This is a genomic window from Rhodococcus parequi (assembly GCF_046042785.1).
GTDB classification, from domain to species: domain Bacteria; phylum Actinomycetota; class Actinomycetes; order Mycobacteriales; family Mycobacteriaceae; genus Prescottella; species Prescottella parequi.
The window spans coordinates 339,449-397,119 of record NZ_JBDLNV010000006.1 but is presented as its reverse complement, the minus strand read 5'-3'; the positions used below and the strand labels follow the sequence as shown (position 1 = coordinate 397,119).

Here is a 57,671-nt window from a genome sequence, read left to right as displayed (position 1 = left end):
ATCGGCAGCACCCCCGAACCCGTCGACGCCGTCGTCGATACGACGACCTGCCAGCCCTCGACCGAGCAGCCCGCGAGTTCGACCCGCATCCGATCCACGATCGACGACGCCGCCGCGCAGGCGGATTCGTCCCCACCGTCGAGCGCGTAGGCAGCGGCGAGGGCCGCGAGGTCGGCCGCGGCCTGCGCCCGGTGCCGGTTGACGACGACACCACCCAGGTGCACGAGGGCCGCCGTGACGACGACCAGTGCCGCCAGCACGAAACACGCGAGCACCGTCGCGCCGCCGGACTCATCCCGCAGCAACGACTTCGACCTCATCCGCTCTCCTGGTCCGGTTCCTTCACGGCCACCGCCTCCGCGGACAGTTCGACCAGCGGGAACAGCGTCGCCCGCGCGCGCACGGTCGCGACGACGAACGCGCCGTCGTCCCGGATCGCGATCTCCGCGCCGGTCGGGGCCACCCGGCCCGCCGCGACGACCGCGTTGGTGCGGTCGTCGCGAGCAGCGAGTCGGGCCGCCTCGCGCGCGGCATCGATGCACCGCACCTGAGTGGACACGGCCACGATCGCCCCGATGCAGAGCACCACGACAGTCACGATGGACGCGATCGCGATCGCCGCCTCCACCGTGACCGCGCCCGTGTCACCGCGCGCGCCGGGGCATTTCGTCACACCGCCGTGGCGAGCGCCTTGTCGATGATGCCCGTCAGCGCCGACACGATCGAATCGCCGGTGACCACCGTGTACAGCACCGCACCGAACGCCGCGGCCGCAATGGTGCCGATCGCGTACTCGGCCGTCGACATGCCGTCGTCGCCCGCGGCGGCCGTCATGATCCGGACCTGAACCCCTCGAAACATCCTCGACCACATTGCTTTCCCCCTCCATCGATACCGGCGCGGCTTGTCCGTGCCGGAGACTTTCGAATTCACTCAGAGCAACCCGCCCTCGAGCACCCGACCTGCCAGCCCGATCACCACCGGGACGATGCCCAGGCACACGAAGGCGGGCAGGAAGCACAGCCCCAACGGCCCGCCGATCAGTACACCGGCCTTCTCGACGGCGGCGATCGCGCGATCCTCGGCCTCGGTTCGCTGCTGTGTCGCCAGCTCGACCATCGCCGACGACAGCGCGGCGCCCGAACGAGCGGACCGTCGGGCCATCCGCGCCAACGCCTCGGTGGCGGGCTCCGACGCCACGACGTCCCACGCCGTCGCCGGATCCGCACCGAGGGCGAGCCGGTCCGCGGTGCGCCGCAGCGACTCCCGCAAGGGGTCCGGCGCCGAGACCGCGACCGCGGCAACGGCGTCGGCCAGGGGAAGGCCCGCCTTGAGGCACGCGGCCAGGAGGTCGAACGTGCCCGCGACGGCGAGCGGATCCGGAGGACCCGGCGACGCATCCGGCGCGGCGCGCTCGGTGCCGACGATCGCGTCGACCGGTCCCGCGGCGGCACGCAGGCGGCGTCGCAGGCGATCGGTCCCCGGCACGACCGAGACCGCCGCGGCCAGCATGAGCGCCGACATCCACATCACGGCACCGCCCGGTCCACGATGCGGTCGGTCCACGCCAAGCCGAGCGCGACCAACACGGTTCCGGCCACCAACAACGCACTGCCGAGGCCGCCGCCGGCAAGTACCCGCACGGGCGCCGCACCCATGAGCTGTCCCAGACCGATCCCGAGCACCGGCAGCCCCGCGAGAACCGCGGCAGTGGCCCGGGCGCCCGCGAGCCCGGCGTCGGCGCGAGCACGGAACCTACTGCGACCCTGCAGGTCCGAACGTGCCGCCTGCAGCAGGTCGGCGAGCGGGAGTCCCCGCGATTCGGCCACCGACCACGCCTCGGCCAGCCGGGAGAGCTCATCGGCGACGACGCTGCCGGGCAGGGCCAGGCCTCCGGCCGCCGACCCGCCCAGACGCGCTCGCCCCGCGGCGGTGCGCAGCGCCGACGACGCGTCACCGCGGCACTCCTGCGCGGCGACGTCGCACGCGACCGCGGGATGACCGCCGACACCGAGTTCACCGATCACGGCCTCGAGCCCGACCAGCACCTGGGCGCGCTCGCGAGCCCGGAGTGCGGCCTCGGTGCGCCGCCGGTGCCGACGCCGCGCGGTCGCGACCACGACCACCGCCGCGATCGCGGGGCCCAGCGCCCCCACGATCGCGAGCGGCACGCACACCGCGAAAGTCGCGTCGGACGGCGACAATCGACGCCACGTCAGTCGACCGGACGATCCACTCCCACCGCTCGGGGGCAGTACGGACCGCAGCCGGGCTCGCGCGCCCCGGTCCGGCACGACCAGGAGCGCAGCGGCGAGCGCCAGTGCCACGGCGCTCACGAGGCGCCTCTTCGAACCAGCATGTCCTGCAGGACTTCCGCCGCCGGATGCGCTCCCCCACGCCACGTCCAGGCGGGCGTCACCTCCACCGTTCCCACGGCGTCGCGTCGGAGCACCGCGATCTCCGTGAGACGCCGACGCCCCCCGCCGTCACGCTCGACGTGCAGCACGACCTGGACCGCGGCCGCCAACTGACTGTGCAGCGCGGCCCGGTCGAGCCCGCCGAGTGCGGCGAGTGCCTCGAGCCGGGCCGGGAGCTCGCGCGGCGAGTTGGCGTGCACCGTACCCGCGCCCCCGTCGTGACCGGTGTTGAGCGCCGTGAGCAGGTCGATGACCTCGGCACCGCGCACCTCTCCGACGACGATGCGGTCGGGGCGCATGCGCAGCGACTGCCGGACGAGGTCGCGCACCGTCACCGCGCCGACGCCCTCGACATTGGCCACGCGGGCGACCAGACGCACCACGTGCGGATGCCCCGGGGCCAGCTCGGCCGCGTCCTCGACACACACGATCCGTTCGCCCGGATCGACCCGGCCGAGCAGGGCCGCCAACATCGTCGTCTTCCCGGCACCGGTTCCACCGGTCACCAGAAACGCCAAGCGTGCTCGCACGATGCGGTCGAGCAGGGCCCGCGCGTCGCGGGGCAGCGCACCAGACGCGGCGAGCTCGTCGAAACCCTGAGTGGCCTGCCGCAGCACGCGCAGCGACAGGCAGGTCCCCGCCTGCGCGACGGGGGCGAGCACCGCGTGCAGGCGGACACCGAAGTCCCCGTGCCCGACCGCGGGGAGCCGGCCGTCGACCCACGGCTGCGCATCGTCGAGGCGTCGTCCGGCCGACAACGCGAGCCGCTGCGCGAGCCGGCGCACCGCGGCCTCATCCGCGAAGATCACGTCGGCCCGTTCGAGCCCGGCGCCCCGGTCCACCCACACCTCGTCGGGGGCGGTGACCAGGACGTCGGTGACGCCCGGTTCGGCGAGCAGCGCCTCGAGCGGGCCGGCGCCGGTCAGTTCGGTCTGCAGCACCCGCAGCGCGGCGAGCAGGTCGGTGTCCCCGAGCACGCCTCCCGATTCGGAGCGGATGGCCGCGGCGACGGTCGCCGGCGTGGGATCGCCGTCCGTGGCAGCGAGACGCTCGCGCACCCGGTCGAGCAACTCCGTCGAGAACAGCGCGCTCATGCCGCCCACCGCCCGGAGCGGGGGCGCGCCGCGAGCACGTCGAGCACCGAGCCCGCCGCCGCAGCCAGCGGCGAGCGTCGTCCCGGGTCGAGCCCGCCCCGTTCGAGTTCGACGTCGAGGCGCGGAGCCGGTCGCATCACCGCGATCACCGGCGCGTCCAGGATCGCGGCGAGGTCCGCAGCGCCCAGTCCGCCGGGTGCGGGACCTCGAACCACGATGCCGCGGTGCGGGTTCCGCTCACCGATCCACGACAGCACCCGCGCGGAGGAAACGCCGCCGCGCACGGTCGCGGGAACCACCACGACGACGAGGTCTGCGAGCTCGACGAGGCTGGCGCCGACCTCGCCGGGGTACCTGGCGACATCGCACACGACGAGGCTTCCGGCTCGGCGGCCGGCTTCGGCGACGGCCGTCGCCGCCGCGGGTGTGAGACCACCCGTCCGGCTACCGCGATCGCACGCGATGACGCTGACCCCGGCCCGTGAGGGAAGCGCGGCATGCAGCGCATCCGCGAGCACCCGTCCGCCCTCGACGGAGAGGCCGGACCAACGCAGCCCCGGGGTGCCCTCCACTCCCAGCAGCAGGTCCAGTCCGCTCCCGAGGGGATCCGCGTCGAGCAGCAGCACCCCCGGCGCCGCGTCGGCCTTTCCGGCCCGGGCGGCAGTGAGAGCGATGGCCGCGGCCAGTGTCGAGGCCCCCGCGCCACCCGTCCCCGCGACGACGGATACGACCGCGCCACCCGCTTCCCGTCGAGTGTTGCGTTCGGCGAAGACGGCAACCAGCATGCCCTCGCCCTCGGGGAGTCCCACGACGCGGTCGGCACCCACCTCCGCCGCAGCCTGCCAGTCCGCGATCGCGGGCGTACCCGCGCAGACGACCACCACACGGTCGCGGCGCGGCAGCCGCGCGCCGCACTCACGTGCCGCGGCGGCGTCGAGTACCACGAGGTCCGCCGACATCCACACGCTGCGCCCGATCGGTGCCGTCTCCTGGACAAACGATTGATCGGTCGCAGCCGCGACGGACCGCAGACTCTCGGCGACGGCCCGCTCGGCGACGACGGCGAGCACCCCGGGACATTCGAGAGAGGGGACGGCACGAGATTCGGAGGTCATGGTCGTCAGCCTGTGGCATCCGGGCGCTCTCGAGGCGACGGATCCGGCGAATGTGGACAGCTAAGGGGGCTGTGGATGAATTGTCGTACGTTCGTACCAGTTCTGCGCGACGCCGAAACCGGGAGCGCTGATTCGTCGGAGAAGGCGGCACGTCGAGATATCCGGGCGTATCGGGATATCCGGGCCAAGATATGGGACGACCCCCGCCAGGGGGGGAGGAGGCGGGGGTCGTCAGAGTTCAGCCCCGGGGGGTCGGGCTGAACACGCCTGGATCGCGTCCAGGTAGAAGCAATACTACACCTAGGTCCAGGAATAATTGCAAGTTCGACGCTCGCCCGAATTCGCCCGGATAGCCGGGAACGTCCGGTCCGCGGTACCGGGCCGAAGACGAGGTCTCTCCCCTATTCTTGGTCAGGTGACCGCCCACCCGAGCGACCTCACCCGACGCGGCCGCATCGCCGCGTTCTTCGACCTGGACAAGACGATCATCGCCAAGTCCAGCGCCCTGGCGTTCAGCAAGCCGTTCTTCGCGCAGGGACTGATCACCCGGCGGTCGGTTCTGCAGAGCAGCTACGCGCAGTTCCTCTTCATCCTCTCCGGCGCCGACCACGACCAGATGGAGCGGATGCGGAGCCACCTGACGAACATGACGGCCGGCTGGGACGTCGAACAGATCCGTGCGATCGTCGCCGAGACACTGCACGACATCGTCGATCCGCTGGTCTACGCGGAGGCCGCGGACCTCATCGCCGACCACAAGCTGCGCGGCCACGACGTCGTGATCGTCTCGGCGTCCGGAGAGGAGGTCGTCACCCCCATCGCCGCCGCCCTCGGCGCGTCCCACAGCTGCGCGACGCGCATGGTGGTCGAGGACGGACGGTACGCCGGCGACGTGGAGTTCTACTGCTACGGCGACGGCAAGGTCGAGGCGATGCGTGAACTCGCCGCGCGCGAGGGTTACGACCTCTCCCAGTGCTACGCCTACTCCGATTCCGTGACGGACCTGCCGATGCTCGAGGCCGTCGGCCACCCCACCGCAGTCAACCCCGACCGGGGCCTCCGTCGCGCCGCCACCGAAAATGGTTGGCCCGTATTGTCTTTCTCCAACCCCGTCTCTCTGCGCGCCCGCCTGCAATCTCCCTCGCGGTCGACGGTCACCGCCGCGGCAGCCGTACTGTCGAGCGCCGCGGTCGCCGGAGCCTTCACTTACGGGATACGCCGCCGCAAACGCTGAACCCGCGTCTGCCACAAAGGAAAATTGCCACTTGAAGTGGCTCGGAGCACAGGGTACAAAGGAGTTACGGAAGGCCGGAAAGCCAGAATCGATCCGGAAGAGAAGGACCGATTCCCCGAACGGACTTCCCAGCACGGACACCAGGTACCCACGCGGAGCACAAGCCACTATAAGGGCAGAAGCGTTGTGGGCTTGCGTGACTCGGATGACTGACGGTAAGGACCCTGCACGCGTTGCAGGGACGACCCGGCACCGCCCGAGCCCACGCCGAGGCCGTTGACACACAACCCACCTTGCACGCTTGGTAACCCGGAATCCGTGCTAGCGGGTGGCGACGCCGACCACGGTCGGTGGCACCACCCGCTTCGCATGGGCGGGGGCACTCGTCTCGCCCGCGCCGGCCGCACGCTCAGCCGGCCGCGGCGGCGTCCGCGATCGACATCGCCTCGCGGGCACCGGCTTCCAGGGCACCACAGCACAGGATCACCCAGCTGCCGACGCCCTCGGCCGTGCCGGACTCGAATCCCGCGATGCCATCCCGGTAGGCGGGGGCGCGGCGCATCCAACTCACCTCGGGCACACCCAGATTGTGCGGGTCCAACCCCGTCGACGTGGCAACCAGTCGGGATGCCGCACGGGCCACGATGCCGTCGGCCACCCCGAACGGGCGCAGCGCCAGAAGTTCCCCGTGCACGACCGCCGCCAACACCGGTGCCGGCGCGTTCGTCCCGCCCGTCACCAACTGCGCCAGCATGTCGAGTCGCTCACCGACACCGGGGTCGGTCCGCGGGCGCCCCAGCGTCGCGGCATCGTCGACCAGATCGGCCGCGGCGAGCAGATGCAACCGGGCCAGAGCCTGCAGCGGCGCCCGCTGCCACGTCGGCAGGATGACGGTGAGCGCTTCCCCGTCCAGCGCCTGCGCGACCCGCAGCGCACCCGACAGCACCGGATCGCCGACCGTTCCCGGCACCGGCAGTTCGGTGGAGCCACCGTCGATGGACGCCGACGCACGGGCCGCGCGAACGGAGGCCTCGGTGGCCGTCTTGGGCCAGTCCCGGCGGTTGGTCCGGTGGCGATGCACCTCGCCGAGTGCATCGCGCGCGCGGTCCGCAGCGTCGACGACACCCGGGAGGTCCAGCAGCGGCTGCAAGGGATCAGTCACGTCGTCAGACGCTACCCGCCTCTTCGTCGTCGACGCCCGGCCGGTACGGCGTCGAGCAGACGTCGTGTGTAGTCGTGCGCGGGATGCTCGAAGACGTCCTCGGCGGCCGCCTCCTCCACGACCCGACCGCCGTGCATGACCACCACACGATCGGCGATCCGCCGGACCACCGCCAGGTCGTGGCTGACGAACACGTATGTCAGGCCCAGGTCGCGCTGCAGGTCGTCGAGCAGGCGCAGGATCTGGTCCTGGACCACGACGTCGAGGGCCGAGACCGCCTCGTCGCACACCAACAGTTCCGGCGCGAGGGCGAGGGCGCGGGCGATCGCGACCCGCTGCCGTTGCCCGCCGGACAACTCGGCCGGGAAGCGGCGCGACAGATCGGCAGGCAGTGCGACGCGGTCGAGCAGCTCACGAACCCGCCGGGTCCGCTCGCCGCGGTCGCCGATCCGGTGCACCCGCAGCGGCTCCTCGACGATCCGGAACACCGAGTAGGTGGGATCGAGGCTGCCGTAGGGGTCCTGGAAGACCGGTTGGACACGGCGCCGGAACGCCTTCTCGCCGCGGCCGAGCTCGGCGGGGTCGGTGCCGTCGAACAGCACCGACCCGGCGTCGGGCCTCAGCAGTCCCAGAATCATCCGCGAGACCGTGGTCTTGCCCGAACCGGACTCACCGACGATCGCGGTGGTGGTGCCGCGATCCACGGTGAACGAGACGTCGTCGACGGCCGTGACCTCGGCGCGTCTGCTGTGAAACACCTTTCGCAGGCTGTCGACGACGAGGAGCGGCCGCGTGCCGGCCGGCACGGATCCCGCCGGCCGAGCACGGGCGGTGCCGAGGGACGGGGCCGCCGCGACGAGCCGCCGGGTGTACGGATGCTCGGGGGCAGTGAGAATCGCCTCCGGCGAACCGGATTCGACAACCCTGCCGTCGTGCATGACGACCACGTGTTCGGCGCGTTCGGCGGCGACACCGAGATCGTGCGTGATGAGCAGCAGCGCCGTCCCCAGGTCGTCCGTCAGGCGTTCGAGATGGTCGAGGACACGCTGTTGGACGGTCACGTCCAGCGCCGACGTCGGTTCGTCGGCGATCAGCAGGCGTGGGCGGGCGGCCAGCCCGACGGCGATGAGGACCCGCTGACGCATCCCGCCGGAGAATTCGTGCGGGTAGCGGCCGGAGCGCGCCTCGGCGTCGTCGAGTCCGGCCTCCGCGAGCAGTTCGTTCGCCCGCCGGTGGGCGGCCCGGCCCTTGACGATCCCGTTGGCCGTCAACGCCTCGCGCACCTGGAACCCGATCTTCCACACCGGGTCGAGATTGGTCGCAGGATCCTGGGGCACGAACCCGATTCCACTCCCGCGGATTTCGACGAACGCCCGCTCCGACGCGTGCGTCAGGTCGCGCCCCTCGAACCCGATGCGGCCGCCCGTCACCCGGCCACCGCCGGGCAGCAGCCCGATGAGCGCGTGCGCGAGTGTCGACTTTCCCGAACCGGACTCGCCCACGATCGCGACGGTCTGTCCGCGCCCCACCGACAGGTCGACGCCGCGGACCGCACGGACCGCGGTCGGGCCGGTCCCGAAGGTCACCTCGAGCCCGTCCAACGTGAGCAGCGGCGCGGTCATCGGTGTCTCGCTCGCGTCGGATCCAGGGCGTCGCGCAGGGCGTCCCCGAGCAGGACGAAACCGAGCACGGTGAGCGCGAGCGCGCCGGCCGGATAGAACAGGATCGCCGATCCGCGGCGCAGGGTGACCTGCGCGGTGCTGATGTCACCGCCCCACGACACCGTGGTGGACGGCAGTCCGATCCCGAGGAACGACAGCGTCGCCTCGGTGACGATGAACGTCCCCAGCGACATGGTCGCCACGACGATGATCGGGGCGAGCGCGTTGGGCAGCACGTGCCGGACGAGGATCGACGGACTCGACATCCCCACCGCCCGCGCCGCGAGCACGTAGTCGTGCGACTTGGCCGAGATGGCCGCTCCGCGAGCAATTCTCGCCATCTGCGGCCAGCCGAACAGGGCGAGTACCGCCACCACCGTCCAGATCGTCCGCTGCGCGAACAGCTGCATCAGCACGATGGCTGCCAGGATCAGCGGGATACCGAAGAAGATGTCGGTGACGCGGGACAACAGCGAATCGGCCCAGCCGCCGTAGTAGCCCGAGAGCGCACCGAACAGCACACCGATCGCCAGCACGGCCGCGGTCACGCACACCCCGACGGTGACGGACGGGCGGGCACCGTAGATCGTGCGCGCGTACACGTCACACCCCTGGCGGTCGAAACCGAACCAGTGCCCCGAGCGTGGCGGGGCGAGGCTGTCGGCGATATTGCAGTAGCGCGGGTCGACGCTCGTGAACAGCGCCGGGAAGAGCGCGATCACGGCCACGACGAGCAGGATCACGCACGCGAGCACGAACATCGGGCGCCGGCGCAACCGCCGCCAGGCCGAGCCCCACATCCCGTACGCCTCAGACATAGCGGATCCTCGGGTCCAGGACGGCGTACAGCAGGTCGACGAGCAGGTTCGCGATCAGATAGACCACCACGAGGACGCTGACGAACGACACCACCGTCGGCGCCTCCCCGCGGATGACGGCCTGGTAGATGGTGCCGCCGACACCGTTGATGTTGAAGATGCCCTCGGTGACCACGGCGCCACCCATCAGCGCTGCGAGGTCGGCACCCAGGAACGTCACGACGGGAATCAGCGAGTTGCGCAGCACGTGCACCCCCACGACGCGCGGCCGGGACAGGCCCTTCGCCGTCGCGGTCCGCACGAAGTCGGTGGAGAGTGTGGCCGCCACCGACGTGCGCGTCAGGCGCAGCACGTATGCGAACGAGACCGCCGCGAGCACGCACGCCGGCAGCAGCAACCGCGACAGGCTGGTGTCGGCCCCGACGGTGGGCGGCGCCAGGCCCCACCGGATCCCGACGAAGAACTGCGCCAGGAATCCGAGCACGAACACCGGGATCGCGATGAGCACGAGACTCAGGATGAGGACGGTGCCGTCGAACACCCCGCCCTGCCGCAGGCCGGCGATCAGCCCGGCCCCGATCCCCAGCACCGTCTCGATGACGATCGCCGTGAACGCGAGCTTCAACGTGATCGGAAACGCCTGCGCCAGAACCTCTCCGACGGGCTGACCGGAGAACGACGTGCCGAAGTCCAGGGTGAGGAGGCCCTTCAGGTACAGCAGGTACTGCACCAGGAACGGCTGATCCAGGTGGTATCGGGCGCGCAACTGCTCGGTCACCGCCGGGGTGAGAGCCCGGTCGCCGGCGAGCGCCGCGACGGGATCACCGGGAAGGAGGAACACCAGCGCGTAGATGAGGAAGGTGGCCCCGATGAACACCGGAATCATCTGCAGCACACGGCGGCCGGTGTAGCGGAGCACGACTACCTCTTCTCGACGAGGTAGTAGAGCGGCACCCCGTCCCACCCGATCCGGACGTTGGTCACATACTCCGACCAGCCGCCCGACGCGTTCCGGTTCCAGTTCGGGACCGCCGGCAGGTCGCGCAGCAGGATCTGTTGCGCCCCGTCGATCAGCCGCTGCGCCTCGTCCGGATCGGTCGCCCCGGCCGACGCCCGCAGCAGGGCGTCGAACTCCGGGTCGGAGTACTCGCCGTCGTTGGAGCTACCTCCCGTCTGGTAGTTCTGCGCCAGGAACCCGTACTGCTGCGGGTAATCGGCCTGCCAACCCGAGCGGAACGCGGTCCGGATGGTCCGCTCGGTGGCCTCGGTGCGCAACTGCGCGAACGTCGGGTACGGCGCACCCCGGGCGTCGATGTCGAGCGTGTTGCGGACGCTGTTGCAGACCGCGTCCACCCAGTCCTGATGGCCGCCATCGGAGTTGTAGGCGATTGCGAACGTCCCACTCCACGGCGCGAGAGCGTCGGCCTGCGCCCACAAGGCGCGTGCGCGCTCGGGAGCGAAGTCCAGGTTCGCCGAGCCCGGCAGATCCGGCGTCCAGCCCGGTACGGCGGGACTCGTGAAGTCGCGCGCCGGGGTACGGGTGCTCGCGAACAGTCGCTCGGTGATCTGCTCGCGATCGATCGCCAGCGAGATCGCCTGCCGACGCAACCGGCCCTCCTCACCGCCGAAGTGCGGCAACCGTTCCGGGATGGTGAACGTCTCGATCGTCGCGGAGGGCTGGTTGACCGTGCGGCCCGGCAGATCCTCCTCGAACGTGTCCAGCGCACTGGCGGGGACGCCGTCGAGGACGTCGAGGTTGTTCGACAGCAGATCGGTGTACGCCGTGTCGAGGCTGCTGTACATCACGAAGGTGACCCCCTCGTTCCGTGCCGCCCGCGGGCCCCGGTAGTCGGGGTTCACCGTCAGGTCGATGCGCACGTTGTGCTGCCACGCGTCGTCGCTCGCGAACCGGTACGGGCCGTTGCCGATCGGGTGCTGCCCGAACGCGGCCATGTCGGCGTACGCGGACTGCGGCAGCGGGTAGTAGGCGGCGAACCCGAGGCGTTTCGGGAATGCCGCCTCCGGTTGTTTGAGCGTGATCGTGAACGTCCGGTCGTCGAGTACCTCGAGTCCGGACATCGTCGTGGCCGTCGGGTTCGACGCCGCCACCTCGTCGTATCCCTGGATCGGGTCGAAGAACGACGACTGCAGTTGGGCGTTGGTGGACAGCGCGCCGTAGTTCCACGCGTCGACGAACGAGTGCGCCGTGACCGGAGTGCCGTCGGTGAACGTCCAGCCGTCGTCGAGTGTCACGGTGTAGCGCCGGCCGTCGACCGTCTCGATCGACCGCGCCACCTCGTTCTCGACCTCTCCGGCGGCAGTGTACGAGACGAGCCCCGCGAAGATCGCGTCGAGTACCCGACCTCCGGTGTTCTCGCCCGTGTCGGTGGGGACCAATGGGTTCTGAGGTTCGCCGCTCCACGCGTACACAGTGCGCGAGCTGGGCCCCGCCGTGCCGGTGCACGCCGCGAGCAGCGCCGACACCAGCACCACGACAAGCGTCGACGCCACCGCAGCTGCCCTGCTCCGCCGAACAGTCACCGCCACCTCCCGAAACACTCGGTTGGTTCCTGCGACGATAAACAGCACGGGCGCCGGGCGCCGGAGTCCCGCGGCTCCGGACCGGATCGGCACCCGTTCGAGGCCCGATCGCAACGTCCGCGCCGGGTAGCTACCGTCTGTCGCACCGTTTCGACCGATCGGCGCACACGGCGACCGCTCCGCGGGAGCGAATCGTGCGGCCCCGGCCGCGTGTGACTACCCTCACACGTGCGACAACCGTCGATTTCGACCCGGAAAGAAGGCAAGCCGAGATGACGAGCAGTGCAACCGACGCACCCCAGGTGTACCCGCCCAGCGCGGCGTTCGCGGCCGCAGCGAACGCAGGCCCCGAGTTGCAGGCCGAGGCGGACCGCGACCGGCTGGCCTTCTGGGACACCCAGGCCCGACGGCTGGACTGGGCCACCCCGTGGACCGAGGTCCTCGACTGGTCGGATGCGCCCGTCGCGAAGTGGTTCGTCGGCGGCAGCCTCAACGTCGCATTCAACTGCGTCGACCGGCACGTGCTGGCCGGCAACGGTGACCGCGTCGCCATCCACTTCGAGGGCGAGCCCGGCGACAGCCGCGACATCACCTACAACGACCTCCTCGTCGAAGTGAGCCGCGCGGCAAACGCTTTCACCGACCTCGGTCTCGTCGCCGGCGATCGCGTCGCGATCTACATGCCGATGATCCCCGAGGCGATCGTGACGATGCTCGCGTGCGCCCGACTCGGCCTGACCCACTCGGTCGTGTTCGCCGGATTCTCGGCCACCGCGCTGCGCTCGCGCATCGACGACGCCGCAGCCAAGCTCGTCGTCACCGTCGACGGGCAGTGGCGCCGCGGCCAGGCGGCCCCGATCAAGCCGGCCGTCGACGAGGCCGTCGACGGCGCGGAATCGGTGCGGAACGTGTTGGTGGTCAAGCGAACCGGCATCGACGTCGACATCACCGACGGCCGGGACCTGTGGTGGCACGACACCGTCGAGAAGGCGTCGGACACACACGAGGCGCAGGCGTTCGACGCCGAGCACCCGCTGTTCATCCTCTACACGTCCGGCACGACCGGGAAGCCCAAGGGCATCATCCACACCTCCGGCGGCTACCTGACGCAGGCGTCGTACACCCATCACAACGTGTTCGACCACAAGGCCGGAAGCGACGTGTACTGGTGCACCGCCGACATCGGCTGGGTCACCGGGCACAGCTACATCGTCTACGGCCCGCTGAGCAACGGTGTGACGCAGGTGGTCTACGAGGGCACCCCCAACTCCCCCGACGAACATCGTCACTTCCAGATCATCGAGAAGTACGGCGTCACGATCTACTACACCGCCCCGACGTTGGTGCGCACCTTCATGAAGTGGGGTCGCGAGATCCCCGACGCCCACGACCTGTCGTCGATCCGACTGCTCGGTTCGGTGGGCGAGCCGATCAACCCGGAGGCGTGGCGCTGGTTCCGCGACGTCATCGGCGGCGGCACCGCCCCGATCGTCGACACGTGGTGGCAGACCGAGACCGGCGCGATCATGATCTCGCCGCTGCCCGGCATCACCGCGACCAAGCCCGGTTCTGCGATGGCCCCGCTGCCCGGCATCTCCGCGAAGATCGTCGACGACGAGGCCCACGAACTCGGCGCCGGCGCCAGTGGCTACCTGGTCCTCGACCAGCCGTGGCCGGCCATGCTGCGCGGCATCTGGGGCGACATGGAGCGCTACAAGGACACCTACTGGTCGCGGTACGCGCAGGAGGGCTGGTACTTCGCCGGCGACGGCGCCAAGTACGACGAGGACGGCGCGCTCTGGGTGCTCGGCCGCGTCGACGACGTCATGAATGTCTCCGGCCACCGCATCTCCACCTCCGAGGTGGAGTCGGCACTCGTCGGGCACCCGTCGATCGCCGAGGCCGCCGTCGTCGGAGCCGCCGACGAGACGACCGGGCAGGGCATCGTCGCGTTCGTGATCCTCCGCGAGGGCGCCGACAACACCGGCGAGGCGCTGATCGCGGAACTACGCACGCAGGTCTCCACCGAAATCTCCCCGATCGCCAAGCCGCGGCAGATCACCGTCGTCCCCGAACTGCCCAAGACCCGCTCCGGCAAGATCATGCGCCGCCTGCTGCGCGACGTCGCCGAAGGCCGCGACCTGGGCGACACCTCGACGCTCGTCGACCCCAAGGTGTTCGACGCGATTCGCGGCAAGTAGCCGCAGAACGAACAGGTGTCCTGCAGTCCCGACCGGACTGCAGGACACCCGTTCTGTGGTTTCCGGTCAGGACACGGGCAGGAAGCCGTCCAGACCGCCCTGCGGGCGCATCACCTCGAGGCCTTGCGGCAGGTTCGGATTCACCATCCCGGCAAGCGGCGCAATCGCTGTCGACGTCATCGCGCCGAGGGTCGAGAACATCCGCCCGTCGGGCGCGACCGCCAGTAGTCCCTCGGTGCTGTCGCTGGCGATTGCAACGGTACGACGCGCGACACCCGTCGCGGGATCGAGCTCGACGATCGCCGCCTTCACCGGCGCGGACACCGGATAGCCCTGCACCGGAACGTCGTAGCCGTAGTACACCTCGATCAGAACGGCGCCGTTCACGACAGTGGGATTACCGTTGCCACGCACGATGGGCGCGCCGTACACGTCGTTGACGGGAAGAGCGTCCGCAGTCACCGCCGACAAATCTGCGTCCCAGAGCTTCTCACCGGACTCGTCGAAGGCCGACGCGACACCGGGGTTCGTCAGGACGTAGATGTCCCCGCCGGCGTCCACCGTCACCGCGGCCGCCGCCGCATTCGACGGGGCGCTCCACACCTGTTCCCCCGTCGACGCATCGAAGGCGTAGAGCAGACCCTCGTCGTCGCACGTGTAGACCAGACCGCCGTCCGGCGACAGCACCGGGCTCGACCCGCTACCCGGACCCATCTGCGCCGCGAAGCCGATCGACACCGAACCGGGCTGCCCGCCCCGCGGCGGTGTCACGTCCAGGCCGTACAACGCTCCCCGGTCCTCCTCGACATCGGTCGCCGCGACGAATACTCGCCCCGTCCGCGCGTCGACGGCAGGAGTGTTGGCGCTCTGCACGATTCCGCCCATGATGATCTGGAAGATGGGGTCCCGAACCTCCGGATCCATGATTCCGTCGGACCACATGCTCGGCGACATCGCGGTCTTCGTATGCCTCTTGGCCAGCGTGCCCGGCAACTGCAGGACCGGCGCACGCAGTTCACCGGTCGCCCGATCGACGACGACGACCTGACCGAACGCCGTCGTTCCCAGCACCCCGCCGTCCTTCGTGAACACGGCGGTGACGAAAGGATTGATCGGCCGCGATCCGGCGGCGAAAGGATTGGGCGTCGGTCCCATCGGCAGGTCGAGCACCCACCGCAGATCGCCTCCGCTCGTGTACGACCAGAACTGGTCCGCGTCGGCGATGTAGATGTTGCCGTCCACGTCCACGATGGGCGACGACATGATCGCGGCGGAATCGACACCGCTCTTGCCGCTCCACTCGGGCGCTTCCCACACGGTGTTGCCGAGCCGGTCGAGAACATGGAGATTCGCGTTGCCCTCGGCCTTACCGGTCGTCACGGCGAGGTTTCCGTTGGGCAGCAACACCGGAGCGGTGAGAACTGCCGCGCCTTCGAGGGCCGTCCAGCGCGTGTACTCGGCGGCCGTACTCACCCCCAGCTGCTGCTTACGATTGGCCGGATCGCCGTGCAGCGTGACCCATCCCGTATCCGCGTACGGCCACATGCCACTCTCGTCGGCACTTCCCGACCCGAGGCTCCCTCCCCTCAGACTGCCGCTTCCGAGGCTGCCCGTCGCGCCGGCTGCACCGACAGCCGAACCCGTCACCGCGGCCAGCGTCACCGCCGCCACGACGAGCCGTCCGATTCGTCTCTTCCGGGCCACTTCGATCGATGGCATTAATACTCCTTATTAGTAGTATTCCCGGAAGCTACACTGCCCGCATGGGCCAGGAGACCGTTTCGACGAAACAGAAACTTCTCGAGGTGGCCGAGGAGCTGTTCGCTACGCAAGGTGTAAGCGCGACCCTCGTCGGCGACATCGTCACGGGTGCAGGACAACGCAATCCATCCGCGCTGCGCTATCACTTCGGATCCCGAGAAGGCGTACTTCAGGCGATCCGCGAGAAGTACCTCACCCGCATCGAGGAGCGCCGCGCCACGCTGCTGTCCGGCTGGCCGACACCGGGCCCCCGCGATCCACGCGACGCTGTCGAACTCGCCGTGACCCCCTTGGCCGAACTGCTGTCGAGCGAGTCCGGGCGACGGTATCTGCGCATCCTGGGTCAGACGATGTACGAGCTGACGCCGGAACAGATGGACGGCGTCGAGAAGTATCCGAGCCTGGCAGCGACCATCGCACTGATGCGCGCCGGTATCGACGATCTACCACCTCGTGTCGTCGACGAGCGCATCCAAGGGACACTGCTCCTCATCTCGGCAATGCTGGCCATTCGAGCACGCGACATGGCGAACCGTCGCCGCCCGCCCCTGCCGCTCGAGACCTTCACACGAAATGTGATCTCCATGGCGACATCCACACTGACCGCACCTCTCACCGGGGAATGAGGCCGCTCGATGGACCCGAGCATGCCCCACACCGGCGGCACTGTCTGCCTGACCGCTCCGGCCAAGACAGCGTGATCGAGCTTCAGCCCGCTGAGAGATAGTCGAAGTAGTGCGGCGTATGCGTCACCCGTAGCCGGGTGAGCCTGCGGTAAGCGATCAGCCACCTGCCCTCGATCCTGCGGTACTCCTCGTGGTAGTGGCCGTAGCCGTGGAGGTGTTCCTCGAAATCACCATTGGTCCACCACAACTCGTCCTCCATGGCCCAGATACCGGTTGCCGTGGTGGCCGAGGTCAGAGCGATCTCAGGTGTGTGCCCATGATGGACCGATGTCACGAACACATTGCCGTCCAGGACATTCCGAATTGCATCCGTGAGATCGGCGCGACCGACCACCGATTTACCGGCACCGAAGGTCTCACTGACGACATCCGGCGTGTGCACGCTGCCGTAGAGATCCCATTGCTTGGTGTCCATGATCCGGAGTCGGCTCGCGAACAGTCGTCGAATCTCATCGAACGCGGCTGCCTGCTCGGCAGCCGCAAGCATGACCGGGGCGGGACCGTCACCCCTCGGTACCACTACGCATTCACCCCGATCCCCATCCGTGTGAGCATCTCCCGAGGATCGGGTGGGGGCGTCAGCCCGACCAGTTGACCAGCTCGCTGCGCTGCCACCTCGGCACACTTCTCGTCGTCGGAGAACACCCAGAAGTCTCCCCGCGCGATGGCCTCCGTCATGTGCACAGCTGCCTCGACCGGGTCCAGCCCGGACTCGACGTTGTCGCGCTGCATCGCCTCGAACACGGCGTTGGCGGTCTCGTTCTCGCACGGGGAAGCCTCCTGAGCGGCCAGGAAGATCCGGCTCCGAATGGAGTGCGGCAGGACCGCCGACACCTGGATCGGCGCGTCCACGAGAGACAACTCCTGATGGAGACACTCGGTCATTGCGAGCACGGCATGCTTGCTGGTGATGTACGGAGCTTGGACCGCAACACTTTTCAGACCACCGACCGAAGACAGATTGGCTATGCACGCCGGGACGTCGGCCGCGATCATGCGAGGAACGAACGATCGCAGACAGTAGAAGACACCGTCCACATTGATCTCCATGACGCGCTTCCAGCGTTCGACCCCGACTTCCCACAGGAGCCCGGCATTCTCGACTCCCGCGTTGTTCACGAGCAGTTCGACGGTGCCGTGTCGCGCGAAGACGTCCGCCGCCATCGCGTCGACGGCGGCCGGATCCGTCACGTCGAGTCGGTAGTGTTCCGCGACGCCTCCCGATCGCTCGACGTCCGCCGCGACAGCTGCCGCGCGGCTCTCGTCGACGTCGGCGATGACGACCGTCATGCCGAGACCCGCAAGGTGTCGGACGAACCCCTCGCCGATCCCCGCGGCGCCACCCGTGACGACTGCTGTGCCTGTCGAGAATCTGACTTGGGCTGTGGACACTGCGCCTCCTTGTTCTCGTGCTCCGACAGGCGGTACCGGTCGGGCGTGTGTTGCGATCGACAGGTCACTCCCCGTCGCGCGGCCTCCGCAGGATGGGGGCGAGGAATGCCACCGTGCGGTCGAAGACATTGCGGGCCTGGGGCAGAACCCCGAGCATGGTCGCGAATCCGTGCATCACGCCGTCGTAGCGCACCAGGTTCACATCGACGCCCGCTGCGGCGAGTCGCTGCGCGTACTCTTCCGTCGCATCCCTGATCGGGTCCACCTCCGCGGTGACGACGAAGGTCGACGGGATCCCTGTCAGATCGGACGCCAGCCCAGGACTCACGTCCGGCGATCGGCGCGACTCGAGGTCTGGCGCGTACAGGTCCCAGAACCAGTGGCAGTCCCGAGGAGAGGAGAGCAGACTGCTTTCCTCCGGGTTCGACACGCGCATTTCGACCATGCCGTAGAAGCTCACCTGTGCGGCAGGCATGGTGGCCCCCGCGTCCTTCAATTGCTGGGTGAGAGCGAAGGTGAGTGTGCCACCGGCACTCTCACCGGCGATCGCCGCCCGTGTCACATCCGCGGGCACCTCCCGAGGCCCGGACACCAGCCAGTCCCAGACGGTGCGGCAATCCTCCAGAGCCGCCGGATGCGGGTGCTCCGGGGCCAGCCGGTAGTCGACCGATACGACGACCACACCTGCCGCGATGCTGAGCTTGCGGAGGTACTCGGCATTCTGGTCGAGGCCTCCGAACACACATCCTCCGCTGTGCAGCCACATGACGACCGGCAGCGTCTCCTCCTCCGTCGGTCGGTAGACGCGCACCGGCACACCACCGGAAGCGGACGGAACGAGCACATCGCGCACGGAATGGATTTCGGTGGTCGGAGCGATCGTCCGAGCTGCATAGGAAGCCCGCAGTTCGCGCACCGACATGGTGTGCATGGGCAATCTCATGTCGGCTGCGATTCCGTCGATCACCCGCTGCGCATCAGACGTGAGCGGCATGATCGGCGCTCACCCCTGCCGAACTTCTGCGGGCAGGTCCGCATAGCGAACGGAGTCACGCGTATCGAGGATCACCTCGAGGCGGCTGAGCGCCGGCGCACCGTCTGCAGTTGCCTGCACTCCGCCGCGCACGATCGCGCTCGACGAGTTGAAGGGCTTCCCGTCGACGATCTTCGTGACGAAGATGTAGGAGGAGAAGGACGTCTCGGTGCCGTCGAACCCGGTGACGAAGACATTCGTGCCGTTGTGCCGCAGAGGATACGGGCTGTTCTCGCGGTGATCCTCCTGCCAAGCCATGACCGCGTCCACCCCGCGCAGGTCGGCACGGATGAAGTCCTCGTAGTCGGTGGCTCCGGTATCGCTCCGGCACACGAACCGGAAGTCGTCGGTCACCACCGAGCGGAGCACTTCCGGATCCCACTCGTCGTAGTGGAACCACCACTTGGCCACGACCTGCGCTACCACCTCGGGTGCGATCTCGGTTCGAATCATCAGTCCTCCTCGGTCGTTTGTCACAGGCCCGCAGGCAGGACGTTCGGGTTGGCCCAGGACGGCGGCTCCCGCCGCGGCAGTTCGGTTCGACCGTCCAGCGTCATCACCGGAAGGTTCTGGCTCCACGGATAGTGGAGGCTGAACGCGACGTGGCCGGTTCGCTCCGCGGCAGGCAACGTGCACATCGCCAGCACCGTCTCGGCCAGGTACTCGACGGGCTCGGTCTCGTAGCCGTCCGGAATCAGGGATGCGGCACCCGGCGTCATGATCGCAGTCGACGGGCCCACCGCGTTGACCGCGATGTTCGCGTCGACGACCTCGGCTGCGAGTCCCTGGGTGAAGCGGTGGACGGCTGCCTTCATCGAACCGTAGATCACGTCACCCGAGACCTTGTTGTACTCCCGGAACGGCCGGATCGGGGCCAGCCCCGTCACGGATCCGATGTTGACGATCCATCCCGCACCTTGCTTACGCATGTGCGGGATGGCGGCTCGCGACAAAGCAAAAGGCACACGAAGGTAGTGATCGACCGTGCGATCGAACGTCGCGGTCTCCATCTCCTCGACCAACGAGTAGTCCGCGAATCCCGCGTTGTTCACCAGTATGTCGATGCCGCCGACACTGTCGACAGCTCTGTCCACCAACTGGTCTCGCGCCTGCTCGTCCTCGAGATCCGCGGGGATCGCAACGGCCCGGCCGCCGGCCTCCTCGATCAGCGACACGGTCTCGTCGAGACTTCCCGGGACCGCCGCCTTCCGGCCGGACCGAACAGACTCCGACACGCCACGAGAGCGCGCGGTCACCACCACGGTGGCCCCCTCGGCCGCCAGGCGCTGGGCCACCGCGCGCCCGATTCCCCTGCTGCTGCCCGTGACCAGAGCAGTCCTACCTGTCAACGACGGCGCCATGCGTCCTCCACACCAATCACTCGCACTCCACGTGACGCAAGCCGACGCCCGGGAACATCCACAATCTGTTGAGCGACAGCATGGTCGGTAGCTCGGGAACGCGCACAGTGCTGCTGTCCACTCAGCGGACGAGATTCCTGTGGAGTCGCACCGACCCTGCCCGGCGGGTCCTGCCGGGCCGCGCGCCGACGTGTCCATCCACTGAACAAACGCCCTTCACACCGGGGCGCGACCGGCCGGATCATGCGGACCGACAGCCGTGTCACCGGCGCATACATGCAAACGGAGGAAAGATGACCACAGACGCGACAGACGTGCCGCAGACCGAAGAGGTCCGGATGATCGAGGCCGCTGCGGCGCCCACCCGCTTCGCGCGCGGCTGGCACTGCCTCGGTCTCCTCCGGGACTTCCAGGACGGCAAGCCGCACTCGATCGAGGCGTTCGGCACCAAACTGGTCGTGTTCGCCGACAGCAAGGGCGAACTCAACGTCCTCGACGCCTACTGCCGGCACATGGGCGGTGACCTGAGCCAGGGCGAGATCAAGGGCGACACTATTGCGTGTCCGTTCCACGATTGGCGCTGGAACGGCAAGGGCAAATGCACCGACATTCCCTACGCCCGCCGTGTGCCCCCGGTCGCCAAGACCCGCGCGTGGACCACGCTCGAGCGCAACGGCCAGCTCTACGTCTGGAACGACCCGCAGGGCAACCCCCCGCCGGCCGATGTCACCATCCCCGAGATCGCGGAGTACGGCACCGACGGGTGGACCGATTGGACCTGGAACTCGATCCGCATCGAGGGTTCACACTGTCGTGAGATCGTCGACAACGTCGTGGACATGGCGCACTTCTTCTACGTCCACTACGCGTTCCCGAAGTACTTCAAGAACGTCTTCGAAGGTCACATCGCGACGCAGTACATGCGCTCACAGCCGCGCGGCGACGTGATGCTCGGCACCAACTACGACGGGAACCCGGACGCCGAAGGGCGCTCGGAAGCATCCTATTTCGGTCCTTCGTACATGATCGACTGGCTCGAGAACGACTCCGCCGGCCACACGATGAGGACGATCCTGATCAACTGCCACTACCCCGTGACCGACAACTCGTTCGTCCTCCAGTACGGCGTCATCGTGGAGAAGATCCCCGGACTGTCCGACGAGGAAACCGCCGCCGTGGCCGCGGAGTTCGCCAAGGGCGTCGAGATCGGCTTCGAGCAGGACGTCGAGATCTGGAAGAACAAGGCGCCCATCGACAACCCGCTGCTGTCGGAGGAGGACGGCCCGGTCTACCAGCTGCGCCGCTGGTACCAGCAGTTCTACGTCGACGTCGAGGACATCACGGAGGACATGACCAAGCGCTTCGAGTTCGAGATCGACACCACCCGGGCGGTCGAGAGCTGGAAGAAGGAAGTCGCCGAGAACATCGCGCTGCGGACCGGCAGCGCCGCCGAGTAGAACGACATTCGAGAAGAGACCTGAAAACATGACTTACGAAGTACTTTCACGGGTCGAGGCCATGGCCGACGACCTGTTCACCGAAGGCGTCGAAGCGGATCGGCTGGGCAGGCTCGCTGACGAATCCGCGAAGAAGATGAAGGAAGCCGGGCTGATCCGGATGCTCCAGCCGAAGGAGCACGGCGGCCTCGAAGTCCACCCGCGCGAGTTCGCGGAGACCGTCATGCGCATGGCCTCGCTGAACCCGTCCGCGGGCTGGGTCCACGGCATCGTCGGCGTGCACCCGTGGCAGCTGGCCTTCGCCGATCCCAAGGTCCAGCAGGAGGTCTGGGGCGAGGATCAGGACACGTGGCTCGCGTCGCCGTACATGCCCGGCGGCATGTGCGTGCCGGTCGACGGCGGTTACCGACTCTCGGGCCGCTGGTCGTTCTCCTCCGGCACCGATCACTGCGACTGGGCGTTCCTCGGCGCGTGGCTCGCGGACGCCGACGGTCAGATGACGATGCCGCCGACCGGCCTGCACGTCATCATTCCGCGCACCGACTACGAGATCGTCGAAGACTCCTGGGACGTCGTGGGCCTGCGCGGCACCGGTTCGAAGGACTTGATCATCAAGGACGTCTTCGTTCCCGAGCACCGTGTCATGGATGCCGCCGAGGTCATGGACGGCACCGCGGTCCGCAAGTACGGCCGCACCGAGACGCTGTACCTGATGCCGTGGTCGAACATGTTCCCGCTGGGCATCACGTCGGCCACGATCGGCATCTGTGAGGGCCTCCTGTACCACGCCAACGAGTACCAGCGCGAGCGAATCAGCCCGACCGGGGCGCCGATGAAGGACGACCCTTACACGATGTATGCGGTCGGCGAAGCCACGGCCCGGCTACGCTCGGCCCGGGATTCTCTGCTGGCCAACGTCGATCGCATGTGGGACCTGGTGGACGCCGGCAGGACCCCGACGTTCGAGCAACGCGCGCAGGGGCGTCTGACCCAGGTCAACGCGGCCTGGCAGGCGGTCCAGGCCATCGATGCCGTGTACGCCCGCTGTGGCGGCAACGCGCTGCGCATGGACAAGCCGATGCAGCGCTTCTGGCGCGACGCCCATGCCGGCCTGCATCACGGCATTCACGTGCCCGGAACCACCTTCCACGCAGCCTCGCTGGCGAACCTCGGAGTGGACCCGCAGGGCCCGCTCCGAATGATGATCTGACAGAGATTCCGAAACATCGACGGAGACAATCCATGACAAACCCAATCGTCGGGGGCTTCGGCACCGACATCCGCGCCCTGGGCTACGTGACCGTCCAGACCGACGACATCGAGCGCTGGCGCACCTTCGCATTCGACGTCCTCGGCTTCGCGCAGGGCACCGGCCCGGACCCCGACGCCCTCTACCTGCGTATGGACGAGCGCGCCGCCCGCATCGTGGTTGTGCCAGGAGAGGACGACCGCGTCGTCACCGTCGGCTGGGAGGTCCGCGACCACGCCGCCCTCACCCGGGTGCGGACCGCAGTCGAGGCCGCCGGGATCGCGGTCAAGCCCCTTTCCGTCGAGGAGGCCGACGCCCGCCGCGTCGAGGAGGTCGTCACCTTCCAGGATCCCGGCGGGGCCACCCTCGAGATCTTCCACGGCGCGGTCCTCGACCACAGCCCGGTCGTCACCCCGTTCGGTGCCAAGTTCGTCACCGGGGCACAGGGTCTCGGCCACGTCGTACTACCGGTGACCGATCTGCAGGGCACCTTCGACTTCTACACCGAGGTCCTCGGCTTCCTACCGCGCGGCGCCTTCCGCCTGCCTGCTCCACCCGAGTACGGGCCCATCCGCGTTCGATTCCTCGGGGTCAACCAGCGGCACCACAGCCTCGCGCTGATCCCGGCGCCGAGGGAGGGGGCGCCCGGTCTCATCCACGTCATGGTCGAGGTCGACACTCTCGACGCCGTCGGACAGGCCCTCGACCGCGTGATGAAGGGCGGATTCCCGGTTTCCTCGACGCTGGGCCGCCACACCAATGACAAGATGGTGTCCTTCTACGTCCGCGCGCCCGGCGGCTGGGACGTCGAGTTCGGCACCGACGGACACCTCGTGGACGAGACGTTCTACACGTCCGAGGAGATCACCGCCGACAGCTACTGGGGCCACGATCTGTCGGGTGGCGAGCTACCCGCCGCTCTGCTGTAGGCACGTTCGCGTCACCGACGCGCATCACCGAAGGAGGGGCCCCGTCCGAACCGGACCGGGCCCCTCCTTCGCGTCCTCACATCAGTGTCTGCAGTGTCCGCGCCATCCCCCGGCGATCGCCTCGAGTGCCCTGATGTGAAGCCCGCGCAACTCGTCGACTCCCGTGTCCGGCCGACCGAGAATCCACTCGGTGTACGCCGCGCGCGAGGCGGTCAGGATCAGGATGGCCGTCGTCCTGCGAGTGAAGTCGTCGCCGGGGTGAACGGACCTGTCGGCGAGCCAGTCGGCGACTGCCGATACGACACAGTCGTCGACGCTCTCCCACCGGAGGCGGTACTCGGGCGTCCTGATCAGTAGTTCCAGCAGTTCTCGACGATCTTCGAGGTCGGTCGCGAGTTCCTCGGTCAGAGCATCCGCCAGGGCGTCCACGACGCCGGTGCTCGTACCAGCCGACCCGGCGAGTGCACGGACGAGACGTTCCATCGACCGCTCCAGGAGCGGCATGACGATGTCCGCCTTCGTCGGGAAGTGGCGGTAGAAGGTTCGTTCGGAAACCCCCGCTCGCTGCGCGATCGCCTCCACGGTCACGGACGTCGAGTGGTTCTCGACGAACAGATCCCGCGCGGCCGTCGCGACGGCCAGTCGAACATCGGCGTGCCGACGTTCGACGAGTGTCGTCGCCCGGCCACCCTGCATTGTCATTCCCTCCGCCCTCATTCCCACCGGAAGACCGTGCGCCGGCGATCCCGGGCGGGATGTCCGGTACGACCTGTCGATCGAAGCCCGCCGGCGACCGTCGCCCATTCTAGGGTGCAGCGAAGATCCTGCGGAGCCGCTCCGTTCGGGAGGGGATGTCCCCCGCGTGAGCAGATCCCCTTGCTGCGCAGTCACCGTCCCGCCGACTGCCTCGGTGCGACGCCGGGGTCGCCGACGGTGTGGACCGGGCGGGAAACCGAGTTGCGGCGTTCCCATCGGGGGCCTTGTTGTGCCGCAGTCCAGATGGCACGGGATGCCTGCCGCAGATGGACGGCGAGCTCGGCTTGACGCATCCGCTCGACGGGTCCCCACAGCGACAACGCGGTGGTGGCGTGGTCGGCGGGCCCGACCTGTACCGCCATCGACATCGATCCCAGGTAGTACTCCTCGCGGGTCGTGGCGATACCGGCTTCCCGGACACGGTGCAGCTCACGGTCGAGACCCTGTTGAGAAGTGATGCTGTAGCGGGTTTTCGGAGTCACACCGGTGAAATCGATCCCTGGGCGGGCCTCGGCCGGGAGGCACGCCAGCAACATCTTCCCCGACGCGGTCTGATGGGCGGGATGCGCGATGCCCCGGCGCAGCGGCGCAGCCCAGTCGGTCCACACCTCGTCGATGAACACCACGTCCGGACCCGACAGCGTGGCCAGATAGACACTCATTCCGGTGGCACGGCTGAGTCGCGACATATAGGGCATCGCGATCTGATGGACCTCGTGCTGAGCGAGAGCAACACTGCCGAGTTCGAAGAGCTTGAGCCCGACCCGGTAGTCGAACCCGTCCCGCCTGATCACGTCCAACTCCACCAACCGCTGCAGCAACCGATGCACGGACGACCGGGGCAAACCCGTCCGATGTGCGATCCGCGACGAGGTCAGGGCCTCGGATCCGGAGAACGCACTCAGGACCGAGATCACTCGATCGACGACGGCATGCGGTGAATCATCGCGGCTGATCACAGTCAACATGACCTCCAAGGCAGTTCCTGTCTGTTTGGCAGATCCTGCCACACCGTGACGCGCATCACAACAGTCGAGCGGGCTGGACACCTCGGACCGCAGCCCCGCTCGCGCTGTGCCGCGTCCGATCGTGAGATCTCCATGCCGGATCGGTCGCCCGCCAGATAGCGTTCGCGGCAGCCCGCAGAGGCGCGACGTGTCGAGAGTCGAAGTGCACGTGCGTGCGCGGGCCGGAAATCGCAATTGCCGCAGCTGAGCCGGGTGGCCCCACCGCAACCGCGATCGCCCCGTACCCCCTCCGGTCGTCCCACTCGTACGCCACGCCGGCTCGACGGATCCGGCCGTACTCCCGCTCCCCGCCGAGCGTGTTCGCGAGCAGCGCACGTCCGATCGCGTTGTCCCCGGCCGGACATCGGCCGCCGACACGGGTCGGCGCCGGGTCGGCCTGAAACCGCCCGAGCTTCTCCAGGCAGACGGCATCGCGCCCTGCGAGAACCGCCAGCTGAACCACCAGTCGGGTGGACCGATGCAACTCGTAGAGGAACGGCAGCGCGGCGGCGCGAAGCTTGTTCTGGTGCAATGCCAGCGAACCGAGCTCGATCAAGCCCAGCCCCAGCGAATACCGTCGGCCGTCCCGACGGAGCCATCGCATCCGGACGAGGCGTGCGATCATCCGGTGCACCGACGATCGTGGGAGTCCTGTTCGACTCACGACGTCCGTCAGCGTCAACGGTCCACCCTCGTCGAACGCACCGAGTACGAGCACAGCACGATCCAGGACCGCGCCGGGCACACCATCGGCATCGTGCAGACCGAGACCCGTTCCCGCCGACTCCTCCCTCACACCGCCCCGACTCGGTCGAGTGGCGCCGCCGCCGGGCACTCGGTGGAAGCCATGGCGTCGGCCCGGCTCAGGGTCTCGACGACCTGCGGCGGCTTATGAGGTGTCATGGGATGCCGGGTGGGTGCCGTCATGCGCGTTCCTTTCGGGCGTTCGGCGGCCGTGTCGCGACTGGAGATCGATTCGGCGCTCATGCGAAGGATTCCCGCTGACCGGATCGTCGATGAAGAGCGTTTTCCCACTGTGCGGACGCTCGTCATGTCGATGTCGTCGACGGGAAGTGGCAGGCCACGAAATGCCCGGGGCGGGCCTCCCGGATCTGCGGCTCGCGTTCCGCGCACAGCGCGTCTGCGCGCGGGCATCGGGTCCGGAAGCGGCAACCCGACGGAGGATCGAGAGGCGAGGGCAGATCGCCGGACAGCGTCGCCTCCCTCGGCGGCACCTCCGGGTCGGGCTCGGGCACGGCCGAGAGCAATGCCTCGGTGTACGGGTGCAACGGCGCGACATACATCTCGTTCGGATCAGCGACCTCGCAGATCTTTCCGAGGTACATCACCACCACCCGGTCGCTGATGTTCTTGACGACTGCCAGATCGTGCGCGATGAACAGCAACGTCAGTCCGTACCGTTCCTTCATGTCTTCGAGCAGGTTCAGGATCTGCGCCTGGACCGAGACGTCGAGTGCCGAGACGGGCTCGTCGCAGATCATGACGTCCGGCTCCACCACCATCGCCCGAGCGATCGAGATTCGTTGGCACTGCCCTCCGGAGAACTCGTGAGGCCGACGGTCCCCCGCAGTCTCCGGATCGAGCCCGACCACCTCGAGCATGTCGTCGACCAGAGCATTCCGCTCGCGGCGGTTGCGCCCGCCGACGACGTCGAGCCCCTCCCCCACGATGTCCCGTACCTTGCGCAGCGGGTTCAGCGAGGAGATCGGATCCTGGAAGATCATCTGCACCGGGCGGCGGACCGCACGCAGCTCGCGGGGCGCGAGCGTCGTGAGGTCACGACCCTCGAACGTCACGACCCCGGAGGTCGGGCGAGGCAGCTGCATGATGGCTTTCGCGAGTGTCGATTTGCCGCAACCGGATTCACCGACCAGACCGAGTGTCTCCCCGCGCCGGATGTCGAGACTGACATTCGAGACCGCATGGACCTTGCCCGACCCTGCGGTGTCGTACTCGACGACGAGGTCGCGAACGCTGAGCACGACCTCGTCGTCGTGCAGATGCGCCGTTCCTGTTCCGGCCATGTCAGACCACACTCCTCGAGTCGACGGGATGTCCGGCGGCCGTCCGGCCGGCGGCGGCGTTGGCGGCGAACGCGGACTCGCCTTCGGCGGTGCCCACGGGGTAGAAGCACGCGATCCGATGCCGGTCGCCCGCGGACGGGTCGACTGTCAGTACCGGCGTCTGCTCGAGACATCTCGGCTGCGCATGTGGACATCTCGGCGCGAACGAGCAGCCCGGTGGCGGATCGATGACGGTGGGCGGGCGGCCCGGAATCGCCTCGAGCCGAGTATGGCTCGGATCGGAGATCCGTGGGATCGACCGCAGTAGTGCCCGCGTGTAGGGGTGCCGGGTAGCGCCGAACAGGACACTGGTCGGCGCTTGCTCGACGACACGGCCGGCGTACATGACCGCGATCTCGTCCGTTCGCCCCGCCACGACACCGAGGTCGTGGGTGATCAAGATCAGCGCCATCCCCGACTCTTCCTGCAGTCGTGCCAGCAGATTCAGGATCTGGTGCTGCACCGTCACATCCAGCGCCGTCGTGGGCTCGTCGGCGATCAGCAGCCGCGGCGAACAGGCGAGCGCCAGAGCGATGACGACCCGCTGGCGCATGCCCCCCGAGAGGCTGTGCGGGTACTGACCCAGCCGCTTCCGCGGCTCGGGAATACCCACCCATCCCAGGAGTTCCTCGGCCCTGGCCAGCGCCTGCACCTTGCTCATCGGCAGGTGCCGCCGCAGTGTCTCGGTGAGCTGGTGCCCGATGGTCAGGACCGGGGTCAGGGACGTCATCGGATCCTGGAACACCATGGCGATACGCGAACCCCAGAGCGTCTTGGCCTCGCCTCGGGTGAGAGTGGCGACGTCGCGGCCCTCCACCTCGATACGCGTTCCGGGCCGAACCATCGCATTGGGCGGCAGGATGTTCATCACCGCTCTGGACAGAACAGACTTGCCCGAGCCGGATTCGCCGACGATGCCGAGCGTGCGTCCCGGTTCCACGTCCAAGCTCACGCCGTCCACTGCCCGCACCGCCCCGCGAGGCGTGTCGAACCAGACCCGCAGGTCGGCGACGGAAAGTGCCGGAGGCGCGCTCTCGGCGCGGTCGGTCGGCGCGTCGAGTCGGCGGACAGGGGTGTTCACAGCGAGGACTCCCGTCCCACTCGATCGCGCGCCCAGTCTCCGATGAGATTGAGCGACAGCACCGTCAGGAAGAAGAACAATCCGGGCACCAGGACGAGGGGCGGGTGGTCGTACAGGCTCTCCCGTCCGGCCGCGATCATCCCGCCCCAGCTCGGCGTGGGCGGGGGAATACCCAGCCCGAGGAAACTCAACGATCCTTCCGCGACGACCAGTGACGCGGCCACGACGGTCGCGAAGGAGAAGACCGGCAGAAGAATATTGGGCAGTATCTCCCGCCGCAGGATCCTGAACGTACTCGAGCCCAACGACTTCGAAGCCGTGACGAACTCACGACCTGCGAACGAGATTGCGTTCGCGCGCGCGATGCGGGCGAACGTCGGAGCGCCGACAATTCCCAGACCGAGGGTCAAGGTCGTCACACTCGGCTGCATCACCGCGACGAGAGCGACCAGCAGGATCAACGGGGGGAAGGCCAACGTCGTGTTGGTCGTGATGTCGAAGACCACATCCGTCACGCCGCGGAAGTATCCGGCGGCGAGTCCGACGGCCGTACCGACCGTGAGGGCGAGAAGCGTCGCCCCGACCGCGACGGCGAGGGACACCTGAGCACCGAACACGACTCGGCTCAGTTGATCCCGGCCCAACTGATCGGTCCCGAGCAGGTGGGTCATCGTCCGGAAGGGCGCCAGCGAATACTGGTCGCCTACTTGATCCGGCGCCGGCAACGGCAGCACCGGCGCGAGGATCGCGGCACCGGCGATCAGGACGAGCCAGGCCGCCCCGAAGGCTGCTACGGCGTTGCGCCCGCGGCGACGGCGGCGGGACTTCGTCGCACGGACCGGCGATTCGGCCGAGGGAGGGGACGGATCGTCGCGCTTCCCGGCATCCGGGCCGGGGACCGCCACTTCGGTCGTCGTACTCATGTCGATCTCACTCTCGGGTCCAGCAACGGGTAGGCCAGGTCGACCAGGGAATTGAGCAGGACGTACGCGACGGCGACGACCAGCACGATGCCCTGAACCAGGAGGTAGTCGCGGCCGTTGATGGCGGTGACCACGAGCGATCCCAATCCTGGTAGGGAAAAGAGGGTTTCGACGATCACCGTGCCCCCGATGAGCCTGCCCAACGACACGCCGAGCACCGTCACGAGCGAGAAGGCCGACGGACGCAGGGCGTGGACGACGAGGATCCGAGGCGTCGAGATACCCCGCGCCCGGGCAGAGAGGACGAAGTCCTGTTGCAGGGTCGCTGCCATGTCGTTACGCAGAAGCCGGATGAAGGCCACGGCCTCCATCGCCGCCAACGTCGCCACCGGAAGGACCAGGCTCCGCAGGTGCGGGACCAGCCCGGCCGACAGCGGAGTCCATCCGGTCACAGGTAACGCGTGCAACGTCACGGCAAATACGAACACCAGCAGAACGCCGAGCAGGAAGCTCGGAATGGACAGCGTCACCGAACACACGAGTGTGACGATGCGGTCCGCGATTCCGCCCGGGCGGTAGCCCGAGTACACGCCCAGCGGGAGGGCGATCAGCAACGCGACCAGAATCGACAGGCCTGCGAGTTCCAGAGTGACCGGGAGCCTTTCGACTATCGCATCGGTAACCGGGACCTGTGTCTGCATCGACCTGCCCAGATCCCCGTGCAGGGCGTTGCCGACCCATTCGAGATAACGCTGCACCAATGGACCGTCGAGGCCGAAGCGTTCCGCGGCCGCCGCCCGCATCTCCGGCGACGCCCCTTCCGGGAGCATCGCCGCAAGGGGGTCACCGGGAATCATCTCGAGAAGCAGGAACGTGACGACACTGACGAGCGTCAGCACCGCGATCAGCTTGGCAGCAGCCACCGAAACCCTTCTCGCCCTGACGCTGGCGCGGGTCGATCGACGAATCGACGACGTCGTCGCTGTCACGGCTACCGGATCCAGGCGAGCTCGGGGCGGAACCAGTACTGGTAGGCCGGCTGAACGTCGTGCACCGAGCCTGTCGACAGGAGGGTGGACTCACTGGGGCGCCAGAAACGGTACGCCGAATCGGCGACGATCTGCCGAATGGCCGTCTTGTAGGCCTCGTTCACGACCGCAGGATCGCTCGAGCTGTGGGTGATCTCGAAGGCTTGGTCGACGGCCGGGTTGGAGTACCCGGAGTTGTTGCCCGCGGCTCCGGTACGGAAGACCTTGTAGAGGTTCTCGGGGTGGGCCCCGCCGAGGGAGCTGATGATCAGGTCGTAGTTCCCCGACGTCATTGCCGACGCGAAACCGGCGCCGTCGAGTGACTTGATGTCCAACTTCAGTCCGTTCACCTGCTGGATCTGCGACTGCAGGAGTTCGGCAACACGGTTGAGAACGGGGCTGCCGGCGGTAGTCACATAGGTGAGTGTGATGTCGGCGCCGCCGTGGGCGGCCCGGTACTCGTCGACCAGCTTTCGGGCTCCGTCGACATCCTTGTCCGGCCATACCGCCTGCTCGTCGTAGAGCGGGCTGTCATCGGGCATGAAGTGCGTAGCTCCCGGATCGTCCGGGAAGGCGGCCGCCATGATCTGGTCGTTGTCGATCAGCTTGCCGACCGCCGTGCGCAATCCGGCGTCCGCGAGCGGTCCACGGAAGTTCAGGCGCACGCCGTTTCCGCCGAGCTGCTGGGACTGAACGACATTCATCCCGGCACCGCGGGCACGCTCGACATACTTGTCGCCGACGACCGTCATCACATTGATCTCACCGGCCTGCAGAGCATTGAAGCGTTGGTCGTCCGCGGCGATCGTCTTCATCACGAGCTTGTCCGCGTACGGGCGGGGCGCATCCCAGTAGCCGGGATTGCGGTCGAACTCGATCTGCGTGCCACGAGCCCACGAAGTGAGCTGGAACGGCCCCGCACCGACGGGCGCGTTGGCGAAATCAGCACCCTTCTGCGCGATCGCGGTAGGTGAGGCGACGAACGCGAGGGACTCGGTGAGCTGGAACGGCAGTTGGTGATTGATCTCGGTCGACGTGACCGCCAGCGTGGTGTCGTCGACAACGCTCCACGTGATCGTTTGGGCCGCAGCTCTACTCGGTGACAGCAGCGCAGGGTCGAGGATGCGGTCCCAGTTGAAGGCCACGGCAGCGGCGTCGAACGGCGTTCCGTCCGTGAAGGTCAGGCCCGGACGCAGTTTCAGCGTCCACACCTTGCCGTCGTCGGACGTGAAGGACTCGGCCATACCCGGCGTGATCTCGCCGGTCTCGAAATCGTAGTAGAGAAGCGCGCCGTAGACCGCCTGGCATGGGGCGACACCGATTCCGATCGCGCACGTCGCAGGATCCACGGATTGCGCGTCCGTGTTGTAGGCCTGGACGAGGGTGCCGCCTCGCTGCGGTTCCCCGGCGGGACCGCTCGTGGTCGCGGTCGACGCGCCTGAACAACCGGCGATCAGCAGTGCGAAGGCGGCGCCGGTGACAACGGTAGCGGTCGTGCGGGTTCGGGCTGTCAATGAAGACTCCTCGATTGGGTGAAGCTTCCGGATGGGAGAGGTGTGGTCAGAGGGTCTGGACGACCTCGATCAGGTGACCCTCGGGGTCGGTGACGAATCCGACCAGGACGCCGTGTTCCGGTATGCCCTTGACGGATTCGACGACGGCGCCACCGGCGTGCTCGACCCGTCGAATCGTCTCGTGCGCATCGCGGACGTCGAATCCGAGGGTCGCCGCGCCCGGAGCAGGTGCGGGTCGGTCGCGGTAGCGCCACAGGCCGAGCGTCGAATCGTCGCCGCGCCCCGTGGTGAGCAGGACCTCCTCGACGGCGTCCGCGCCCACCCTCCCCACGATCCGAGCCTTCTCGCTCAGTTCGAACACGGACTTGTAGAAGGACGCTTGGGCGTCCAGATCGGTCACGAACACCTTCGTGAAGGCGAATCGGGTGGAATTGGTCATCTGAATCCTCGAAGTTCGAACTGGCACATCGGCAATCGAGCCGGGAAGGCTGCTCCGCGAGAAGCTGTGTTCCGGATCACTCCGGTACCGGATTAGCGCACTTTCGAACTCGGCGCGACAACAGACATTTCCCGCTGGATGGACATCGCCCCACGGTTCGGACGGCCCGCAGATGCCGCGCGGGACGGAAGCGTCCATCGAGTGAGACAATCGCTTGGCCGAGTCCGGTCCACGCACCAGCATCTGACCATGCGACACGGGATTGTCTTGTCCACCGGCGGCTGTGGCCCGTCGTACACGCAGGCCCCACCGTTCGGGGAAGCCGCGGTCGGCAACTCCCGGATCTTGCGTCACAGAACCAGCGCTTCGCGTGCCTGAGCACGAAACCCCGACACGCCAGGTGCTCTCGCCGGTCGCCGAACAGCCCCACGTCTCACAAAGCCGCACCGGCTTCTCGAATCGGGTCATCGCGATCCTCGCGATCTGCGGCACTGTGATGACCCTCCAGCAGACGATGATCCTGCCGGTGCTCCCGGCACTACCCGGATTGTTGGGGGTGTCTCCGAGCAGCGCGTCATGGCTGGTCACCGCCACGTTGGTGACCGGGGCGGTGGTGACCCCGCTGATCGGCCGTCTCGCCGACATGTTCGGCAAGAAGCGGATGATCCTGCTCACGCTGGTGGTCGTCGTGGCGGGTTCGGTGATGGGCGGAATCGTCACTGCCCTCCCCGCTCTGGTCGTCGCCCGCATCCTGCAGGGCTGCGGGCTCGCCCTGGTTCCCGTGGCGATCGCGACGATGCGGGACGTCCTGCCCACGGCGCGCGTTCCCGGGGGCGTCTCCGCGATGGGAGCGTCGCTGGCAATCGGATCGGCGGCCGGACTCCCCCTCGCGGGCATCCTCGTCAACTACCTGGATTGGCGCGGAATCTTCTGGGTCACCGCCGTGTCCGGAGTGCTGCTGATGGCCGCGGTTGCACGCATCGTGCCCGAGACGTCGGTCCGGTCGCGGGCACGCTTCGACTATCCCGGAGCCTTCCTCCTGGCGGGCGCGTTGACGTCACTACTGCTGGCGCTGTCCAAGGGCGCGCAATGGGGGTGGCCGGCGACGACGGCGCTGGTCGGTGCCGGGGGTTTCCTCATCGCCCTGTGGGTACCGCTCCAACTACGGTCGCGTTCGCCACTGGTCGACTTGAGGGTTGCCGCACGACCCAGGGTCCTGCTGGTCAACGCGTCGTCCGCGCTCATCGGATTCGCGCTCTTCAGCAACATTCTCGTGTCCATCCAACTGCTGCAGGCGCCGCGGGCGGCCGGCTTCGGTTTCGAACTCGACATCCTCGAAGCCGGGTTGTGGATGATTCCACCCACCCTCGTCGGCGTCGCGATGGCTCCACTCGCGGCCCGAGCGATCACGCGGTACGGGGCCTGGACGACACTGCTGATCGCGACCGTCGAGATGGCGGTCGTGTTCGTCGGACGCGTCTACCTCAGCACCGGTCTGTGGCAGGTCCTGGTAGGTGCGGCGGCCGTCGGGATCGGGCTCTCGCTGGCTCAGGCCGCGATACCGATTCTGATCATGCAATCCGTACCGCCGTCGGAAACGGCTTCGGCGAACGGGCTCAGTTCGCTACTGCGCTCGATCGGAACGTCCACCGCCAGCGCCACCATGGCGGCTGTCGCCGCGGCGTGGACCGCGCATACCGTCCACGGAGTTCTGCCCACGTTCGACGCCTTCGCTGCAATGTTCTGGATATCCGCAGCGGCTACACTGGCCGCGGCCTGCCTGGTGGCACTGGCCACCACGATGTCGGATCCGGAAGCGAAGTGATGTGAAGACTCCCGCAGCGTCTTCGTCCGGGCGCGCGACCGCACAGGTGCTCGACGAACTCAAGCGCATGATCTTCTCCGGCGAGTTGCTGCCCGGGCAGCAGATCCGCCAGGAGACGATGGCCGAGCGCCTCGGCGTGAGTCGTCTCCCCATCCGGGAGAGCCTGCGTCAGCTCACCTCCGACGGCCTGGTCCAGCACGTGCCGAACGTCGGATACTCCGTCGCCCGCCTCGACCGGTTCGAACTCGAACAGATCTACCTGATGCGATCCGTGCTCGAACGCGAGACGCTCCGCGCCCTGCCCGTGATCGACCCCCAGGTCGTCGACGCCATCGAGGAGCTGGGCGATCGGGTCAAGGCCGCGGCCGAGGCACAGGACTTCCTCGAGATGCGGCTGCACAACCAAGACTTCCACTTCGCGATCTTCGAACAGTCGGGACTGGACCTCGTCGTACACGAGCTGCGGCGGCTGTGGACGCTCGCGATGCCGTACCACGCGGTGTATCTGTACGAGCCCGAAGGGCGAGCGCGGGTGATCCGGGAACACGACGAGATGCTCGCCGCGCTCCGCGCCCACGACAACGACCGCCTCGTCGAGTTGATGAACCACCACCGCGAGGGCGGGCAGCAGACCGCGAACCTCGTCCTCGGTCTGCGGGAGCCGACAGCGGATCGCGGATAGCCCCTCCGAATTCTCTTCCCGTGCAACGGAAAGATCACCTACTCACCGCGCTCGACCGACACTAGCTTTCGTTGCATGTCAGGAAAAGCATTCGTTGTCGACCGTGTGGTCACGGCGCCGGGCCGTGGGCGCGAGTTCGTCGAAACATACACATCTACGTACGTACCCGGCGGTCGATCGCGGGGCATGACCCTCGAGCGCGTCCTCGTCAGTCCACCGATCTGGCACGCCGAGACGGTTAACGTCGTCACGATCGTGTGGTCACTCGACGACGTCGCGGCCTGGTGGAACATGACCAGGCTCGGTCGGCCCGACGTCACGCTCGCGCAGTGGTGGGACAGCGTGGACGAACTGATCGTCGAACGCTCACGCTCGATGGCCGGCGAGGTCGCGGACGTCGAGGAGCTCTGCAATGTTTAACGTCACGCGAATCGTCCATCTCGTCCGGGGCTCGGACCCGGACGACTTCGAGACCCGGACGCGCACAACCGTCGACGCGATCGGCACGGCCGTCACCGTCGTGGGGCGGACCCTTCCGGGAACGATCAACGGCGGAGACCTCATCGCTCATCTGCAGTTCGCCGACCGCGACGAATGGCTGCGCGTCCGCCCGGGTGTGGACGAACTCCTCGCATCGCCCTCCGTCGAGAAGATGTACGGCGTCGAGTATTACGGCGGCACCACCGGTCGTGCGTCCGGCGCCGACCCCGGCACCCTCTACCGAACACTGCTCGTTCGCGTCGATCCGTCAGCAACCACGGGATCTCTGGAACACTTCGAGCGCGACATCCTCTCCATGCCTCGGCACATCTCGTCGATGCGGGCGTGGAGGCTGTCCCCCGTCGAGGCATCCACCGGTCCAGTTTCGTGGACGCACGTGTGGGAGCAGGAGTTTCGCGAGGTCGGTGACGTGACGGGCCAGTACCTCGACCACCCGGTCCACTGGGCCGTCGTCGATCGCTGGTTCGACCCCGAGTGTCCCGAGGTGGTCGTCCGCGACCGGGTGTGCCACACCTTCTGTGCCGTCGACCGAGCGGTGATCGGCGGGTGAGCTCGGACCGGGAGTGAGTCCACCGGCCACACTCCGACGAAGACGCATCCGAAACGAGGGCGGGGCGCCGGAGAACGACTCCGGCGCCCCGCGCATGTTTCGGCGCCCCGCGCATGTTTCGTGGTCGCAGCAAGCGACCGTGCCGCTCAACCCTCCGCGACGCCCCCCACGAAGTGGAAGTTCTCGACTGCCGGCCGACGCAGCATCGTCCAGTAGTCCACGAGCCGCCACGGACACGACACGACCACGCGCCCCTTCTTGTTGCGGTAGTAGCCGGTCGCCGTCTCGCCTGGATGAGCCCACACCGTGAGATCGAGCGCTTGGTCGACCCGCCGGTTGTAGTCCTCCTGGACCTCGGCCCTCACATCCATGGACGTGTTCCCGCTCTCGACGAGGTGTTGGAGGCACTCGACGACGTAGTGCACCTGCTCTTCACTCAGGATATTGTGTCCGGCACCATGATTCGGCGCGCTGTTGGGACCCGCCGTGACGAACAGATTCGGGAACCCCGATACCTGGATGCCCAGGTAGGCGCGCGGGTCGTCACCGTCGTCCCACTCGTCGGCCAGCTTACGCCCGCCGCGGCCGGTGATGTCGATGTAGGACGCGAACTGCAGCTTGAATCCGGTCGCGAAGATGATGACGTCAGCCTCGACGAACTCCCCTTCGGTGGTGGTGACGCCGTTGGGGTGGACACGGGCGAACGAAGCCCGGTGCAGGTTCACGTGATCCCGATTGAGCGCGGCGAAGAACCCCGGATCCTTGACGATGCGCTTCGCGTACGGACGGAAGTCCGGGGTGAGCTTCTCGATGAGATCAGGCCGGTCGGGGAAGGAAGTGCGCAGATGCTGAAGCGCAGTCTGCAGGACGCGGTCGTTCGGCTGAGAGGCCGACAGGTGCGTTGCCGCCCATTCCGGATCGATGCGCGGCATCGGATACAGGTTGTCCGATGCCAACCAGTAGGCCTTGAGCCGGAACCACTCCTGGTAGTACGGCAGGTGACGCATCGCCCACCGCTCCCCCTCCGGAACGTCGTTCACGACGGCCTTCTCCGGCACGATCCAGTGAGGGCTGCGCACCACTGCGTCGAGACTCTCGACCTGATCGACGATGTTCGCGACCACCTGCACCGCAGTGCATCCCGTGCCGAGGATCACCACCCGCTTCCCGGTCAGGTCCAGTCGTGGATCCCACTCGGCGGTGTGCACGACCTCGCCCTCGAAGGTGTCCAGGCCTTCCACGTCGGGAATGTTCGGCGCGTTGAGCATTCCGAGAGCAGTGACCACCGCCCTGGCGCGATGCCGCTCGATCGTCCCGTCGGCCGAGCGGGTCACCACGGTCCAACTCTGGTCGTCCTCGCTCCAGTCGGCGGACAGCACCGACGTCGACAGCCGGATGTTCCGGTAGAGGTCGTACTTCTCGGCGACGCCCCGCATGTACTCGAGGTACTCGGGGCCCGGTGGGTAGTACTTGGTCCAATTCGGATTCAATTCGAAGGAGTACGAGTAGTAGTGGCTCGGGGTGTCGACCGCCGCACCCGGGTAGGTGTTGCGCCACCACGTTCCCCCGATCCCCTCGGCGGCTTCGAACACGGTGTAGGAGAAGCCGGCTTCCCCGAGCTTGATCGCGGCATTGAGGCCGACCATCCCGGCACCGATCACGATGACGTCGAAGTCCGCCGGCGGCGGTGTCGTCACCGGAACGTGGCGGCGGGACTTCTCGAACCCCGCCTGTTCCAGCAGGAGGGGTACGAACTCCTCGTCGACCGTGCTCGCCGTGCACAGCGCGGCCATCCGTCGGAACGTTTCCGGATCCAGCGCGTCCAATCGGACCGGCAGGTCCGCGGTGAGGACGGCCCTGGCTCGTTCCCGAACCTCTTCCGAAATCTCCCGCGGAAACTGCCCCGGCGGTACCGCATCAGCACCGGACTGAGCCCCGTAGTGTGTCTGCGACGCAGCGGCATCCGCGCCGCGCACATGCTTGGCGGCGGCCAGCTTCGCCTCGAACTCGTCGAGCACCGACAGGTCGCCGGTGGCATGCACGACGGTCATCAGCAGGGCGCCCGGGTCGGCCGCGTCGATCGCCGCGCCGAGGGCCGCGTCCGTCACACGCTCCTGCGCACCGGCTGGGCCGCCGGACGTCCAGGTCAAAGTCATGATCAAATCCCTTCATTGCCCAAAATCGACGGTGATTCCCGGCCGGCGCACGCGGCGAGCGAACCCAGGCCACGCCGACCACGCGATCGACGAAACGGGAGACCTTTCCTGCGGCCGCCTAGTGACGGGAGACCTCGAGCGGCGCCTCGGCCGGATAGCGGCTCGGTGCCATCTGATAGAACTCGGTCAGCTGCGCGATGAACGCAGGATCGGTCATGGGATCGATCGGGTCCTCGACAGTGGCACCCTTGGCGCGCATATCGGCGACGAGCATGCCGAGCGCCCGTTCCGCGTCGATGTCGTCGGTGTGGTTCTGGTACCGGCGCACGTCCTCGACGTCGTCGAACAGGAGTGCCGTGTAGTGCACCAGCATTCGCATGTCGGCTTCCTCGAATCGGGCGATTTCCTCGTCTCCGTTACGAACCGACCAGGAGCCGTCGGGAAGGCTGTGCAGCAGCGACGACATCGTCAACTCGGGACAGTCGCGCCGATCGACCGGACCGTTCGATTCGCGGCGGTGGTACATCCGTGAGTTGTCCGTCAAGGTCGCCGTGTTCCAGAACGGCGGGCGCAGACGCTGCGGATCCCCGTCGGGCCCGTCGGGCCAGTACGTGAACCCGCCGGCGATGTCGGACTTGTAGAAGTACGTGATGACCTGTGCGGTCTTCACCTCCCACGCGTCGAAGAGACCCGATTTGGCCATCACCGACATCAGCCACAGCGGCGTGTTGTGGAGCCCCATTCCGCGGAAGCTTCCGGTATCGAAATGGCCGGCGTCGAAGCTGTGCGACGGCCCACCCAGGTTGAACAGGAGATTGTGTGACATACCGTATTTCGCACCGTGCAGACTGAGCGCGGTGTCGAGCAGCTTGCGGCCGAAATAGATCTCGTTCAGTTCGGGGTGGAACACGACACCATCGTTGGCGAGGAACCCCCGGAACACCGGAGAGGTGAAGTCGGACAGGCGCGCATCGGGATTGCGGTCCTTGCCGCCCGACACAGCCAGGTACTCCTCCGTCGACGCGAAATGATGCGCGAGAATCAGGCGCCAGGGCCCATTCTCGCGGATCACCGAGAAGATGGTGTCCAGTTCCTCCGGCGTGTAGAAGTCCTGGATCACCGAGGGAGGCGCGACCGGTGTCATCGGATGCCGCTCGAGTGTGGTCATGGATACCCCTTCAGCAGAATAGGCCGATCGGCCTTACAGTGACGTCAGCGACGCTAGGCCTGCCCGTTTCGGGGATCGAGCCCAAACGTCCGGCTGGCGGGAAACCATCCACGGCCGACATCGGGTGCCCGTCGTCCCGTTTCGTCAACGGCCCGAGTAGGAGCCGCCATTGAGGTGAATCGTCTGTCCCGACACGAATTCGCCAGCGCCGGAGCACAACCAGAGACAGGCCGCGCCGACGTCGTCACCGGTGCCGATGCGCTGCATGACGTTGCCCTCCCAGATCGCGTTCAGCATCGGCGAGGCCTTGGATTCGATCGCGTCCCGCAGCTTCTCCATCAGACCGAGGGCGAGGGTGTTGACGGTGACGCCCATCGGACCGACCTCGGTGGCGATATGGCGTACCGCTCCTTCGATGCCGGCCTTGCTCGCGCCGTAGAAGGTGCCGCCCAACCCGCGGCTCGCGACCGATCCCGACCCCGAGGAGATCTGGACGACGCGCCCCCATCCCTGCTCGACCATTCCGGGCAGCAGCGCATGCATCATGTGCAACGAGCCGAAGATGTTGATGTCGATGTACGGGTTCCACTCGTGTCGCGGGGTTTCGAGGAACGGCAACATCTGCGCGCCGGCAGGCAGGCCGGCATTGTTGACGAGGATGTCGACGACGCCGATCTCTTCACCGATCTTCTTCGTCGCAGCGGACACCTCCTCGTACGAGGTGATGTCGAAGGCGACGGGCGTCGCGGCGCCTCCGGCGTCCCGGACGGCGGCGGCACCCGCCTCGGCCCGCTCGGCGGTGATGTCGTTGACGATCACGTGCGCCCCGGCTCCCGCGAGCGCTCTGGCGATTCCCAGACCGGTGTTCTGGCCGCCACCCGTGACGAGGGCGATCCGGCCGTCGAGTGCGAAGCTTGTCATCGTGTCTCCTCCGAGAATCGGTGGTCGGATGCGGCGAGGGCGTCCCGCATCAGCGCCCAGATCTCCTCGCGCGCAGGCGCAGTGAGCGAGAGCGTCGGGAATGTCAAGAAGCCGTGGAAGAGACCGTCGAAGCGACGGTGACGCACCGGCACGCCATCGGCCGCGAGGCGTTCGGCGTAGGCGTCACCGGAGGAGCACGGCGGATCGAGTTCCGCCGTGACGACCACGGCCGCAGGCAGTCCGGCGAGCGTCGAGGCACGAGTCGGCACCACGCGGACGTCGTTCGTCCCGTCCGGCGCGTACTGCTCCCAGTACCACTTCATCGCCTTCGTTGTGTTGTAGTAGCCCGCGCCGTACAGGCGATAGGACTCGGTCTCGAAATCGTCGTCGATGACGGGATAGAGCAACGCCTGCGCCGCCACTGCGGGCCCCCCGCGATCGCGGGCGGCGATCGCGACCGTCGAGGCCAGGTTGCCGCCCGCGCTGTCCCCCGCCAGGACGATCCGGTTCGCGTCGCCGTCGTACTCGGCAGCGTTCTTCGACGCCCATTCGAGCGCGGCGTACACGTCGTCGTGCGCGGCCGGCGCCGGTGACTCCGGAGCCAATCGATAGTCCACAGCGACGACGACCGCGCCCACACCCTGCGCCATCGACCGGCAGAACTCGTCGTGGCTGTCGAGATCGCACATTACGAATCCTCCACCGTGCGCGAACACGACGACCGGAAGCCCGGCACCTTCATGGTGGGGAACGAACACGCGCAGGGCAAGATCGCCGCCGGGCCCCTCGATGGTGAGGTCGTGGACAGCCTGCATGTCCGGTAGACCCTGCAGTGGGGCGCGACGGCCTCGGATGATCTCGCGCAGTTCCGGCGGAGGCAGCGACGTGACGTCGGGGAACCCCGCGTCCAGGGCCGCCAACAGGGACGCGACTTCGGGGTGCACTGTCATACGAATCTCCTCAGGGGAAGCGGGTGGCAGCGACGCGACCTGTCCCACCGATTTGCTCCGGACGTCGGCGCGCGTCAGCGTGAATCCCCGATACCCGTCGGCAGCAACAGCGTCGAGAATTCGGCCGTACACCGCGAATCCGCCGATGTACGGCATGAAGACCCGCGGCTTCCCCGGTATGTTGGCGCCGAGGTACCACGAGTTCGCCTGCAGGAAGAGCGTCTTCTCGGCCAAAGTGTTGCACTCGCGAACCCAGTCCTCGACCGCGTCCGCGTTCGCCTCGATCGTGACGGCGCCGTCCCTCTCGGCACGCTCCAGCAGACCGGTGAGCCAGTCGACGTGCTGTTCCGCACCGAGCACCATGTTCGCGAGTGGCCCGGGGCTGCCGGGCCCCGTGAGGATGAACATGTTCGGGAAGCCGTCGACCCCCAGGCCGAGGTAGGTGCGCGGACCGCCGGCCCATTCGGCTCGGAGCTCGCGGCCGTCGCGGCCACGGATGTCGATGCGGCTCAACGATCCGGTCATGGCGTCGAACCCGGTCGCGTAGACGATCATGTCGAGGGGATACTCGCGATCGGTGGTCCGGATCCCGGTCTCGGTGATCGACGCGATCGGCGTCTCCCGCAGATCGACGAGCGTTACGTTCTCTCGGTTGAAGACCTCGTAGTATCCACTGTCCGTGACGATTCGCTTCGTTCCGATGGGATGGTCCCTCGGTGTCAGCTTGTCGACCAGCTCCGGATCCTCGACGACTTCGCGGACCCGACTCTCCCAGTATTCCCGTGCGGTGTCGTTCGCCTCCAGGTTCGACAGCTGATCCGGGAACGCCTTGCTGAACAGCACACCGCCACGCTGCCACCATTCGTCGTAGACGCGGGTGCGTTCCTCGACAGATACTTCGAGTGCACCCTTGGGATGGGCCGTGAACGGTGAACCGCCGCCGCTCGACCATGCCTGACGGCGCCGGTCCGCGTAGTTCGCCTTGATTTCCCGCATCTCGTCCGCGGGGAACGGTCGATTGCCCGCGGGAATCGAGTAATTGGCGGTGCGTTGCATGACGTAGACATGGTCGGCCGACTGCGCGATGATCGGGATCGACTGCATTCCGGACGAGCCGGTTCCGATCACCGCGATCCGCTTGCCCGCGAACTCGACCGGGCTGTGCGGCCATTCTCCCGTGTGGAAGGACTCACCGGCGAACGCGTCACGCCCGGGAATGTCCGGGACGTTGGTTGCGGAGAGAACACCTGTCGCGAACACGCAGTAGCGCGCCGTGACCCGATCGCCACCGTCGGTCGTCACGTGCCACAGCGATTCGGCCTCGTCGTAGACCGCCGAACCCACCCGGGTGGAGAACCGGAACGCGCTGCGCAGATCGAACCGGTCGGCGACGTGTTCCAGATACGCGAGGATCTCGGGTTGAGTGGCGAACCGCTCGCTCCAGGTCCAGTCCTGCTGCAGGTCGTCGTCGAACGAGAACGAGTAGTCCACGCTCTCGACGTCGCAACGTGCCCCCGGATACCGGTTGTGGTACCAGGTTCCACCTACTCCGGTGGCCGATTCGAACCCGCATACCGTCAATCCGCGCTGTCGCAGACGGTACACCGCGTACATCCCGGCGACGCCGGCCCCGACGACGACGACGTCGAAATGAGTTTCTGTCGGATCCACGACACCATGCCCTTCTTCACCACTGCACGTCACTGCCCCGGACCAGCCGGTCACCGACCACGCTAGGAGAACCGAATACACTGGGGGAGAGCGCTTTCCCGCCCAGTGGCCACATCGATCACTCGGCCGGAGCCGCCGCCACGGATGATCGACGGTCGTCAGAACACGATCATTCCGCGAACCGACTCGGCCCGCCGCATGTCCTCGAATCCGACGTTGATGTCATCCAACGTGTATGTCCGGGTGATCATCTCGTCCAGCAGGATCTTGCCCTCCATGTACATGCGGAGCAGCAGCGGGATGTCCGACCGGGGGTTGGCGTTGCCGTACCAGGACCCGGTGACCGTCTTCCGCATCGACGTCAGATCGATCAGGCTCAGTTCCACTGCGGTCTCGGCCGGGTCGCCGACCGACACCTGGACACAGGTTCCACCTTTGCCGAGCAGGGACATCGCGGGTGCGAGCAATCCACCGGTCATCACCCCCACCGTGATGACGACGACGTCGGCCATAGCCCCCCAGGTCAACTCACGGACGAGAGCTCTGGCCTCATCGACGGTCTCCGCGGTGTGCGTGGCGCCGAACCTCTTCGCCTCCGCCCGCTTGAACGGAGAGGGATCGACCACCACCACGTGCCGTGCCCCGGACAGAGCGGCGCCCTGCACCGCGCCACAACCGACTCCACCCATGCCGAGAACGACCACCGAGTCACCGGACGTGACCTTCCCGACGTACACGGACGATCCCCAGCCCGTGGGGATCCCGCAACCCACCAGGGCCGCCTTGTCCAGCGGCACGTCCGCCGTGATCTTCACGCACGACGCCTGATTCACCACCGTGTGCTCCGCGAACGTTCCCACGACACACATCAAGCGCGCATCCTCACCGCGTACACGATGGCGAGAGGTGCCGTCGGAGATCTGGGTACCGAGGCCGATGTGCGCACCCATGTCGCACACGCTCGACATTCCCCGGGCACACGAACGGCATTTTCCGCACGCGGGGATGAAACTGAAGACGACGTGGTCGCCGGGCGCAAGTTCGGTGACCCCGGGGCCGACCCGCTCGACGATTCCGGATCCTTCGTGACCGCCGATGAACGGATAGCCGATCACGCTCGTTCCGTCCCGGAAGTGCTCATCGGAATGGCACAGACCACTGGCGGTCAGTTTGACGAGCACTTCCCCGGTTCGGGGTTCGTCCAGGTCGATCTCCTCGATCGACCACGGCTCTCCCGGTGCCCACAGCACCGCCGCGCGAGTCTTCATGCTCCGACCTTCCGTTCTCGGGATTCGACGTAGATCGACTGGTATTCGACGAAGGCGTCGAGGCCCTCGGGACCGAGTTCGCGACCGAGACCGCTCGACTTGGTTCCGCCGAACGGCGCCCCGAGGTCCATCTGGTAGTAGTTCACTCCGAATGTGCCCGTTCGGATTCGACGGGCGATCTCCACCCCGCGGCGCTCGTCACGGGTCCAGACCGTTCCCGCGAGCCCGTAGGGGTTGTCGTTCGCGATCGCGACGGCGTCGTCCGCGTCCTCGTAGGGGATCACCGCGACGACGGGCCCGAACACCTCGTCCTGTGCCAACCTGCTGCGCGGATCGACATCCGCGAAGACGGTCGGTTGAACGAACCAACCGTCCCCGTCGAGCGCCTGTCCGCCGGTGACCAGACGGGCACCCGACGCGCGCGCCGCCTCGATATGACCGACGACCCGGTTTCGGTGCGCCTCCGAAACCATCGGCCCACAGGTCACGTCGGCGTCGAGTGGGTTGCCGACCACGAGTGACCGTGCCTTCTCGGCAACGATGTCCACGATCTCCTCGTATCGTGAACGTGGTGCGAGGATGCGCGAATGCAGGACGCAGGCCTGCCCGTTGTTGATGAACGAGGTCGTGGCGAGCCGATCGGCGAACACGTCCAGATCCGCATCGTCGAGCACGATCGACGCCGACTTCCCACCCAGTTCGAGTGTGACCGGGCGGAGCAATCTGCCGCATACCTCGCCGATGTGTCGCCCCGCGGCGGTGCTGCCCGTGAAGGACACCTTGTCGACACAGGGATGAGCTACCAGAGCAGCACTCGCATCACGCTCGGCCGGAACGACGTTGAGCACGCCGTCGGGAAGGCCGACCGCTTCGGCGGCGTCGGCGAGCACGTAGGCATCGAGGGCAGTCTCCGGTGACGGCTTCACGACGACGGTGCATCCGGCCGCGAGTGCCGGCGCAATCTTCGCCATCGCGATCAGCTGCGGAAAGTTCCAGGGCACGATCGCGGCGACCACACCCACGGGCGCCCTGCGCACGATGGTTGCACCGCGGAGGCTCGGCCGCACCTCTTCCAACCGACCGGACTCGATCAGGTCGGCATACCTGTGCAGAAGTGCCACGGGAACAGACACATTGGATCCCCGGGACACCGCGGACGGCATGCCGTTCTCGCGGGTCACCAGTTCGGCGGTGAAGTCGCCCCGCCGGTCCAGTTCCGCCGCCAACGCACGCAACATCACAGCGCGCTCGGCCACCGGCATCGAAGGCCACGGACCCCAATCGAACGCGGTACGCGCCGCGCGCACCGCCGCGTCGATGTCGCCCGCATCCGCCAGAGGCGCGGTGCCGAGCAGTTGGCCCGTCGCCGCTTCGTACACGGGCCGCGTATCGGTGGAGTGCGGCGCGGTCCACCGACCGCCGATGAACAGGCACTCCCGGGTGTAGTCCGGCACTGTCATGAACGCCTCTCCAACCCGGCGCCGTCCACGTCGAACGAGGCACGCGCAAGGGCGAACTTCGCCCGCACGAGCGCGCCGATCTCCGCGAGCGCGGCGTCGGCGCGTGCGAACGATCCGATCTGGACGAGAAAGCCGTGCCCGACACCGGGATACCGCAGCAGCGCCGTCTCGACCCCGGCGGCGCGCAATCGCGCGCCGAACTCCTCGACACCGTCGCGTAGCGGGTCGAACCGGGCGGACACCACGATCGCGGCCGGCAGACCCGACAGGTCGGCCGCCAGCGCGGGTACCCCGTACGCATCGTCGGCTGCGGGGTCGTCCCCCAGGTAGAGGGACTTCATCCAGTCCACATCCGTCGCACACAGGAAGGGACTGTCCCCGAACTCGATCATCGACGCCCGTGCCGTCCGGCGCTCGATACCCGGATACACCAGCACCTGCTGAACCAGTGCCGGCCCGCCGTCGTCGCGCGCCCGCAGGGCTGCCGCGGCTGCGAGTGATCCACCTGCGCTGTCGCCCCCCACCGCGATGCGCGCGGGATCCACACCGAGGGAGTCATGCTGTGCGGCAACCCATTCGACGGCGGCGTACGCCTCGTCGTTGGCAACCGGATACCGGTGTTCCGGCGCGAGCCGGTACCCGACGTTGACCACGACCGCACCGGACGCGACGGCCAATGCCCGGGCAAGGTGATCCCACGATTCGAGGGAACCCATGATCATGCCGCCACCGTGGAACCAGACCAGTGCCGGCGCCGGTGAATCGCAACCCTCGGGCGAATAGATGCGGACCGGCACGGAGCCGTGCGGGCCGTCGAACTCCGTCGACCGCACGCTGCGCATCTCGGGTCCGTGCCGTCGGGGGGCTTGTTCGAGCATGTTCCGGGACCGCTCGACCCCGAGTTCCTGCAACGTCGGCCTCGCCTGACGAGCCGCGAGCACCGCCCGCACGTCATCGTCCCACTGCAGCACCCTCGTCTCCTCTCGGTAGTCCGTGTCCGCGGTGAGTTCCACTGCCACGTCAGCCTTGCTCGCCACTACCGACCCGCCAATCGATTCGTCCATCTCCCGGACGAATCGGTGCCGTTCCTGTCACCAGCTCCCACAGGTCGCCATCGAGTTCGTGCATCAGATCGGCAATTCGAGTCCACCAATGGAGTTCGTTGCCGTACTCGTCACGCCAGGCCCACAGTCGCGTCGTGAGGGCACCGAGCGAGTGCTCCATCGTGAACCCGATCGCCCCGTGTGCCTGGTGCGCCGCGGACGCGATCGGCCCGGCGAGCGAGGACGCCTCGGCCTTGGCAGCAGAGACGAGTAGCGCGGCTCGAGGATCCCCGTCGACGAGCGCGAGAACGGCTGCATCCGAGGCCACTTCGACCGTCACGACGTCCGCTGCCAAGCGCGCCAACTGGTGCTGAACGGCCTGGAAGGCAACCAGCGGCCGACCGAACTGGTTACGCACATGGACGTACTCGCGGGTTGCGGTGAGAACCGCGCGGGCGGCCCCCGCCATCTGGACGGTGCGCGCAGTGGCACCGAGCAGTTCGAATCTCCGGAACCAGTCGGTGCCGCCGAGATCCGCGATTGCACCGACCCGGACCCGCTCGAGCAGGGCCGTCCCGCGCGATTCACCGGCAAGGTTTCGGCCCTGGACCACCGTGAACCCGGCTTCCCCGGTCGAGACGAGGACGACCGCGTCCCGCCCGTCCCGTCGCACCAGCAGCACGATGTGGTCGGCGCCCGAGATCCAGGGCACTCCGCGCACCACACCGGACAGATGCCAGCCGTCGCCGTCACGATCGAGTTCCACGTCCTCGGCGGCCGCGGCGGTTGTCGGACCCTGCGGGAGCGACAGTCCGCCGGCGGCGAGGAGCGGCCCCACCAGGAAGAGTGCCTCTGCCAACGGCGCTGCAGCCGTGACGGACTCGCGTACGATCACCGCGGCGTCGAGTAGATCTCCTCCGGATCCACCGAGCTCGAGCGGCACGGTCGACGATGTGAATCCGAGCTCCTCCAAGTCCTTCCACAGGGAACCGTCGAGGTCGTCGACGGGCCGGGAGTCGGTTCGACGGCGAGTACCCAGGACCGCCCGCACGGCGTTCCCGAGTTCGGCATGATGTTCCCGCATCGCTGTCACAGTCCTTTCGCCACGACCGAGCGCAACACTTCGTTGGTTCCGCCCCGCAGGGTGAACGCCGGCGAATGAAGTACGGACTGCGTCAACAGCCTGGTCAGGGTGTCGCCGGGGTCGTCCGGCTCCGGCCTCGCATGCCGCCGGACGACATTCACGACATCGCCCTCGAACTGGGTGCCGAGGTCCTTGACCAGCGCCGCTTCCGCCACCGGGCTCTCCCCCACCCGCAGTCGGTCGGCAACTGCGAGCGACAGTTGACGCAACGCCGTCATTCGGCCGACCAACCGTCCCATGTCGAGCTGTTCGACCGGCGAAGCCTCGGTGGAGTTCCGGCTCGCCCACGCCGTCAGCAGTGGGAGGGTACTCAGGATCCGTTCGGGACCTGAGCGTTCGTTCGACAACTCCGCGGTCACCTGACGCCAACCGTCGCCACGGCGTCCGAGCAGACCCGTCAGGGGAATCACGGCGTCGTCGAACACGACCTCGTTGAAGTGGTGTTCGCCGTCGATCGTGACGATCGGCCGGATGTGAACGGCCGGGTGCGGCAGATCCACGACGAACTGCGACATGCCCTCGTGCCGAGACTCGCCCCGATCGGTTCTGGCCAGGACGACGATGTTGGTCGCCACGTGTGCCGCGCTGGTCCACACCTTGGTGCCCGACAGCTTCCAGCCCCCCTCGACCTCGACGGCGCGAGTGCGGATGGACGCCAGGTCGGAGCCCGAATCGGGCTCACTCATGCCGATCGCGAAGAACCTCTCCCCCTCGGCGATACCGGGTAGATAGGCGCGCTTCTGCGCTTCCGTTCCGTTCCGGAGGATGCCCGGCGCCATCTGCCGGTCGGCGATCCAGTGCGCAGCCACCGGTGCGCCGGCCGCCAGCAGCTCCTCGGTGACCACGAAGCGCTCGAGTGCCGTCAGGCCGTGGCCGCCGTACTCGACCGGAATCGTCATCCCTATCCACCCGCGCGCCGCGAGCCGTTTGCTGAAGTCGACGTCGATTCCCGACATCCACGCGTCGGCCCCGGTCCGGATTCGGCGGGACTCGATCTCCTCCCGTAGGAACTCGCGAACCTCGAGACGCAACGCGAGGAGCTCGTCCGGGAGGCCGCCTACCGCGGTCAAAGTGAGCAATCGACAACCTTCCGACAAGAGCACTGGGGAACACGCGCTGTGCGCGAGCCTTGGACGGCTCGGGACTCTGTACGCCGTCCGCCCGACACCGCTCCCGCACCCTTATCGAGGGCACGGCGAACGGGAAGGCAAGCAGGCGAATGCCGTTCGCCCGGACGGATCCTCATTGAATGTCGATCACACGACTTTGTCAACAGATTGGATCCAATCTTGTATTCCGATCTCGACTGTTGCATCCTGGACCGGTCCCGCGTGGTCCGCCTCGCCGGGGCTGTCCGAGTCGACGTCCTGCGAGGTTGCCCATGACCGAGTCCCCAGCCACCCCCCGAGTCCTGTTCGCCGTCGAGAACTCCATTGCGCGGATCACCCTCGACAACCCGGATCGGAAGGGCGCGATCACGCTCGAGATGGCCGCACGGATCGGCGAGTGCTGCGACCGAGTGGAACAGGACGAGTCGATCGGTGCGGTTGTCGTCGCCTCCGTCGGCCCGTACTTCTGCAGCGGCGCGGACACTCGCGATCTCGCAATCTCCTCCGCCGACCCGGCCTCGTCCGAGGCGATGGCGCGAGTTTCGGCCGTGTACGGCGCCTTCGTGCGGATCGGCAACCTGCCGGTGCCCTCGGTGTCCGCGGTCGTCGGCGGCGCAGTGGGCGCCGGCCTGAATCTGGCCCTCGCGACCGACGTCATGCTCGTCACCCCGGATGCGGTGCTCGACAGCGGATTCCTCGCGCGTCGCATCCATCCCGGCGGTGGCCATCTGGCGCTGCTCGGGCGCGCCGTCGGGCGTCAACAGGCACTCGCGATGGGTGTTCTCGGTGCCGCACTCTCGGGCACCGATGCCGTGCGGCGCGGCCTCGCGTGGGACACCGCAGATGCGGATGAAATCCTCTCCAGCGCAGACGCACTGGTTGCCATCGCGGCGCGCGACCCTCTCCTCGCCCGGCGCACCAAGAACAGCGCGCGACTCGAACTCGACCAGCCCGGCGTGCCGTGGAGCGCAGCCGTCGAGATCGAACGCGGCGTCCAGATGTGGTCGATGGGACGCAAGGGCGAAGCCGCCTGGGACACCAAGCCGAGCAAGCCGACCGTTCCGGAAGGCCCGCGGTGAGCGGTGGCACCGGCCCACTGGGCGGCATCCGCGTACTGGACTTCACCACGACGTTCTCGGGTCCGTACTGCACGCAACTGCTGGCAGAGATGGGAGCGGACGTCATCAAGGTCGAGGCCCCGGGTGGTGACATCACTCGCAGCCTCGGCACGACACGGACCCCCGGCATGGGGAGTGTCTTCGTGGCGAGCAATCGGAACAAGTCCAGTGTCGAACTGGACCTCAAGTCCGACGAGGCACGCGCGACCATCCGCGCCTTGATCGGACGAGCCGACTGCCTGGTGCACAACATGCGACCCCCTGCCGCCGTCCGACTCGGAATCGGACCCGACACCGCACTGCAGATCAATCCACGACTGGTCCACGCAGCCATCACCGGGTACGGCAGCGACGGCCCGTACGCCGGACGCCCGGCCTACGACGACTGCATCCAGGCGGCATCAGGCCTGGCGTGGCTGCAAACCTCTGTCGCGCAGCAGCCTTCGTACATGTCGTCCCCGGTAGCCGACAAGGTCGCCGGGCTCGCGACGGCGAATGCGATCACCGCGGCGCTGTTCTGGCGGGAGCGCTCCGGATCGGGTCAGGCGATCGAGATCCCGATGTTCGAGACGCTCGTCGGATTTACCCTGATGGAGCAGTGGGGTGGGCGTGCGTTCGTGCCACCCGAGGGCCCCACCGGTTACGCGCGGATGCGCTCGCCGCACCGTCGGCCGTACCGGACGTCGGACGGATTGATCTCCGTGGTCGTCTACCACGAAGGCCACTGGCGCCGGTTCCTCGAATTCGTGGGCATGTCCGAGCTGCTCGAGCAGGACCGTTACCGGACCGTCGAGGCGCGAAACCGGAACATCGACGAGTTGTACATACTCCTCGAGGAACTGCTCGAGAAGCGGTCCACCGTGGACTGGTTGAAGATCCTCGACGAACTCGACGTGCCGGCGATGCCGATCGCCAGTGTCGACGACCTGTTCGACGACGAGCATCTCGAGGCCGTCGGCTTCTTCCACGAGGTTCTCGACTCCGAGAACGCGACCTACCTGGCCTCGCGGCCGGCTGCACGATTCAGCGCCTCGCCATTGGAGTCACCCCACCGGGTGGCGAGCCTCGACCGACTCGATGCCGGAGCTGCTGCCGTCGAGCGTTGGCTGGCCGACGAGTGACGCCGCCGGCTTGGTGAGCAGGCGTACCGTGACCTGAGGGGACCGAAAGAAGGTCGCGGATGGCAGCTGCCGTGCGAGGCAGGAGCGGCAACCTGCCTCTCGATCTGACCAGCTTCGTCGGTCGGCGCCGCGAGGTGACCGAGACGAGGCGAGCTCTCGGTGCGTCGCGGCTGGTGACGCTGACCGGCATCGGCGGGGTCGGGAAGACCCGTCTCGCGCTCCGCGTGGCCGCCGACTCGCAGCGATCGTTCGCCGACGGTGTCTGGCTCGTGGAGTTCGGGGAACGCCGCGATCCGCAGCTGGTGGCCGAGTCCGTCGCCGCGGCACTGGGATTGCGGGAGCAGTCGGCGATACCGACCACGCAGCTCCTCACCGACTATCTGACCTCCCGAAACCTGCTGCTGGTCCTCGACAACTGCGAGCACCTCATCGACGACGTCGCGAAGCTCGCCGAGACACTCCTCCGCGCGAGCCCCGAGCTGCGGATCCTCGCGACCAGCCGCGAGCCCCTCGCGATCGGCGGCGAGATGGTGTTCCGTGTCCCGCCGATGACCGTCCCGGTTCCCGACGAGTCGACGCCGCTGCGGACACTCGCCCACTACGAGGCGGTGAACCTGTTCGCCGAACGCGCTGCTGCCGCCGTCCCGGGGTTCGAGATCACCGAGGAGAACCGCGACTCCGTCGTCGCGATCTGCACCGAACTCGACGGCCTGCCGTTGCCGATCGAGCTCGCCGCGGCACGCCTGCGAGCGATGTCGGTCGACCAGATCCTCGAACGTCTGACAGACCGGTTCCAGCTCCTCACTGAAGGTAGCCGGGGCGCCCCCGATCGGCAGCAGACCCTGCGGATGAGCATCGACTGGAGCCACGAGCTGTGCAATCCGGACGAGCGGGAACTGTGGCGCCGGTTGTCGGTGTTCACCCGCGGATTCGAGCTCGACGCGGCCGAGGCGATCGCGGCGGGCGAGCACACGTCCCACGACCTGCTCGACGTCGTCGCCTCCCTCGTCGACAAGTCGATCTTCATCCGTGAGGAGCACTCCGGTGTGGTGCGCTATCGGTTGCTCGACAACCTGCGTGAGTACGGACTCGAGCGGCTGCACGAGTCCGGTGAGTTCTCCGATCTGAGCCGACGCCACCGGGACTGGTACCTGGCGCTGCTGGACCGCGCCGAGGCCGAATGGATCGGCCCGGACCAGCGCTCGTGGATCCTGCGGATCGAGCGCGAGCGCTCCAACCTGGCCGCGACACTCGAGTACTGCCTGACCCAGCCCGGTGAGGCGGAGATCGGTCTGCGCATCGCAAATGTTCTGTACATTTTCTGGATCTCCTGCGGGCTGCTCAACGAGGGGCGTCTCTGGCTCGCCCGGGTGCTTTCCGCGCAGGGTGGGGAGCCGACGCTCGAGCGGGTGAAGGCTCTGGCCGCCGCGGCGATCCTGGCGGCGAATCAGGGCGACGTCGCGGCGGGCCGGCAACTCGTCGGCGAGGCACGCGATGCTGCCGCCCGTATCGGTGATCGCGCGTCCGAGATCATCGCGATCCATGCCGCCGGCCACGTCCAGATCTATGCCGGTGACCCCGGCGAAGCGATCCGACTGCTCGGCAGCATCGTCGACGCCGTTCGCTCCGGACGGAACATCCTGCGACACATCTCCACGGTCCTCGGCCTCGCGACCGCCACGGCGGTCCTGCGCGAGCGCGAGGAGACCGCCCTGTACACCGACGAGGTTCTCGAGATCACGCGCGCCCACGCCGAGTCGATCTATCGCTCGTACGCACTGTGCATGCGCGGGCTCGCCCTGTGGCACGACGACCCCGCCGCGGCGCGCCCGGACTTCGCGCAGGCGGCGGCACTGAGTGGCGAGGTCGACGACCTGCTCGGGACCGCGATCTCCGTCGAGGCCCTCGCGTGGACCGCCGCGGCGACGGGCGAGTTCCGGCGGTCCGCCATCCTGTTGGGAGCCGCCGACGCCCTGTGGTCCGCCGCCGGAAATCCGGGCGTCGTGATTCCCGCCCTCCGGTTCAACCGTGACGAGGCCCGGGCGCTGTGCGAGCGCGCCCTCGGTGAGCGGGCCTTCGACACCGCTGTACGCCGGGGTTGCGACCTGACGCTGGACGAGGTCGTCGACTTCGCGGTCGACGACCGACTGCCCCAGGAGGAGCCGGCAGAGCGGGCTGCGACGGATCTGACGCCTCGCGAGCAGGAGGTCGCCGAGCTGGTGGCGCAGGGCCTGACGAACAAGGCAATCGCCGAAAAACTGGTCATCTCGCAGCGCACCGTTCAGGGCCACGTCGAGCACGCCCTCGCGAAACTCGGGTTCAACTCGCGTACCCAGATCGCCGCATGGGTCGTCGAGCGGGGCCGAGAGCCCGAAGGCGACACTGCCTGACCTGGGGTTTCACGACGGACGGGTACCTACCCACCGGAAACAGGTATGTGCACGGGTACTTCTACCGTCGTGGCCTTGCGTCTGTCTTGGAACTGTGGGAGCCGGACAACCCAAGCTTCACGAAGTCGAGGTCTCCCGATGCACGATCAACTCACCCGCCCCACCACCGAGGTGGACACCTTCACCATCGGCCGCTGCGACGGCTGCGACGCCCTGCTCGCCCCCGACGCGGCGGTGTGCTCCTCGTGCCGCGGCACCGACATCAGCCGCACGCCCTCCGCCGGCACCGGATCGATAGTCTCGTGGACCGTCATCGAGATCTCGCCCAGCCGCACCTGTACCGATTTCACCCCGTACACGATCGCGATCGTCGCGCTGGACGAAGGACCGTGGGCGTACGCCTGGATCGTGGGGGCGCTCGACGAGAGCGAGAAGCGCGCCCGGGTCCGGTACGACCGCATGATCGCCGGCGAGCGGTATCCACTGTTCGTCCGCCAGTGAGAACGAGACCTCGACGCAGTCGCGTGGCCCGGGACGTTGCGTCCCGGGCCACTCGTCTGTCTCGAGCTTTCGGATCGGACCCTTCGCTCACGGACCCTCGGGGGTTTGCCCGCCGTTCTGCTCACGGGGGCACGGCGACGTCAGCCCCGGCACGAACGGGAAGGGCACGTTCTGGAAGGGCGCGTTCAGGCACTGAGCGGCCGGGGCCGGCTGGTAGGGGGTGGTGAGCGCCACGCCGATCAGGCCGCCCAGCGCACCGAGCGATCCCAACGAGCCCAACCCCAGCGACCCCAACGCCAGCGGGGCCAGCAGTCCCAGCGACCCGGCATCTGCCGACCCCAGCGCCGCAGGCAGGAACGCGCTTCCGGCCAGGTCGCCCGCGCAGTCGGTGACGACTCGCGCGGCGGCCGGCGCGGATGTGACGGGCGTCCCCTCGGCGTCGCCGGTCGCCACGGCCGTGTTGGTGATGAGGCATGCGGCCTGATCCGCGTCGGTCACCTCGTAGTCGGCGGTGCACGTCACCGACTGCCCCGGGTCCAGCGTGTCCGGATCGCAGGTGACGCCGGGCGCCCCGCCCGAGCCGGTGAAGGCGGTCTCCTCCACGGTGACACCGGAGACCGCCGTCGTGCCGGCATTGGTCACCCGGAATGTGTAGGTGACGGTGTCCCCCGACGCGAGGCCGACCTCCGGCGAGGCCGACTTCACGAGCGTGAGGCCACCGACAGGGGGTTGAGCGAAGCCGGTCGGCCCGATCGCCGTCGTCACCAGCGCGATGAGACCGGTGAGCACCGCGATGACCAGAATCCGAAAAGCTGTACCGAAGTTACGCACGCTGGAAACTCCTTTTCGCCACATTCAGGACAAATCGGGTTCGAACTCAGGTGCCGCGATGACAAGCGTTTCGGAAGATACTGGATATTCGCGATCAATGCGCGCGAATGAAATCGACCGGCGGTATTCCGACTCTCGGGAAAATGCGCACATATGACGAAAACGGGCACGCCCCGCAGCGCGGAAGCGTGCCCGTCGGAGCCGGGTCGTCAGGCGACGTCGTCGAGCGACTCGTCCTTGGTCTCACGCATGATCAGCAGCGCCACGAAGGTCAGCGCCGACGCGATCAGCAGGTAGATGCCGACCCAGCCGACGCCGTAGGTCGTGGCCAGCCACGTGGCGATGAACGGGGCGACGGCCGCACCCAGGATGCTCGCGGTGTTGTAGGCGATACCCGAACCCGTGTAGCGGACGTTGGTCGGGAAGAGCTCCGGCAGCACGGCGCTCATCGGGCCGAACGTGAAGCCCATCAGCACCATGCCGATGATCAGGAACACCAGCATCCGGGCATCGCTCATACCGTCGACCCCGAGCAGCAGCCCGAACGTCAGACCGAAGACCATCATCGCGCCGGTGATGACCAGCAGTGTGATGCGGCGGCCGAAACGGTCCGCGAGCCAGCCGGCGACCGGGATCGTCGCCGCGAAGAACAGCACCGCCACCAGCTGCAGCACCAGGAACTCGCGGTACTGGAAACCTGCGCCGTAACCACCGTCGGCGGCGGTCTTGCCGGTGCCGTAGCTGAGCACCCACGTCGTCATGATGTAGAAGAGCGTGTACGTCGCGAGCATCACGAACGTGCCGATGATCAGCTGACGCCAGCTGGTCTTGAACACCGCCTTGAGGGGGGTCTTGACCTTCTCGCCGTTCGCGACCGCGCGGGCGAACACCGGCGTCTCCTCGATCTTGAGGCGCACGTACAGGCCGATCATCACCATCACTGCGCTGAGCAGGAACGGGATACGCCAGCCCCACGTGAGGAACGCGCTGTCGAGATCGGGAGACGAGCTGCTGGTGTAGCCGAGCGCCAGCGTGATGAGCAGGAACAGGCCGTTCGCGAAGAAGAAGCCGATGGGAGCCCCCAACTGCGGCCACATCGCCGCCCACGCGCGCTTGCCGCCCTTCGCGGTCTCGGTGGCGAGCAGCGCCGCGCCCGACCATTCGCCGCCCAAGCCGAGACCCTGACAGAACCGCATCAACGCCAACAGCGCGGGCGCCCACAGCCCCACCGCGTGATACGTGGGCAGCAGACCGATGAGGAACGTCGCGATGCCCATCGTGAGCAGCGAACCGACGAGCGTGGCCTTGCGGCCGATCCGGTCGCCGAAATGGCCGAAGAGAATCGAACCGAGCGGGCGGGCGACGAACGCGAGACCGAACGTCGCGAACGACGCGAGCAGCGCCGTCGTGTCGTTGCCCTTCGGGAAGAACAGATGCGGAAACACCGATACGGCGGCCGTCGCATAGATGTAGAAGTCGTAGAACTCGATCGAGGTCCCGACCATGCTGGCGACCACGATCCGGCTCCGGGGCACACCACCCACGGTCCCGTCGTCCTGCGCTAACTCACCCTGTCCGCGCTCGGCGGCCTCCACACCCTTGCTCACATCTTTCTCCTGCACCGATCTCCCCGAGGTCCCCAGCCGGACGCTTCCACTGAGTGGAATTCCATCCCAAACCTTAGGAATTGAACACGCTTTCCCGGACGCGCCGCAAGCCGGGCGTCGAGACTGAGCGGTTGCAAAGAACGCGTTAGGATCGTACGAGGTGTGCCGGGAAGTCTGGTCGGCGATGGTCTTGCTGTACCCGACGAAACCCCAGGTGAGAGGTTTTCCTTGATTTCTGCCGCACGCTCCGAACTCGGCCGCTATCTCCGTACGGAGACGGTCGGCGGCTCCATCCTCCTGATCGCGGCGGCCATCGCCGTCCTGTGGGCAAACTCTCCCCTGTCGGACGCCTACTTCGATCTGCGGGACTGGCAGATCGGCCCCAGCGCGCTCCACCTGAACCTCAGCCTCGGCACGTGGGCCCAGGACGGCCTGCTCGCGATCTTCTTCTTCGTGGCGGGCCTCGAACTCAAACGTGAACTCGTCGTCGGCGAACTCGCCGACCGCAAGAAGGCGCTCCTGCCGATCATCGCAGCGTGCGGCGGCGTACTGGTGCCCGCGCTCATCGCGGCCGTCGTCGGTTCGGGTGTCCCCGGCATGGATCGCGGCTGGGCCATCCCCGTCGCCACCGACATCGCCTTCGCCCTGGGCGTCCTGGCACTCACCGGGTCACGGATTCCCGCGAGTGCGCGCGTCTTCCTCCTGAGCCTCG

The 57,671-nt window shown here is 67.7% G+C and carries 53 protein-coding genes and 2 pseudogenes (2 of these 55 running past the window's edge); 15 read left to right on the top strand and 40 right to left on the bottom strand.

The genetic code is table 11. The annotated features are described in order from the left end of the window. The 7 genes in view from ABEU20_RS19055 to ssd are tightly spaced (at most 60 nt apart) and all read right to left on the bottom strand, a layout consistent with a single transcriptional unit that may run on beyond the window. On the bottom strand, window positions 1-320 hold the 5' portion of the coding sequence (locus ABEU20_RS19055) for an Rv3654c family TadE-like protein (RefSeq protein WP_420165940.1). The gene continues 43 nt to the left of window position 1, outside the view; 320 of the gene's 363 nt are visible here — the first part of the coding sequence; its start codon is at window positions 318-320; the stop codon falls past the left edge of the window. Beyond that, entirely contained in the window at window positions 317-673 is a 357-nt protein-coding gene (locus ABEU20_RS19050) for a TadE family type IV pilus minor pilin (protein ID WP_420165939.1), read from the bottom strand. The genes ABEU20_RS19055 and ABEU20_RS19050 overlap by 4 nt, the downstream gene beginning before the upstream one ends. Beyond that, window positions 670-873 carry a DUF4244 domain-containing protein gene (locus ABEU20_RS19045; RefSeq protein ID WP_420165938.1) on the bottom strand — a complete coding sequence of 68 codons (204 nt, stop codon included), beginning with the start codon at window positions 871-873 and terminating at the stop codon, window positions 670-672. Before ABEU20_RS19045 ends, ABEU20_RS19050 begins: the two co-directional genes overlap by 4 nt. Window positions 874-933: 60 nt before the next feature. Beyond that, window positions 934-1,533 (bottom strand): type II secretion system F family protein, encoded by a 600-nt coding sequence (locus tag ABEU20_RS19040; RefSeq protein WP_420165937.1) that lies wholly within the window; start codon window positions 1,531-1,533, stop codon window positions 934-936. After that, complete coding sequence (locus ABEU20_RS19035; RefSeq protein ID WP_420165936.1) at window positions 1,530-2,336, bottom strand: type II secretion system F family protein; 807 nt, start codon at window positions 2,334-2,336, stop codon at window positions 1,530-1,532. The genes ABEU20_RS19040 and ABEU20_RS19035 overlap by 4 nt, the downstream gene beginning before the upstream one ends. Next, window positions 2,333-3,511 carry a TadA family conjugal transfer-associated ATPase gene (locus ABEU20_RS19030; RefSeq protein ID WP_420165935.1) on the bottom strand — a complete coding sequence of 393 codons (1,179 nt, stop codon included), beginning with the start codon at window positions 3,509-3,511 and terminating at the stop codon, window positions 2,333-2,335. Before ABEU20_RS19030 ends, ABEU20_RS19035 begins: the two co-directional genes overlap by 4 nt. Next, entirely contained in the window at window positions 3,508-4,626 is a 1,119-nt protein-coding gene (gene ssd / locus ABEU20_RS19025; protein ID WP_420165934.1) for a septum site-determining protein Ssd, read from the bottom strand. Before ssd ends, ABEU20_RS19030 begins: the two co-directional genes overlap by 4 nt. A 415-nt stretch (window positions 4,627-5,041) precedes the next feature. Here ssd and ABEU20_RS19020 point away from each other — a divergent pair, with 415 nt between their 5' ends. Beyond that, entirely contained in the window at window positions 5,042-5,860 is an 819-nt protein-coding gene (locus ABEU20_RS19020; RefSeq protein ID WP_420165933.1) for an HAD family hydrolase, read from the top strand. Between the two features lie 409 nt (window positions 5,861-6,269). On the opposite strand, the gene ABEU20_RS19015 is transcribed toward ABEU20_RS19020, so the two are convergent. From ABEU20_RS19015 to ABEU20_RS18995, 5 genes are read right to left on the bottom strand one after another with little or no spacing between them, the layout of a single operon-like run. Beyond that, on the bottom strand, window positions 6,270-7,022 hold the full coding sequence (locus tag ABEU20_RS19015) for a Fic family protein (protein ID WP_420165932.1): 753 nt from the start codon (window positions 7,020-7,022) through the stop codon (window positions 6,270-6,272). Between the two features lie 11 nt (window positions 7,023-7,033). After that, entirely contained in the window at window positions 7,034-8,644 is a 1,611-nt protein-coding gene (locus ABEU20_RS19010) for a dipeptide ABC transporter ATP-binding protein (RefSeq protein ID WP_420165931.1), read from the bottom strand. Then, entirely contained in the window at window positions 8,641-9,483 is an 843-nt protein-coding gene (locus ABEU20_RS19005) for an ABC transporter permease (RefSeq protein ID WP_420165959.1), read from the bottom strand. Before ABEU20_RS19005 ends, ABEU20_RS19010 begins: the two co-directional genes overlap by 4 nt. Before the next feature lie 10 nt (window positions 9,484-9,493). Next, window positions 9,494-10,420: an ABC transporter permease gene (locus tag ABEU20_RS19000; protein ID WP_420165930.1), complete on the bottom strand. Its 927-nt coding sequence runs from the start codon at window positions 10,418-10,420 to the stop codon at window positions 9,494-9,496. 2 nt (window positions 10,421-10,422) lie between these two features. After that, window positions 10,423-12,042 (bottom strand): peptide ABC transporter substrate-binding protein, encoded by a 1,620-nt coding sequence (locus ABEU20_RS18995; RefSeq protein ID WP_420165929.1) that lies wholly within the window; start codon window positions 12,040-12,042, stop codon window positions 10,423-10,425. Between the two features lie 272 nt (window positions 12,043-12,314). On the opposite strand from ABEU20_RS18995, the gene acs reads away from it, so the two are divergent. Beyond that, a complete protein-coding gene (gene acs / locus ABEU20_RS18990) occupies window positions 12,315-14,243 on the top strand; it encodes an acetate--CoA ligase (protein ID WP_420165928.1) in 1,929 nt (642 codons plus the stop codon). 66 nt (window positions 14,244-14,309) lie between these two features. On the opposite strand, the gene ABEU20_RS18985 is transcribed toward acs, so the two are convergent. Beyond that, the gene (locus tag ABEU20_RS18985) at window positions 14,310-15,962 is read right to left on the bottom strand and encodes an outer membrane protein assembly factor BamB family protein (RefSeq protein WP_420165927.1); all 1,653 of its coding nucleotides are present in this window, start codon (window positions 15,960-15,962) and stop codon (window positions 14,310-14,312) included. Window positions 15,963-16,048: 86 nt separating this feature from the next. Between ABEU20_RS18985 and ABEU20_RS18980 the strand changes: the two genes are divergently transcribed. Further along, complete coding sequence (locus ABEU20_RS18980) at window positions 16,049-16,630, top strand: TetR/AcrR family transcriptional regulator (RefSeq protein WP_420165926.1); 582 nt, start codon at window positions 16,049-16,051, stop codon at window positions 16,628-16,630. An 82-nt stretch (window positions 16,631-16,712) separates the two neighbouring features. On the opposite strand, the gene ABEU20_RS18975 is transcribed toward ABEU20_RS18980, so the two are convergent. The 5 genes from ABEU20_RS18975 to ABEU20_RS18955 all read right to left on the bottom strand — a co-directional run bounded on the left by ABEU20_RS18975 (window position 16,713) and on the right by ABEU20_RS18955 (window position 20,476). Continuing rightward, window positions 16,713-17,177 carry a nuclear transport factor 2 family protein gene (locus tag ABEU20_RS18975; protein WP_420165925.1) on the bottom strand — a complete coding sequence of 155 codons (465 nt, stop codon included), beginning with the start codon at window positions 17,175-17,177 and terminating at the stop codon, window positions 16,713-16,715. 32 nt (window positions 17,178-17,209) lie between these two features. Beyond that, window positions 17,210-18,082 (bottom strand): SDR family NAD(P)-dependent oxidoreductase, encoded by an 873-nt coding sequence (locus ABEU20_RS18970; protein WP_420165924.1) that lies wholly within the window; start codon window positions 18,080-18,082, stop codon window positions 17,210-17,212. A 64-nt stretch (window positions 18,083-18,146) separates the two neighbouring features. Then, window positions 18,147-19,025: an alpha/beta hydrolase gene (locus tag ABEU20_RS18965; protein ID WP_420165923.1), complete on the bottom strand. Its 879-nt coding sequence runs from the start codon at window positions 19,023-19,025 to the stop codon at window positions 18,147-18,149. A gap of 60 nt (window positions 19,026-19,085) precedes the next feature. After that, entirely contained in the window at window positions 19,086-19,568 is a 483-nt protein-coding gene (locus ABEU20_RS18960; protein WP_420165922.1) for a nuclear transport factor 2 family protein, read from the bottom strand. A 20-nt stretch (window positions 19,569-19,588) separates the two neighbouring features. Next, window positions 19,589-20,476 (bottom strand): SDR family NAD(P)-dependent oxidoreductase, encoded by an 888-nt coding sequence (locus tag ABEU20_RS18955; RefSeq protein ID WP_420165921.1) that lies wholly within the window; start codon window positions 20,474-20,476, stop codon window positions 19,589-19,591. A 293-nt stretch (window positions 20,477-20,769) separates the two neighbouring features. Here ABEU20_RS18955 and ABEU20_RS18950 point away from each other — a divergent pair, with 293 nt between their 5' ends. From ABEU20_RS18950 to bphC, 3 genes are read left to right on the top strand one after another with little or no spacing between them, the layout of a single operon-like run. Beyond that, complete coding sequence (locus ABEU20_RS18950) at window positions 20,770-21,933, top strand: Rieske 2Fe-2S domain-containing protein (protein ID WP_420165920.1); 1,164 nt, start codon at window positions 20,770-20,772, stop codon at window positions 21,931-21,933. Window positions 21,934-21,961: 28 nt separating this feature from the next. After that, window positions 21,962-23,143, top strand: a complete 1,182-nt coding sequence (locus ABEU20_RS18945) for an acyl-CoA dehydrogenase family protein (protein WP_420165919.1) — start codon at window positions 21,962-21,964, stop codon at window positions 23,141-23,143. 32 nt (window positions 23,144-23,175) lie between these two features. Continuing rightward, the gene (gene bphC, locus ABEU20_RS18940) at window positions 23,176-24,111 is read left to right on the top strand and encodes a biphenyl-2,3-diol 1,2-dioxygenase (RefSeq protein ID WP_420165918.1); all 936 of its coding nucleotides are present in this window, start codon (window positions 23,176-23,178) and stop codon (window positions 24,109-24,111) included. 81 nt (window positions 24,112-24,192) lie between these two features. Here bphC and ABEU20_RS18935 read toward each other — a convergent pair whose 3' ends face one another. From ABEU20_RS18935 to ABEU20_RS18890, 10 genes are all read right to left on the bottom strand, one after another. After that, window positions 24,193-24,813: a TetR/AcrR family transcriptional regulator gene (locus ABEU20_RS18935; protein WP_420165917.1), complete on the bottom strand. Its 621-nt coding sequence runs from the start codon at window positions 24,811-24,813 to the stop codon at window positions 24,193-24,195. A gap of 185 nt (window positions 24,814-24,998) precedes the next feature. Next, a complete protein-coding gene (locus tag ABEU20_RS18930) occupies window positions 24,999-25,835 on the bottom strand; it encodes an IclR family transcriptional regulator (RefSeq protein ID WP_420165916.1) in 837 nt (278 codons plus the stop codon). A gap of 55 nt (window positions 25,836-25,890) precedes the next feature. Further along, window positions 25,891-26,670, bottom strand: a complete 780-nt coding sequence (locus ABEU20_RS18925) for an IclR family transcriptional regulator (protein ID WP_420165915.1) — start codon at window positions 26,668-26,670, stop codon at window positions 25,891-25,893. Continuing rightward, window positions 26,667-26,801: a hypothetical protein gene (locus ABEU20_RS18920; RefSeq protein ID WP_420165914.1), complete on the bottom strand. Its 135-nt coding sequence runs from the start codon at window positions 26,799-26,801 to the stop codon at window positions 26,667-26,669. The genes ABEU20_RS18925 and ABEU20_RS18920 overlap by 4 nt, the downstream gene beginning before the upstream one ends. 122 nt (window positions 26,802-26,923) lie before the next feature. Beyond that, on the bottom strand, window positions 26,924-27,919 hold the full coding sequence (locus ABEU20_RS18915; protein ID WP_420165913.1) for an ABC transporter ATP-binding protein: 996 nt from the start codon (window positions 27,917-27,919) through the stop codon (window positions 26,924-26,926). A gap of 1 nt (window position 27,920) precedes the next feature. Beyond that, the gene (locus ABEU20_RS18910) at window positions 27,921-29,039 is read right to left on the bottom strand and encodes an ABC transporter ATP-binding protein (RefSeq protein WP_420165912.1); all 1,119 of its coding nucleotides are present in this window, start codon (window positions 29,037-29,039) and stop codon (window positions 27,921-27,923) included. Next, window positions 29,036-29,962: an ABC transporter permease gene (locus ABEU20_RS18905; protein ID WP_420165911.1), complete on the bottom strand. Its 927-nt coding sequence runs from the start codon at window positions 29,960-29,962 to the stop codon at window positions 29,036-29,038. Before ABEU20_RS18905 ends, ABEU20_RS18910 begins: the two co-directional genes overlap by 4 nt. Next, the gene (locus ABEU20_RS18900; protein ID WP_420165910.1) at window positions 29,959-30,885 is read right to left on the bottom strand and encodes an ABC transporter permease; all 927 of its coding nucleotides are present in this window, start codon (window positions 30,883-30,885) and stop codon (window positions 29,959-29,961) included. Before ABEU20_RS18900 ends, ABEU20_RS18905 begins: the two co-directional genes overlap by 4 nt. A gap of 68 nt (window positions 30,886-30,953) precedes the next feature. Next, on the bottom strand, window positions 30,954-32,504 hold the full coding sequence (locus ABEU20_RS18895; protein WP_420165909.1) for an ABC transporter substrate-binding protein: 1,551 nt from the start codon (window positions 32,502-32,504) through the stop codon (window positions 30,954-30,956). Between the two features lie 46 nt (window positions 32,505-32,550). After that, window positions 32,551-32,943: a VOC family protein gene (locus tag ABEU20_RS18890; RefSeq protein WP_420165908.1), complete on the bottom strand. Its 393-nt coding sequence runs from the start codon at window positions 32,941-32,943 to the stop codon at window positions 32,551-32,553. A gap of 370 nt (window positions 32,944-33,313) precedes the next feature. Between ABEU20_RS18890 and ABEU20_RS18885 the strand changes: the two genes are divergently transcribed. The 4 genes from ABEU20_RS18885 to ABEU20_RS18870 all read left to right on the top strand — a co-directional run bounded on the left by ABEU20_RS18885 (window position 33,314) and on the right by ABEU20_RS18870 (window position 36,501). Beyond that, window positions 33,314-34,768, top strand: coding sequence for an MFS transporter (locus ABEU20_RS18885; RefSeq protein ID WP_420165907.1), 1,455 nt, complete (start codon window positions 33,314-33,316; stop codon window positions 34,766-34,768). A gap of 1 nt (window position 34,769) precedes the next feature. Next, on the top strand, window positions 34,770-35,450 hold the full coding sequence (locus ABEU20_RS18880) for a GntR family transcriptional regulator (RefSeq protein WP_420165906.1): 681 nt from the start codon (window positions 34,770-34,772) through the stop codon (window positions 35,448-35,450). 186 nt (window positions 35,451-35,636) lie between these two features. Beyond that, window positions 35,637-35,870: a hypothetical protein gene (locus tag ABEU20_RS18875; protein ID WP_420165905.1), complete on the top strand. Its 234-nt coding sequence runs from the start codon at window positions 35,637-35,639 to the stop codon at window positions 35,868-35,870. Continuing rightward, window positions 35,863-36,501: a Dabb family protein gene (locus tag ABEU20_RS18870; protein ID WP_420165904.1), complete on the top strand. Its 639-nt coding sequence runs from the start codon at window positions 35,863-35,865 to the stop codon at window positions 36,499-36,501. The genes ABEU20_RS18875 and ABEU20_RS18870 overlap by 8 nt, the downstream gene beginning before the upstream one ends. 146 nt (window positions 36,502-36,647) lie before the next feature. Here the strand turns inward: ABEU20_RS18870 and ABEU20_RS18865 are convergent, their stop codons facing one another. The 10 genes and pseudogenes from ABEU20_RS18865 to ABEU20_RS18820 form a co-directional block, all read right to left on the bottom strand. Then, window positions 36,648-38,657: a flavin-containing monooxygenase gene (locus ABEU20_RS18865; RefSeq protein WP_420165903.1), complete on the bottom strand. Its 2,010-nt coding sequence runs from the start codon at window positions 38,655-38,657 to the stop codon at window positions 36,648-36,650. A gap of 118 nt (window positions 38,658-38,775) precedes the next feature. After that, window positions 38,776-39,825, bottom strand: a complete 1,050-nt coding sequence (locus tag ABEU20_RS18860) for a hypothetical protein (RefSeq protein ID WP_420165902.1) — start codon at window positions 39,823-39,825, stop codon at window positions 38,776-38,778. 144 nt (window positions 39,826-39,969) lie between these two features. After that, a complete protein-coding gene (locus ABEU20_RS18855; RefSeq protein WP_420165901.1) occupies window positions 39,970-40,746 on the bottom strand; it encodes an SDR family NAD(P)-dependent oxidoreductase in 777 nt (258 codons plus the stop codon). Next, window positions 40,743-41,504: pseudogene (locus tag ABEU20_RS18850) on the bottom strand (alpha/beta hydrolase); the annotation flags it as partial. The gene ABEU20_RS18855 and the pseudogene ABEU20_RS18850, both read right to left, overlap by 4 nt. Before the next feature lie 258 nt (window positions 41,505-41,762). Next, window positions 41,763-43,367, bottom strand: a pseudogene (locus ABEU20_RS18845) (flavin-containing monooxygenase); the annotation flags it as partial. A gap of 158 nt (window positions 43,368-43,525) precedes the next feature. Further along, entirely contained in the window at window positions 43,526-44,635 is a 1,110-nt protein-coding gene (locus tag ABEU20_RS18840; RefSeq protein ID WP_420165900.1) for an NDMA-dependent alcohol dehydrogenase, read from the bottom strand. Beyond that, a complete protein-coding gene (locus ABEU20_RS18835) occupies window positions 44,632-46,095 on the bottom strand; it encodes an aldehyde dehydrogenase (protein WP_420165899.1) in 1,464 nt (487 codons plus the stop codon). The genes ABEU20_RS18840 and ABEU20_RS18835 overlap by 4 nt, the downstream gene beginning before the upstream one ends. Next, window positions 46,092-47,132 (bottom strand): alpha/beta hydrolase, encoded by a 1,041-nt coding sequence (locus ABEU20_RS18830; protein ID WP_420165898.1) that lies wholly within the window; start codon window positions 47,130-47,132, stop codon window positions 46,092-46,094. Before ABEU20_RS18830 ends, ABEU20_RS18835 begins: the two co-directional genes overlap by 4 nt. After that, a complete protein-coding gene (locus ABEU20_RS18825; RefSeq protein WP_420165897.1) occupies window positions 47,116-48,222 on the bottom strand; it encodes an acyl-CoA dehydrogenase family protein in 1,107 nt (368 codons plus the stop codon). The genes ABEU20_RS18830 and ABEU20_RS18825 overlap by 17 nt, the downstream gene beginning before the upstream one ends. Window positions 48,223-48,227: 5 nt before the next feature. Further along, window positions 48,228-49,361: an acyl-CoA dehydrogenase family protein gene (locus ABEU20_RS18820; protein ID WP_420165896.1), complete on the bottom strand. Its 1,134-nt coding sequence runs from the start codon at window positions 49,359-49,361 to the stop codon at window positions 48,228-48,230. Between the two features lie 302 nt (window positions 49,362-49,663). Between ABEU20_RS18820 and ABEU20_RS18815 the strand changes: the two genes are divergently transcribed. The 4 genes from ABEU20_RS18815 (at window position 49,664) to ABEU20_RS18800 (ending at window position 54,521) form a co-directional block, all read left to right on the top strand. Further along, window positions 49,664-50,470 carry an enoyl-CoA hydratase-related protein gene (locus ABEU20_RS18815; protein ID WP_420165895.1) on the top strand — a complete coding sequence of 269 codons (807 nt, stop codon included), beginning with the start codon at window positions 49,664-49,666 and terminating at the stop codon, window positions 50,468-50,470. Then, a complete protein-coding gene (locus ABEU20_RS18810; RefSeq protein WP_420165894.1) occupies window positions 50,467-51,630 on the top strand; it encodes a CaiB/BaiF CoA transferase family protein in 1,164 nt (387 codons plus the stop codon). The genes ABEU20_RS18815 and ABEU20_RS18810 overlap by 4 nt, the downstream gene beginning before the upstream one ends. A 59-nt stretch (window positions 51,631-51,689) precedes the next feature. After that, window positions 51,690-54,020, top strand: a complete 2,331-nt coding sequence (locus tag ABEU20_RS18805) for an ATP-binding protein (protein ID WP_420165893.1) — start codon at window positions 51,690-51,692, stop codon at window positions 54,018-54,020. A gap of 138 nt (window positions 54,021-54,158) precedes the next feature. Then, window positions 54,159-54,521, top strand: coding sequence for a Zn-ribbon domain-containing OB-fold protein (locus ABEU20_RS18800; protein WP_420165892.1), 363 nt, complete (start codon window positions 54,159-54,161; stop codon window positions 54,519-54,521). Between the two features lie 87 nt (window positions 54,522-54,608). On the opposite strand, the gene ABEU20_RS18795 is transcribed toward ABEU20_RS18800, so the two are convergent. Next, window positions 54,609-55,352, bottom strand: a complete 744-nt coding sequence (locus tag ABEU20_RS18795) for a DUF7507 domain-containing protein (RefSeq protein ID WP_420165891.1) — start codon at window positions 55,350-55,352, stop codon at window positions 54,609-54,611. A gap of 209 nt (window positions 55,353-55,561) precedes the next feature. Next, complete coding sequence (locus tag ABEU20_RS18790) at window positions 55,562-56,947, bottom strand: MFS transporter (RefSeq protein WP_420165958.1); 1,386 nt, start codon at window positions 56,945-56,947, stop codon at window positions 55,562-55,564. 240 nt (window positions 56,948-57,187) lie between these two features. Between ABEU20_RS18790 and nhaA the strand changes: the two genes are divergently transcribed. Continuing rightward, window positions 57,188-57,671, top strand: the 5' end (the start) of a protein-coding gene (gene nhaA, locus ABEU20_RS18785; protein ID WP_420165890.1) for a Na+/H+ antiporter NhaA. 725 nt of this gene lie beyond the right edge of the window; 484 of the gene's 1,209 nt are visible here — the first part of the coding sequence; the start codon lies at window positions 57,188-57,190; the stop codon falls past the right edge of the window.

What these genes read in the sequence shown, in the direction of transcription:
- ABEU20_RS18825 (WP_420165897.1), bottom strand. Translation starts at nt 48,222, where the DNA reads ATGCGGGAACATCATGCCGAACTCGGGAACGCCGTGCGGGCGGTCCTG.
- ABEU20_RS18960 (WP_420165922.1), bottom strand. Translation starts at nt 19,568, where the DNA reads ATGATTCGAACCGAGATCGCACCCGAGGTGGTAGCGCAGGTCGTGGCC.
- ABEU20_RS18805 (WP_420165893.1), top strand. Translation starts at nt 51,690, where the DNA reads ATGGCAGCTGCCGTGCGAGGCAGGAGCGGCAACCTGCCTCTCGATCTG.
- ABEU20_RS18915 (WP_420165913.1), bottom strand. Translation starts at nt 27,919, where the DNA reads ATGGCCGGAACAGGAACGGCGCATCTGCACGACGACGAGGTCGTGCTC.
- ABEU20_RS18865 (WP_420165903.1), bottom strand. Translation starts at nt 38,657, where the DNA reads ATGACTTTGACCTGGACGTCCGGCGGCCCAGCCGGTGCGCAGGAGCGT.
- ABEU20_RS18950 (WP_420165920.1), top strand. Translation starts at nt 20,770, where the DNA reads ATGACCACAGACGCGACAGACGTGCCGCAGACCGAAGAGGTCCGGATG.
- ABEU20_RS18905 (WP_420165911.1), bottom strand. Translation starts at nt 29,962, where the DNA reads ATGAGTACGACGACCGAAGTGGCGGTCCCCGGCCCGGATGCCGGGAAG.
- ABEU20_RS18985 (WP_420165927.1), bottom strand. Translation starts at nt 15,962, where the DNA reads ATGCCATCGATCGAAGTGGCCCGGAAGAGACGAATCGGACGGCTCGTC.
- ABEU20_RS18935 (WP_420165917.1), bottom strand. Translation starts at nt 24,813, where the DNA reads ATGACAATGCAGGGTGGCCGGGCGACGACACTCGTCGAACGTCGGCAC.
- bphC (WP_420165918.1), top strand. Translation starts at nt 23,176, where the DNA reads ATGACAAACCCAATCGTCGGGGGCTTCGGCACCGACATCCGCGCCCTG.
- ABEU20_RS18855 (WP_420165901.1), bottom strand. Translation starts at nt 40,746, where the DNA reads ATGACAAGCTTCGCACTCGACGGCCGGATCGCCCTCGTCACGGGTGGC.
- ABEU20_RS19045 (WP_420165938.1), bottom strand. Translation starts at nt 873, where the DNA reads ATGTGGTCGAGGATGTTTCGAGGGGTTCAGGTCCGGATCATGACGGCC.
- ABEU20_RS19010 (WP_420165931.1), bottom strand. Translation starts at nt 8,644, where the DNA reads ATGACCGCGCCGCTGCTCACGTTGGACGGGCTCGAGGTGACCTTCGGG.
- ABEU20_RS18860 (WP_420165902.1), bottom strand. Translation starts at nt 39,825, where the DNA reads ATGACCACACTCGAGCGGCATCCGATGACACCGGTCGCGCCTCCCTCG.
- ABEU20_RS18965 (WP_420165923.1), bottom strand. Translation starts at nt 19,025, where the DNA reads ATGAGATTGCCCATGCACACCATGTCGGTGCGCGAACTGCGGGCTTCC.
- ssd (WP_420165934.1), bottom strand. Translation starts at nt 4,626, where the DNA reads ATGACCTCCGAATCTCGTGCCGTCCCCTCTCTCGAATGTCCCGGGGTG.
- ABEU20_RS18815 (WP_420165895.1), top strand. Translation starts at nt 49,664, where the DNA reads ATGACCGAGTCCCCAGCCACCCCCCGAGTCCTGTTCGCCGTCGAGAAC.
- ABEU20_RS19005 (WP_420165959.1), bottom strand. Translation starts at nt 9,483, where the DNA reads ATGTGGGGCTCGGCCTGGCGGCGGTTGCGCCGGCGCCCGATGTTCGTG.
- ABEU20_RS18870 (WP_420165904.1), top strand. Translation starts at nt 35,863, where the DNA reads ATGTTTAACGTCACGCGAATCGTCCATCTCGTCCGGGGCTCGGACCCG.
- ABEU20_RS18875 (WP_420165905.1), top strand. Translation starts at nt 35,637, where the DNA reads ATGACCCTCGAGCGCGTCCTCGTCAGTCCACCGATCTGGCACGCCGAG.
- ABEU20_RS18800 (WP_420165892.1), top strand. Translation starts at nt 54,159, where the DNA reads ATGCACGATCAACTCACCCGCCCCACCACCGAGGTGGACACCTTCACC.
- ABEU20_RS18835 (WP_420165899.1), bottom strand. Translation starts at nt 46,095, where the DNA reads ATGACAGTGCCGGACTACACCCGGGAGTGCCTGTTCATCGGCGGTCGG.
- acs (WP_420165928.1), top strand. Translation starts at nt 12,315, where the DNA reads ATGACGAGCAGTGCAACCGACGCACCCCAGGTGTACCCGCCCAGCGCG.
- ABEU20_RS18890 (WP_420165908.1), bottom strand. Translation starts at nt 32,943, where the DNA reads ATGACCAATTCCACCCGATTCGCCTTCACGAAGGTGTTCGTGACCGAT.
- ABEU20_RS18945 (WP_420165919.1), top strand. Translation starts at nt 21,962, where the DNA reads ATGACTTACGAAGTACTTTCACGGGTCGAGGCCATGGCCGACGACCTG.
- ABEU20_RS18975 (WP_420165925.1), bottom strand. Translation starts at nt 17,177, where the DNA reads ATGCTTGCGGCTGCCGAGCAGGCAGCCGCGTTCGATGAGATTCGACGA.
- ABEU20_RS19030 (WP_420165935.1), bottom strand. Translation starts at nt 3,511, where the DNA reads ATGAGCGCGCTGTTCTCGACGGAGTTGCTCGACCGGGTGCGCGAGCGT.
- ABEU20_RS18930 (WP_420165916.1), bottom strand. Translation starts at nt 25,835, where the DNA reads ATGTTGACTGTGATCAGCCGCGATGATTCACCGCATGCCGTCGTCGAT.
- ABEU20_RS18920 (WP_420165914.1), bottom strand. Translation starts at nt 26,801, where the DNA reads ATGACGGCACCCACCCGGCATCCCATGACACCTCATAAGCCGCCGCAG.
- ABEU20_RS18840 (WP_420165900.1), bottom strand. Translation starts at nt 44,635, where the DNA reads ATGAAGACTCGCGCGGCGGTGCTGTGGGCACCGGGAGAGCCGTGGTCG.
- ABEU20_RS18955 (WP_420165921.1), bottom strand. Translation starts at nt 20,476, where the DNA reads ATGGCGCCGTCGTTGACAGGTAGGACTGCTCTGGTCACGGGCAGCAGC.